This is a genomic window from Ruegeria sp. AE4, assembly GCF_056542185.1.
In genome coordinates this window covers 334,865-392,535 of record NZ_JBQFZK010000002.1, presented here as the reverse complement: position 1 = coordinate 392,535, position 57,671 = coordinate 334,865, and the positions used below count along the sequence as shown (strand labels likewise).

Below are 57,671 nucleotides of genomic sequence, written 5' to 3'. Positions count from 1 at the left end.
CTGGCCTATCACACAGCTGTAGCCAAAGGGACGGATGTAGACCAGCCGCGCAATCTGGCAAAATCAGTGACGGTAGAGTGACCCATGTCCAAACAGTTTCCCCGGCTTGATGACGCGCATCAAAAGTTCATCGAAGATCAGCATATGTTCTTCGTCGGCACCGCCGGGACCGAGGGAAAGGTCAATATCTCGCCCAAAGGTATGGACTCGCTGCGGGTGCTGGGGCCAAACCGCATCGTCTGGATGAACCTGACTGGCAGCGGCAACGAGACGGCGGGGCATCTGATGCAGGTCAACAGGATGACACTGATGTGGTGCTCCTTCACCACGCGCCCACTGATCCTGCGCACATATGGCACAGCCCGCACTCTGCACGTCGGAGATGACGGCTGGGATGAACTGGCCAATCTTTTCCCCAACCACCGCAGCGCGCGACAGATCTATGACCAGTCGATCGAAATGGTTCAGACCTCTTGCGGGTATGCAGTGCCGTTCATGGAATTCAAGTCCGACCGCGACACGATGCAGAAATGGGTCGATGGCAAGACGGACGGCGACATCCGGTCTTATTGGGCCGAAAAGAACAGCCAGACGATTGACGGCGAACCGACAGGCGCTCCGGTCTGCCCCCAATGCTGACCCCTTTTCTTGATCAGATCAAAGCCCATGCCGACCCCGAACGTGCGGGTCAGATGGCCAGTTATCACAAGGCGGATCGCGTCTATCTGGGTGTCGCCAATCCGGTTCTCAACGATCTGACCAAAACATGGCGGCAAGAGCTGGATGTGAACAAACGCGTCACGCTGGCCAGGGCGCTGTGGCAAACCGATATCCACGAAGGGCGCCTTGCCGCGGCCAAGCTTCTGACCCAGGCCCGCATCCGGCCCGACGATCAGGTTTGGGACCTGCTTCAAAGCTGGCTACCGGATTTTGACGCCTGGGCCGTCGCCGATCATGCCTGCATGGCGATGCAAAAACGACTGATGGCCGACCCCGAGAGACTGATTGTCGTCGAACAGTGGACTCAGTCCGATCACATGTGGACCCGGCGCGCGGCCCTTGTCGCTACACTGCCCTGGACCAAACAGAACCACCCCAAGCCCGAAGACCTGCAACGTCGCGACTGTATCCTCGGCTGGGCCGCCGGATATGTCCCTGACCGCGACTGGTTTATTCAGAAATCAATCGCCTGGTGGCTGCGGGAACTGTCCAAACACGACCCCGAACGCGTGATCGCGTTTTTGGACAGACATGGTGGTGCCATGAAGCCGTTTGCCCGCCGCGAAGCAGCCAAATACCTGAAAAGTCAGTCGGCATAAACCGCGACTTCGACCAGTTCGTCCAATGGCACCAGAAGGGCCCGCATGGCATCCAGCGACAAGCGACTGCCGCTACTTTCCGGGCCTGCGGCAGGAACCAGAGTGATATAGGCCTGCGCGCCGGTTTTGGGCACAACAACCCGCGCCGTTACCTCGCTATCGACCAGCGGCGTCTGCATCCAGCGTCCTGGCGTGGTCGGATCACCAAGCCCGGCAATGGTTGTTTTGGCCCCGACCCAACTGGGGCGTGCCGCAACCGGTTCGGGCTGAAGAACTTCCTCAGCGACAACTGGCGCAGTTTCGACATCCGATACGGCCTCAGCCGCCTCACCCCCGGACCCGAATACACGTTCCGTCGTTGCCCGGACAGTGTCGCACCCGGTCAAAACAACGCATAGAAATACAAATGTCTTTTTCATGCCCGGAAACTACAACCCCATGCGGGTGTGATCCAGTGCAAAGCGCAGTTCGCACTTGTCGCAGGCAGGTTACAGCTTTACCTATGTCGCATGTCTGCTCCGCTCATCGACCCGTTTGCCCGCGCTATCACATATCTCCGCGTCTCCGTCACGGACCGCTGTGATTTTCGTTGCGTCTACTGCATGTCCGAAAACATGACCTTTCTGCCCAAGAAAGACCTTCTTACGCTGGAAGAGCTGGATCGCATGTGCTCGGCCTTTGTAAGAATGGGCGTCGAGAAACTGCGCATTACCGGCGGTGAGCCTTTGGTTCGTCGTGATATCATGACCTTCTTCAACGCCATGACCCGCCACTTGGACAGCGGTGCGTTGAAAGAGCTGACGCTGACGACAAACGGTTCGCAGTTGCATCGCTTTTCCGAAGATCTTTATGCCGCCGGTGTGCGCCGCGTGAATGTTTCCCTGGATACGCTGGATGACGACAAATTTGCAAAAGTCACGCGTTGGGGCCGCCTCAAACAGGTACTGAACGGCATCGACGCGGCGCAAAAGGCAGGGCTGCGGATCAAGATCAACGCTGTTGCACTCAAGGGATTCAACGAACCCGAACTGCCCAAGATCACCGAATGGTGCGCCGAGCGTGATATGGACCTGACCTGGATCGAGGTCATGCCGATGGGCGATATCGGCAACGAGGATCGACTGGATCAGTACTGGTCGCTCAAGGATGTGCGCAAAGAGTACGAAAACCATTACTCGATCACGGATCTGGCTGAACGCACTGGCGGTCCGGCCCGCTATATCAGGCTGGAAGAAACCGGTCAGAAGATCGGCTTCATCACGCCCCTGTCTCACAATTTCTGCGAAAGCTGCAACCGCGTGCGCCTGACCTGCACCGGTGAACTCTATATGTGTCTGGGGCAGGAGGACATGGCGGATCTGCGCGGCGCATTGCGGGATTACCCCGACACCGAACAGCCGCTTGAAGATGCCATCCGCGCGGCGATCAACCTGAAACCAAAAGGTCACGACTTCGACTATTCCCGCCAGTCAGTCGATGGCCGAATGAGCCGCCACATGAGCCATACAGGCGGCTGATACATGCCGGATCACAAAGACCGCCCCACAGCGCTGTACCATCTGTACTGCGCCCTGATCTCTCTGGCCGCACCTCTGGTCTGGAGAACCGTCCGAAAGAAACTTGAGGCTGCCGGTGTACCAGCCAATCGCCAACAGGAGCGTCTTGGCCATGCCAGTATGCCCCGCCCCGCAGGGCAGTTGATCTGGTTCCACGCCGCCAGTGTCGGCGAAAGCCTGTCGGTCCTCACTCTGATCAATCGGCTGGCCGACCGCCTTCCCAAAACCGAGTTTCTGATCACCTCAGGCACGCCAACCTCAGCGGCCCTGATCGAAAAGCGCTTGCCGCCCCGCACCCGGCACCAGTACCCGCCGCTTGACACAGCCAACTCGGTCCAACGCTTTCTGGACCATTGGCAACCCGATGCCGGGATCTTCGTCGAAAGCGAGATCTGGCCGCGGCTGATTGTCGAAAGCGCAGGGCGCGACATTCCACTGGCTCTGCTGAATGCTCGATTGTCGGACAAATCTGTCGCCGGATGGAAGAAGCGCCCTAAAACGGCAAGGTTTATTCTGAATAAGTTTCGCCTGTTCCTGACGCAAAACGACAAAACAGCTGCCGACCTGATTGCCATGGGTGCCCCTGCCCAACGCGTGCAGCCCGGCACCAACCTCAAGGCCATGTCCGATCCTCTGCCTGTGGACCAGAACACGCTGGATGACATTCGCGCGCAATTAGCCGCCAGACCGGTCTGGATCGCCAGTTCCACCCATGCCGGAGAAGAAGACAGCGTTCTGGCAGCCCACAAAGCATTGTTGCAGCATTGGCCCGACCTTCTGCTGCTTCTGATCCCACGCCACCCCGAACGACGCGGTGAGGTTGCAGAACTTCTGAACAACGCGGGGCTCAAGGCGTCCTTCCGGTCAAAAAACGCACCGATCACAGATACGACGCAGGTGTATGTTGCCGACACACTGGGCGAAACCGGAACCTGGTACGCGCTTTGCCCGATCGTTTTCCTTGGGGGGTCACTGAAAGAAATTGGCGGACACAACCCATTTGAACCGGCACAGGTCGGGGCCGCCGTGATCACCGGCCCGGGGTATTTCAACTTTGCAGAAACCTTTGCCCCGCTGATCGACGCCAAGGGCGCTGTCGAGGTCCAGACATCCGCTGACCTCTCTGAGGCCGTTTCACATTGGTTGTCGGACCAGAATGCCCTTCAAGCGGCCCGAAGGGCTGCACAATCCTGCGTCAATACGCAATCGACCGCCTTGGATGCCGTCGTCGAAACCCTCTGCACGGTGCTTGATCTGCAAGCAGAGGATCCCGCTTCATCTGGCTAGAAATATCCCGGGGGTGTGGGGGCAGAGCCCCCACCCTCTCCATCAGGCAGCTGGCATCCGCTGTTCGACAATCTCCGCCCACCAGCTGCATCCGGCCGGAATGGCTTCGTCGTTGAAATTGTATTCCGGGTGATGAACCATTGCGGTGTCACCGTTGCCCACAAGAATATAAGCGCCTGGGCGTTCCTCCAGCATGAAGGCAAAATCTTCGCCCCCCATGACCAAAGGTGCCTCGTCGCAATCACCGGACACCGACCGGGCCACGTCCGCCGCAAACTCTGTTTGCTCGTCGCTGTTCACCATCACCGGATATCCACGAATGTAGGTCACGTCAGCGGTGCCGCCAAACGTGGCCGCAACACCGTTGCAAATCTCGTTGATCCGCTTTTCAGCCAGATCCCGCATGCCCTTGCTCATGGTGCGCACCGTGCCTTTGATCTGCACGGTCTGAGGGATCACATTGAATGCCTTGGATGACGTCTCGAACGACGTCACGGACACCACAACCTGATCAATCGGGTCGGCATTGCGCGAAGAAATCGTTTGCAACGTAAGGACAGCCTGCGCTGCCAGAACTGTGGTATCCACGGTCTCATGCGGTTTGGCCGCATGTCCGCCGCGACCCTCAAAGGTGATGTCGAACTGATCGGTTGCCGCAAAGAACGACCCCGGTCGGATTGCGAACTTGCCGACAGGCTGTCCCGGCCAGTTATGCATGCCGTAGACTTCCTGAATGTTCCAGCGGTCCATCATGCCGTCTTCGCACATTTCGCGGCCCCCGCCGCCCCCTTCCTCAGCAGGTTGGAAGATCACGACAACGGTGCCGTCAAAGTTGCGGGTTTCCGACAGGTACTTTGCCGCCCCCAGCAACATCGCTGTGTGCCCGTCATGACCACAGGCATGCATCGCACCCGGCGTTTTCGAGGCATAGTCCAACCCCGTCGCCTCATGTATCGGCAATGCATCCATATCTGCGCGCAGGCCGATCACCTTTCCCTTACTGTCCGACTTGCCTTTAATCACCCCCACAACGCCGGTACGTCCGATACCGGTTACAACCTCATCGCATCCGAACTCCTTCAGCTTCTCGGCCACCTTCGCGCTGGTGCGGTGGGTCTCAAACAGGATCTCTGGATTTTCGTGAAGATCCCTTCGCCATTCCGTGATTTCATTCTGCAATTCGGCAAAGCGGTTCTTGACTGGCATGTCTTTTCTCTCTCCTGATTCAGGTCACGCCGCCGGCATCCGGCGCTCGACCATTTCCGCAAACCACGAGCACCCAATGGGGATGATCTCGTCATTGAAATTGTATTCGGGGTGGTGCAGCCCGGCACTGTCACCGTTGCCCAAGACGATGAATGCCCCGGGCCTCTCTTCCAGCATGAACGAGAAATCCTCGCCCCCCATCACCATCGGCGCTTCAATGCAACTGCCCCCAACCGACACCGCAGCCTCTGCTGCATATCCCGTCTGGGCTTCGGCATTGATCGTCACCGGAACACCGCGCGTATAGGTGAGGTTCACGGACCCGCCAAATGTTGCAGCGGTCCCTTCCGAGACTTCCTTCAGCCGTTGTTCGATCAGGTCGCGCAACTCGTTGGAATGGGTCCGAACGGTGCCGCGTATCCGCGCCGATTGCGGGATCACGTTGAACGCTTTCGAAGATGTCTCGACCGAGGTCACAGACAGCACGGCCTGCAAAATCGGATCCGCGTTGCGCGACACGATCGTCTGCAACGCCACGATCAGCTGCGACAGCATCACCGTTGTATCAATCGTCTGATGAGGTTTTGCCGCGTGGCCGCCGCGCCCTTCAAGTTGGATGTCAAACTCGTCCGCCGCTGCCAGCAACGGGCCTGAGCGAATGGCAAACTGCCCGGTGGGAACACCCGGCACATTGTGCATCGCATAGATTTCCTGAATGCCGAACCGATCCATCAGACCGTCCTTGCACATGGCCTCGGCGCCATTCCCACCCTCTTCGGCAGGCTGAAAGATCACAATTGCCGTGCCATCAAAGTTGCGGGTTTCCGCCAGATACTTGGCGGCCCCCAAAACCATCGCAGTATGCCCGTCATGACCGCAGGCATGCATCGCATTCGGTATTTCTGAGGCATAGTCCAACCCGGTCTGTTCCTGCATCGGCAGGGCATCCATATCGGCGCGCAAGCCAATCACACGGCCCCGCGTGTCGCTTTTGCCGCGAATGACCCCGACGACTCCGGTGCGACCGATGCCGGTCACGACCTCGTCGCAACCAAACTCGTTCAGCTTTTCCGCAACCAGCGCACTGGTGCGGTGGGTGTCGTACAGAATTTCCGGGTGTTGGTGAATGTCACGCCGCCAACCGGTGATCTCATCATGCATCTCTGCGAGACGGTTCTTGATCGGCATGTCATTCTCCCTGTTTCATGCGACAGGCAATCGTCGTTCCACAAGCTCGGCAAACCAGCTGCAACCGGCGGGGATCGCGTCGTCGTCAAAGTTGTATTGCGGGTGGTGGCACATGGCCGTATCCCCGTTCCCGATAAAGATGTACGCGCCGGGGCGTTCTTCAAGCATATAGGCAAAATCTTCGGACGGCATGATCGGGTCCGTGCTGTCATTGACCTTGCCCGCAACCGCTGCTGCCGCCTCGGCCGCATAGCCCGTCTCAGCCTCGGAATTCACTGTCACCGGGTATCCCGGTGTCCAGATAACCTCCGCCTTCGCGCCAAAGGCCGAGGCCGTATCCTCGGCGATCCGGCGCACGCGTTCTTCGGCGATTGTGCGATATTCGGGGTCAAGTGTCCGCACGGTTCCCTGCAAACGAACCGTATGAGCTATCACGTTTGACGCTACGCTGTCCGTCACAAACGTCCCAACGGTGAGGACAACTCGCTTGATCGGGTCAACGGTCCGGGACACCACCGATTGCAAGGCTACAACGATGTGCGAGGCCACCAGCGTTGTATCCACTGCCTCGTGCGGTGCAGCGGCGTGTCCGCCCTTGCCAGTGACGGTGATTTCAAACTCATCGGACGAGGCCAGCAACGCACCGGGTCGAATTGCGAACTCTCCCACCGGAAGACCGGGCATATTGTGCATGCCATAGACCTCGTGAATGCCCCAGCGGTCCATCAACCCGTCCTGACACATGGCCAGACCGCCGGCCCCGCCTTCCTCGGCAGGCTGAAAGATCAGAACTACGGTGCCATCGAAATTGCGCGTTTCGGAAAGGTACTGCGCGGCCCCAAGCAGCATCGAAGTATGCCCGTCATGTCCACAGGCGTGCATCTTGCCCGACACGGTCGAGGCATAGTCCAGCCCTGTCGCCTCTTCAATCGGAAGCGCGTCCATGTCTGCACGCAGGCCGATGACGCGCCCCTGCGTATCCGTGCGCCCTTTGATCACCCCGACAACGCCCGTTTTGCCAACGCCCGGAGTGATCTCGTCCACTCCGAATTCTTTCAGACGGGCAGCGACAAACGCCGCAGTTTCATGGACGTCATACATCAACTCCGGATGGGCGTGCAGGTGGCGACGCCATTCGGTGATCTCGCCATGCATTTCCGCAAGTCTGTTTTTCACGGGCATCTCAAGACCTTTCTCTCAACCGCTGGCACCGTATTACACCGGGCTAGACGCATAGTTTTTCAACCAATCGCTGCATGAATTTATGACCGGCTTCGAATTGTTCAATCGTAATGAACTCATTCGGCTGATGGGCCTGTGCTATGTCTCCGGGTCCGCATATCACGGCAGAATACCCGGCCTCCTGAAATTGGCCTGCCTCGGTCCCATAACTGACCACATGGCTTGCGTTGTCTCCGGTCAGGGCGCGTACCAGAGCTTCGGCTTCACCATCCTCTTCCGGGATCAACCCCGGAATCGCGAAGTTTTCAGTCAGTTCGATGCGGGTATCCGGGTGAACGGCCTGCATCTGAGCCTCAACTTGCCGAACCTGTTCGAAATAGGCATCGCGCCATTGGGCCTGCGTTTCATCGGGCACAGTCCGGAAATCCATCATGAACCGGCAGTCTTTGGCGGTAATGTTATGGGCTGTTCCGCCTTCAATCATACCGACGTGGCAGGTTGTCCAGGGTGGATCGAACACGGCAGCAACGGTACTGGGTTGCGTCGCCATGTTTCGCGCGTTCTGTTGGTTGGCCCAGTCGATCAACGGGGCCGCCGCCATGATGGCGTTGACGCCTGTGTGCATGATCGAGCTGTGAACTTCGAACCCGACCATATGGGTGTCAAAGCCGAACCCACCCTTGTGACCCGTCACCGCCTGCATCATCGATGGCTCGCCCACAACCACCGCCGAGCCTTTGGGGAGAACGCCCTGCATCGCCTCGATCATTGGCGGCGCTCCGGTGCACCCGACTTCCTCATCAAAACTCAGCGCAAGTTGGAGCGGTCGTTTCACACGTGCGTAATGCGCCTCGACCAGCGCCCAGATGGCAAGCGCATCAAATCCCTTCATGTCACAGGTGCCGCGTCCGAAATATTTGCCGTCCTCCTCGGTCACGGTGAAGGGGTCGGTGTCCCAGGGTTGCCCGTCAACCGGTACGACATCCGTGTGCCCGGACAGCACAACTGCGCCTTCTTCCAAAGGGCCAACATGCGCAAAGATCGCCGCCTTATGCGGCTGATCCGGATCAGGCCAGCGGTGCGACGTGATCCCATGGCTTTGCAGGTATTCTTCCACCCAGTCGACCAACGGCAGGTTGGTGTCACGACTCACGGTTGGGAATGAGATCAGCTTGGTCATGATCTCAAGCGGCGTCAGGCGCTTGGCCATCGTGTCAGTACCCACTGTCTGTGGTCAGGATAAAGTGACCCGGTTCAACCTCTTGATATTGCGAGGGTTCCGGTTTGTAATCGACAGGATGGATCGGTGACGGGATCGGTTTGAAGTTCAGGTCTTTTTCAGTCTTTCGCTTGTTCGGATCAGCAATTGGAACTGCCTTCATCAATGCCTGCGTATAGGGGTGTTGCGGGTTTTCAAACACACGTGCACGCGGGCCCAGTTCCACAATGCGGCCCAGATACATAACGCCGACATAGTGGCTGACACGTTCAACCACGGCCATGTCATGACTGATGAACAGATAGGACAGCCCCAGATCGGACTGCAGCTCCATCATCAGGTTCAGAACCTGCGCCTGAACCGACACGTCGAGGGCCGAGACCGCCTCATCCGCGATGATCAGCTTGGGGTTCAGGGCCAGTGCGCGGGCAATCGCGATCCGCTGACGCTGTCCCCCGGACATTTCATGCGGGAAACGACGCATGAAGCTGCGCGGCAGCTGCACCTTGTCGAACAATTGCGCGACGCGGTCCTGCAATTCGGATCCCGACGCCACGCCATAGTTGCGCATCGGCTCGGCAACCTGATCGACCAGCTGCATCTGTGGGTTCAGCGAGGCGAACGGGTCCTGAAAGATCATCTGCATGTCCAGCCGCGCCTTGCGCAGGCCGGACGGGTCCAGCTTCATGATATCGACACCGTCCAGATTGACCTCGCCCGCCATCGGCTCGACCAGCCGCAGGATCGAACGCCCGGCCGAGGACTTTCCGCACCCGGATTCGCCCACAAGGCTGAGTGTCTGACCTTTGTTCAGTGTGAATGACACATCCTCGACCGCATGAACGTTCGAGATCGTGCGCCGCAGAAGACCACCTTTGACAGGAAACCGCGTGGTCAGGTTCTTTACCGTCAACAAAACTTCTTCGGTTCCGGGGATGGGTGCAATTTTCTGCCCCTCGACACCCAGCAACTTCATCGGTTCGGGTGCCGACTTGCCCTGCATTTCACCCAACTTCGGCACTGCGGCCAAAAGCGCCTTGGTGTAATCATGCTGCGGGTTTTCAAAGATTTCCCTGACGGTCCCCTCTTCGACCTTGTTGCCGCGATACATGACGACAACACGGTCAGCCATCTGCGCAACAACCGCCATGTCATGGGTGATGAACATTACCGCCGTACCGGTTTCGCGCTTGAGGCGATCCATCAGGGCCAGGATCTCGGCCTGAATAGTCACGTCTAGCGCCGTGGTGGGTTCATCCGCGATCAGCAAGCGGGGTTCGCAGGCCATCGCCATTGCGATGACGACACGTTGGCGCATCCCGCCCGACAGCTCATGCGGGTACTGTTTCAAACGACGCTCAGGCTCGGGGATACGAACCTGGCGCAACAACTCAAGCGCCCGGTCCTCGGCCTGTGACTTCGACATCTGCTTGTGGATGCGCAGACCTTCGGTCAACTGGCGACCAACGGTAAAAACTGGGTTCAGCGCCGTCATCGGCTCCTGAAAAATCATCCCGATCTCGTTGCCGCGAATCTGTTTCATCAGATCCGGATCGGCTTTGGACAGGTCCATCTCGCCCCCATCGCGGCGATCAAACAGAAGTTCACCACCCGCGATTTCACCCCCACCGAACTCGACCAGCCGCATCAGCGACAGCGACGAAACCGATTTTCCAGACCCCGATTCGCCAACGATACAAACGGTTTCACCCGGTTTGACCTCGAACGAGACATCCTCAACACCGACAACGGGGCCATCCTTCGTCTGAAACTCCACCCGCAGTTTTTTAATCTGTGCAATAGGCTGATCCAGCACGCGCGCGCTCCCTTGACGACGGTATTCTTTTTCTGAATTCCGAACGCTAAGGCGGGCCGCCGGGAAAAGTCAAACCCATTACACATTTTCGCGACGGCACTACTTGCATTTTTCTCAGGTTCTGTTTCGATACGCCATGTAACCGACCTGGGGAGGCGGCGCAGACCGAAATCGTTAGCGCTATTATCTTTGTTGATCAGAACCTTACCTTGGGGCGGCAACGCCAAACCCGCAGGCCTTGCGGAGATAATCGAGACACGAACGTGTCCAACTTGGGAGTAACTTATGAAAATCAAAACCCTTTTGCTTAGTGCGATTGCAAGCACGGCGATGGCCCCTGTGGCTATGGCCGAGCGTGGATCGGACGGCAATGTCAGCATCATTTACTGGCAGGCTCCGTCGATCCTGAACCCGTACCTGTCCTCGGGCACCAAAGATATCGAATCGGCTTCGTTGGTGATTGAGCCGCTCGGTCGCTATGACCAAGACGGGAACCTTGTAGCCTATCTCGCCGAGGATATCCCGACCGTGGAAAACGGTGGTGTTTCGTCGGATCTGAAATCGATCACGTGGAAACTGAAATCCGGTTTGGTCTGGTCCGATGGATCGCCCGTGACGTCGGCCGACGTGAAATTCACCGCCGACTATTGCATGCATCCGGAAGGTGGTTGCGCCCAGCTTGCCAAGTTTGAAGGCGTCGAAAGCGTCGAGGCAATCGACGATCTGACCATCAAGGTCAACTTTGCCGAACCAAAGCCGAACCCCTATGGCCCATTCATGGGTGGCCAGTCGCCAATTATCCAGATGGCCCAGTTTCAGAACTGCATGGGCTCCAAGGCGCCCGAATGTACAGATCAGAACTTTGGCCCGATCGGAACCGGCCCGTTTGTGGTGGACGAATTCAAGCCAAACGACGTGATCACCATGTCGGCCAACCCGAACTATCGTGACCCGAACAAGCCCGCTTTTGCCACGCTGACCTTCAAAGGTGGCGGTGATGCGACAGCGGCTGGCCGTGCTGTGATGGAAACCGGCGAATTCGACTATGCGTGGAACCTGCAACTGGCGCCCGAAGTCATCGAGCAAATGAAAGAAGGCGGCAAGGGTACTCCGATCGCGGCGTTCGGGACCTTGGTTGAACGGATCGAAATGAACATGACGGATCCGTCCCCCAGCCTGCCTGAAGGTGAACGTTCAACCGCAAAACATCCGCACCCGGCCTTGTCGGAACTGGCGGTTCGCAAGGCACTGTCGATGGCAATCGACCGTGATCTGCTGGTTGAGATTGGCTACGGCCAAGCCGGTCGCCCGACCTGCAACCTGGTACCGGCCCCGGCATTGTACGCAAGCGACAACACCGAATGTCTGACACAGGACATCGACGGCGCGAACCAGATGCTGGAAGAAGCCGGTTGGGTGAAAGGTGCTGACGGTGTCCGCGCCAAGGATGGTGTAAGACTGTCGCTGGTCTATCAAACCTCGACCAACGCCGTTCGTCAGGACTTCCAGGCGCTGATCAAGGAATGGTGGAGCCAGATCGGTGTCGAAACCGAGCTGCGCAACATCAACGCGTCGGTCTTCTTTGGTGGTGACCCGGGCAGCCCGGACACGTTCCAGCGTTTCTATGCAGACGTTGAAATGTACGCCAACAACTTCGATGGCACCGATCCGGAAAGCTATCTTGCGCAGCACACCTGCGACAAAGCACCCAAACCGGAAAGCCAGTGGCAGGGCGAGAACATCAACCGCTATTGTGATGCCGAGTACGACAAGTTGGTGGCCGAACTGGGCCGCACTGGCGAGCTTGAAAAGCGTGGCGAAATTGCCCGTAAACTCAACGATATGCTGACCAAGGACAGCTATGTCGTGGTTCCGCTGGTTGATCGTGGACGGGTCTCTGCACATTCCAACACATTGGGTGGCGTGATCCTGAACACTTGGGACAGCGAGCTTTGGAACGTTGCGGACTGGTACCGCAAGACCGGCTCCTAAGCGTTAAACCTGCCAAGCCGCGCCCCGATCTTCGGGGCGCGGTCATTTGCAGGCCGCTCCAACAAGAAGACGCATCAACAAAGGCGCCTTTGAATGCTCAACTTTACAATCAGACGACTGGTGTTGGCGGTGCCCACACTGCTGTTCATCAGCCTCGTCATTTTCCTGCTGCTCGAGCTTGCCCCTGGCGACCCGATGGCACAGGTTCCACTCACCGTTCCCCCGGAAGTCAAAGAGAAGATGCGCGAGGCGCTTGGCCTCGGCCAGCCGATGCATATCCGGTTCTGGAAATGGATCGTGCAGTTCTTCTGGATAGAACCGCAGGTATTGGTCGATTCTGTATTCGGTACAACCTTCTCCGAAGGCGACCTGCGCGTGATTTCCTGGCAGACCCGTTCGCCGGTCATGGACATCGTCGTTCAGCGTATCCCGCAGACCCTGTGGGTTGTCGGCACCGCCTATGTGGTCGCCATCCTGATTGCGCTGCCCATCGGCATCTATTCGGCCTACCGTCAGTATTCCTGGTTCGACCAGATGGGTACCTTCGTGTCGATGGTCGGCTTTTCCGTTCCACCCTTCTTTTCGGGCGTGCTGGTAATCGTGATCTTTTCAGTCCAGCTGGGCTGGTTCCCGTCGATCTATGACACCACGCTGGTGGTCAACAGCTGGGACAGCTTTGTTGTGCAGCTCAAACAGATGATCATGCCGGTCATGGTTCTGGCCTTGCAGATCACCGCACAACTCAGCCGGTTCATGCGCGCGTCCATGCTGGATAACCTCAATCAGGATTACGTTCGCACCGCCCGCGCCAAGGGTCTCAGCGAATATACCGTGGTCATGGTTCACGTCCTGCGAAACTCGATGATCCCGGTGGTCACCGTGATCGCGCTGGGTATTCCGTCCATCTTTGGTGGCGCCATCATCACCGAGCAGGTGTTCAAGGTGAACGGAATCGGGCAGTTGCTGATCGGCGCGATTCAGGCCAATGATCTGCCGATGGTGCAAACCCTGACCTTTATTTTCGCCGTACTGATCGTGCTGTTCAACCTGATCGCTGACGTACTTTATGGCATTCTGGACCCGAGGATTCGATATGACTGATCATGATCGTACCGATACGCTGGTCCCGGACGAAGGACTTGCACCAGCTTCAACCGCCTTGCCGACAGCCGACGTGATGGAAGAACTGGCCACCCCTCCCCGCAGCCAATGGCGCGATGTTTGGGATCAGTTCAAGACCCACAAAGGCGCAATGGTCGGGGCGATCCTGTTTATCATCATCGTTGCCGGTGTCTATCTGGGCCCGTATCTGTGGAGCATTGATCCAACCCAGATCGATATCCGGTCGCGCAATCAGGGGCCCAGTTGGGCGCATCCCTTTGGCACCGACCAATTGGGTCGCGACATTCTTGCGCGCATGATGTCGGGTGGTCAAACCTCAGTCTCGGTTGGCATAACCGCGATGTTGCTGGCGCTGTTCCTGGGTTCGTTCATCGGCGTTCTGGCAGGATTCTTCAGACGGCTCGATGGGCCGCTGATGCGCCTGACCGACCTGTTTCTGGCCCTGCCCCTGCTGCCTTTGCTGCTGGTCATGATGCTTCTGTTCCGCGAGCCCCTTTCGGCGGCTTTTGGGCTGGAGCGCGGGATCTTCATCCTGATCGTCTGCGCCATCGGCATCACCTCATGGATGCCGACGGCACGGATCGTGCGCGGTGATGTGCTGGCCATCAAGGAACGAGAATTCGTTCTCGCCGCGCGCTCCATCGGCACCAGCAACAGCCAGATCATCACGCGGCATATCCTGCCGAACGTTCTTTCGCCAATCATGGTGTCGGCAACGCTGGGGATTGCCACAGCGATCATCACCGAAAGCGCGCTGTCCTTCCTTGGGTTGGGATTCCCGCCCGACTTCCCGACATGGGGCCGCCTGTTGTTTGATGGTGTCGACTATCTTCAGCAATACCCCGAGCGTGTATTCTGGCCCGGTCTGGCAATCTCGCTGACTGTGCTGAGCGTCAACTATCTGGGTGATGGTCTGCGCGACGCGCTGGATCCCCGCATTCGCGGACGCTGAAACAAGTTAGTCGGCGCGCTTTAGCGCGCCGGCCAACAGCACGATCAGAACGGCCAATGGCAACAGCACGGCGAACGCCAGACGCAGGCCGAACAGTTCCGCCAAGAATCCGATCAGCGGCGGCCCAATCAACAGCCCGCCATATCCCAGCGTAGCGACACTTGCGATGGCTTGCCCCGGCGGCACATGTGGATCACTGGCTGCACGGCTGAACGCCAGCGGCATGATCACCGCATACCCTATGCCCATCAGCGCAAACCCCGCCAATGCGGGCAAGGGCGCGACCGAAGAAACCACAGCGAAAACGCCCAGTGCCGCGCAGATCCCGCCAAACCGAGCCGTGGCGACAGGACCAAACCGCATAATGACAATCGCGCCTGCAAGGCGAAATGCCACCATCGTCACGGAAAACACGGCATAGCCCAGTGCGGCAACACTTTCGGGCGCCCCGGAAACGTCTCGCAGGAAAATCGCGCTCCAGTCTGCGACGGCGCCTTCACCCAATGCACCACACATGGCCGCGAATCCGACCAGTATCAGCGCACCCGAGGGCAAAGCAAAAACCGAGCTTTGCGACCGCTCGGACCGTTTCGACGTCCAGCGCACCCACGACAAGGCCAGCGCGAAGGCGACAACCGCGCCACCCGCCACTAGGAAGTGCACCAGAACCGTCAGCCCCATCTGAACTGCCACATACCCGCTGAGCGCGCCAAGACCGGCCCCAAGGCTCCACATGGCGTGGAATGACGACATTACGGGTTTGTCATATGCCTGCTCGACTTCGGCGGCCCAGGCATTCATTGCCACATCCATCGATCCGTGGAACGCGCCGAAAACAAACAAACAAAACGCCAGCGCCCAAAACCCGCCAGCAACAGCAAGAAGAACCAGAGACAGCGTGTACAGAACAGCCACTATCCGGGTTACCGCGACTGCGCCATACCGATCCGTCAACCGCCCCGTGACCGGAAACGAACAGACAGCCCCGGCCGCCATGAACAACAACCCGTACCCCAACGCGTCATGGGACAGCTCCAACCGGTCGCGCACGGCCGGAATGCGCGAGGCCCAGATGCCAAACAAGGCCCCGTTCAGGATGAACATGGCCGCAACTGCCCGCCATGCCGAGAAAACGCCAATCAACAGAGAACCTCGTGCTGTCTGCCCGCCCCACCCGTTCTACAGGTTGGGCGCAAATTGGCAATTGCAGCTTAACCCAGGCGTTTGCGGATACGCCGAACGGCGAACCATACGCCCGCTACAACCGGGATCGTCGCCGCCGCCGTCAGCATTCCCTTGCTTATCCCTGTGGCCGTCAACGGATACAGAAGATAGCCAACAAGTGAGACCGCGTAATAACTGATGGCCACTACAGAAAGCCCCTCGACCGTGTGTTGTAAGCGCAAGGCAAGATCAGCCCGACGATCCATGCTTTCCAACAGGGCCTGATTTTGTGCACTCCGCTCGACGTCCACCCTTGTGCGCAGCAACTCACCCGCACGGATCGCCCGGTCAGACAGCGCCTGCAGGCGGCGTTCGGTTGATTTCACGGTACGGATCGCAGGGTCATAACGGCGCATCATGAAATCGGCAAAGCTTTGGCCGCCTTCGAACCTTTCCTCGCGCAGGACGTCGATCCGTTGATTCACCAGCGCCTCGTAAGCGCCGGTTGCCCCAAATCGGAACGAACTGCGGGCCGAAATGGTCTCGAGCTCAGTCGATGTGGCCAGCAATTGAGGTAACAGCGCTTCTGGTGGTGTGGTGTCATCCGTCATTTCAACCATCAGCTTCGCCAACTGGGCGTCCAGTTCCTCGATCCGGGGGGCCAATTGTTTGACGCGGGCAAAGCCAAGCATCGAAATCGCCTTGTATGTCTCGATCTCGCACAGCCGCTGGATAATACGCCCTGTGCGGCGCGTGCCCGTGCCTTCGGTCACGAACAGGGCAAAACGCATGTGACCAGCCGGGTCGATGCGGAAATCACTGGCGCAAATCGCCGAAGCATCCAACACCCGCGACACCGCCAGACTTTCAGGTTCGAACCAATCAGCCAGAGCGACCTTTACAGCTGCATCTTCCGGGCGCGGTACCACCCGCATTAGCAGCGAAGTGATCCTCTGGCCCGGGCTGGCCATCAGCCAATCTGGGGGAAACACTTCGAAATCAGCCGGGTTGAAGGGGCGGCCGCTGACGTTCGGCACAATCGCCGTATAGGTGACAAACTCTGTGTGCTGCTCCCATTTCAGCCAATGGCGTCCTATCTGCCCGGCATAATGCGTGGCCCCCGGCTGCGGATGTTGCGCCCCATGCCGGTCAAGCAGATCGATCAGATGCGCAATATCCTGATTGCGGTCCCGAGCGACGGCTGCTTCAGGCTTCTTGATCGCAATAAATGCGACCGTGCACGGCGTATCGGCGGCCGGAAACGGGCGGGCATGAAGTTCATTGGCCAGCGCATAGCGCAGCGGGTGATCATCGATTGGCGTCATTCCGAGGCTCCGATAGCGGTGTCCGCACTATACGTCACAACTCGGAGACATCAATTCTTATTTTATTTCATATACTTACACGAATACAAAGGTATACAAACCGACTATCTCATTGATTTGGCTGCCACAGCTCGATCGGATTTCCTTCCGGATCGTGAAGTCGCGCGAACTTTCCGATTTCACTGTCCCAGTCGGGGCGGGTCTCAACAGCGATTCCGGCAGCTTCAAGCTGCTGTATCATCGCGCCCAGATCGTCGACCCGAAAATTGATCATCCATTGCTGATCCGGGTTTCCGAAATACTCGGTGTCCTGCGCGAACGGCGCAAACACCGTATACCCTTCGCGCTGCTTCCAGGGCACCGGATCATAGTGGTTTACGCCCAGATGTTCTTCGTACCAACGGCTCAATTCCTCGGGATCACTGGCCCGAAAGAATACGCCCCCAATACCGTTCACTTTCTGCATGTTTCGCTCCTACCACACGTGCATCGAGTATATCACAACCCGCCTGCTTCATCTGGCCATAAATATCCTGGGGGTTTGGGGGCAAAGCCCCCAACAGCACAAAAAAAGAAAAGGGCGCCCAAAGGCGCCCTTTGCAATTGGATCAGACCGGTTAATCACTCGATCATCGGCAGGAGCTTATCCAGCGACGCTTTGGCGTCGCCATAGAACATGCGGGTATTTTCCTTGAAGAACAGCGGGTTTTCGATACCCGAATACCCCGTACCCTGACCACGTTTTGACACGAAGACCTGCTTGGCCTTCCAGCATTCCAGAACCGGCATACCGGCAATCGGGCTGTTGGGATCTTCCTGCGCCGCAGGGTTCACGATGTCATTCGAGCCGATGACGATGGCCACATCCGTATCCGGGAAGTCGTCATTGATCTCGTCCATTTCCAGAACGATATCATAGGGCACCTTCGCCTCGGCCAGCAGCACGTTCATATGGCCCGGCAAACGGCCCGCGACCGGGTGGATCGCAAAACGCACCTCTTTACCCTTGGCGCGCAGCTTACGGACCAGTTCACTGACCGATTGCTGTGCCTGCGCCACCGCCATACCATAACCGGGAATGATGATAACGCTGTCGGCATCGTTCAGGGCTGCAGCAACGCCATCCGCCTCGATGGCCACCTGCTCGCCCTCAACGGCCATCTGTTCACCCTGCGGGCCACCAAAGCCGCCCAGAATCACGCTGACAAAGTGACGGTTCATCGCCTTGCACATGATGTAGGACAGGATTGCACCGCTTGAGCCCACCAGCGCACCGACCACGATCAGCAAGTCATTGCCCAGCGAGAAACCAATCGCCGCCGCGGCCCAGCCCGAATAGCTGTTCAGCATCGACACAACCACCGGCATATCCGCGCCACCGATGCCCATGATCAGGTGATAACCAATGAACAGCGCGGCCAGGGTCATCAGGATCAGCGGCAGCAGCCCACCGGACGAGGTATACCAGATCAGACAGATCAGCGAGAGACCCGCAGCCGCTGCGTTCAGCGCATGACCACCGGGCAGCTTTGTCGCCGCCGAGGTCACTTTGCCCGCCAGCTTGCCATAGGCCACGACCGAACCGGTAAAGGTGATCGCACCGATAAAGATGCCCAGGAACAGCTCTACATGAAGGATTGCCAGCTCGGCCGGCGTCTTCTTGGCGATAAGTTTGGCAAAGGTGCCCAGATCATGCAGATCCGCCTCTTTCGCCGTATCCACAATTGCCATGACTTGTGCCACGTTGCCGATTTCAAAATGCGCGTTGAAGCCGACGAACACAGCCGCCAGACCGACCAGTGAATGCATCGCGGCCACCAGCTGCGGCATCTCGGTCATCTGGACGCGCTGCGCCACGTATTGACCGATCAGACCGCCGCCAATGATCAGCAGGATCGACAGCAGCCACAGCCCAGAACCGGGGCCAACCAGCGTGGCAAAGACCGCCAGCGCCATACCGACGATGCCGTACCAGACCGCGCGCTTGGCGCTTTCCTGGTTCGACAACCCGCCAAGGGAAAGGATGAACAGAACAGCCGCAACAACATAGGCGGCAGTGGTGAAGCCAAATTCCATGTGCCCGGCCTCCTTAAGATTTCTGGAACATGGCGAGCATGCGCCGGGTTACGAGGAAGCCGCCGAAGATGTTGATCCCGGCCATGAAGACAGACAGTGCCGCCAGCAGAATGACCAGGAACGACCCCGATCCGATCTGCATCAAGGCCCCAACGATGATGATCGACGAGATCGCGTTGGTGATCGCCATCAGCGGCGTATGCAGGCTGTGCGAGACATTCCAGATCACCTGGAAGCCCACGAAAATGGCCAGCACGAAGACGATGAAATGCTGCATGAAGCTGGCCGGGGCAACCAGCCCCACCAGCAGCATCAGTGCACCGCCGACACCCAACAATGTAAACTGCTGCCTGGTCTGCGCCTTGAAGGCCGCAATCTCCTGCGCCTTTTTCTCTTCCGGGGTCAGTTCCTTGACCTCGGGCTTTTTCTGTGCGGCGATCGCCTGAATCTTGGGCGGCGGTGGCGGGAAGGTGATTTCACCTTCATGCGTCACGGTCGCGCCGCGGATCACATCGTCTTCCATGTTGTGATTGATCTGACCGTCCTTTTCGGGCGTCAGGTCTGTCATCATGTGACGGATGTTGGTGGCATAAAGCGACGAGGATTGTGCCGCCATCCGGCTGGGGAAGTCGGTATAACCGATTATGGTCACGCCATTGTTGGTGACAACTTTCTCATCCGGCACGGTGCCTTCGACGTTACCGCCACGCTCGGCTGCAAGGTCGATGATGACCGAACCCGGCTTCATCGCCTTGACCATATCCTCTAGCCACAGCTTGGGCGCCGGACGGTTGGGGATCAGGGCGGTGGTGATAACGATGTCCATCTCGGGCGCAAGTTCGCGGAACTTGGCCAGCTGGGCGTTGCGGAATTCTTCCGACTGGACCGAGGCATACCCGCCTGTGGCCGCGCCGTCCTGCTGCTCTTCTTCGAAGTCCAGATAGACGAACTCAGCCCCCATCGATTCGACCTGTTCGGCCACTTCAGGGCGCACGTCGAACGCGTAGGTGATCGCGCCCAGCGACGTGGACGTCCCGATTGCGGCCAGACCGGCCACACCGGCCCCAACGATCAGCACCTTGGCAGGAGGAACTTTACCGGCGGCGGTCACCTGGCCGGTGAAGAAACGGCCAAAGTTGTTGCCTGCCTCGATCACGGCGCGATAGCCTGCGATATTTGCCATCGACGACAGCGCGTCCATCTTCTGCGCGCGCGAGATGCGTGGCACCATCTCCATGGCGATCACGTTGGCGCCCTTGGATTTGGCCAGCTCCATTCCTTCTTCGTTGCCCGCAGGATTGAAGAACGAAATCAGGGTCTTGCCCTTGGTCAACCGTTTCAGTTCGGCCTCAGTCGGGATCCGAACCTTGGCAATGATATCCGCAGTCTTCCACAGCGACGCTGCGGTCTTGACCACCTCAACGCCTACGGCCTCGTATGCGGCATCCGAAAAACCGGCAGCCGCGCCCGCGCCTTTCTCGATCAGGCACTCATAGCCCAGTTTCTGCAATTGCACGGCCGAGTCGGGCGTCATTGCAACCCGGTTCTCACCGTCCAGTATTTCCTTTGGCGTGCCTATCTTCACTGGCAGTCCCCCTAATTTTTACTCTGTCCGAGCGGGTGGTCGGTATTCTTTGTTAAGCAAAGATGTATCCTGCGCAACATTATTTCGCAAGCGCAGCATTTTTTACGTAACATCACAAAATCAGCCACCTTAGATCCAACGCCGCGTCTTGCGTTCATAGCGTGCGAAATCCGTGCGGAACTGCCGGCGCAGGCGGTCTTCTTCCGGCAGGATAAACCGGCGCTCCAGCACCCAGACGAAGACCGGAACCAAAACCAGTGACAACACGGCGTCAAACCGCAGAATCAAACCCGCAAGAATCAGTACGTCCCCGACGTAGATCGGGTTTCGACTGCGTTTGTAGATGCCCGTTTGCACCATCGCGGTCGGTGTCTCATGGGGAATGACGGTTGTTTTATGGCGGCGAAACTCGACAATGGCCAGAACGGCCATCAGAACGCCACCGCCGATCAGAACTCCACTGAGAAGGTCGGTCAGGCCGCTCTCTAGTGACAGGCCCAGCGCCATGTATCTGGCTTGTGCCCATGCCAGCACCGCAAAAGCGATCAACCAAACTGGCGGTACATCTATCCAGCGCATTCTAAGCCCTCATGAACGACGACGGTGTCGGGTGTGTGTCGCTTCTGACCGACGTCCTACCGTTTTTCGGCCAGATTAGCAAAAGACCAGTATGTCGCATCGATAGACAGACATGTCAGGATCGGCTACCCCAAATGCAACAAAAGACGACCACACAAGTGAGTGAGCCTTCATGACCGATTTTGCAGCAACCAAAGCCATGTTCGACCTGCCCGAGGGCGTGATTTATCTGGACGGCAACTCTTTGGGCCCGCTGCCTAAAACGGCTGCGTCTCGTGTGCAGAACATGCTGTCCGAGGAATGGGGGCAAATGCTGATCACCGGCTGGAACAAAGCCGGTTGGATGGGCCTTCCCATGGGGCTTGGAGATCGAATTGGCCGCCTGATCGGAGCCGAGCCAGGCAGCGTCGTGACCGGCGACACCCTGTCGATCAAGGTTTATCAGGCCGTGTCCTCTGCCCTTGAACTGAACCCGACCCGCAAGGTTGTGCTTTCCGACAATGGGAACTTTCCGTCAGACCTGTACATGGTCGATGGCCTGCTGCGATCCCTTGGGAGCCCATACGAACTGCGCGTCGTCGACCCGCAGGACGTCGCAGATGCAATCACCGAAGAGGTCGCAGTCCTGATGCTGACCGAAGTGGATTACCGCACGGGCCGGATGCACGACATGAAGGCACTGACGGAACTGGCCCACGCCAACGGTGTCGTGACGGTTTGGGATCTGGCGCATTCCGCAGGGGCCATTCCCGTTGACCTTGCAGGGTGCAATGCGGATTTCGCAGTCGGGTGTACTTATAAATACCTCAATGGCGGCCCCGGTGCGCCCGCGTTCATTTATGTTGCGCCCCGACTGGCAGATAGTGTGCGCCCGGCCCTGTCCGGCTGGCTGGGGCACGAAGAGCCCTTTGCCTTTGACCTGGACTATCGCCCCGGAAGCGGGATTGAGCGTATGCGCGTGGGAACACCTCCGATCATCCAAATGACCGCGCTGTCGGCGGCCATGGATATCTGGGATATGGCCGACATGGCGGATGTGCGCGCCAAGTCCATTGAATTGACCGAGCTTTTCATTCGTCAGGTCGAGGCGACCTGCCCAGACTTGCAATTGGACAGTCCGCGCGCGCCCGAGCAGCGTGGCAGTCAGGTTTCATTCCGCTTCAAGGAAGGCTATGCCGCGATGCAAGCGCTGATCGCGCGTGGTGTCGTCGGAGATTTCCGCGCACCTGACACAATGCGGTTTGGTTTCACGCCGCTGTATATCGATGAAAGCGATGTCGAGCGTGCAGTCGGGATTCTGGCGGATGTCATGCAGAACAAGCTTTGGGACACGCCCGAGTACAAAACCCGGCAGCGCGTTACCTGATTTCCAGCCCGGCCCCGATCAGGGCCGCCAACTGGTTGGTGCGCCTTTCAAATTCCTCGGCGTCTGACGCAGTCAGCTTGATCCCCTTCAGCGTGACCGTAAGTGTTTTCGCCGTTTCTTCAGGCGTGTCGAACAGACGAACGCGGCCAGCACCCTGCTCTCGCCTCAGCCATTCGGCATAAAGCGCGGTTAGTTCACCTTCGCCCCGTTCGACAATGTCGATGGCCATGGATTTGGTCGTGTCCAGCATCTCAAGCCCATGCGGCGACGCCAAAATCGCAGCCATGCCCTCGGTCTGGGCGTGGATCGCCTTTCTGGCAAGTTCTGAAACCGAGCCTTCGCTGTTCAGCGCCGCGGCCACCACTGCGGACTTTTCCTCGTAATGCCGTTCAGTCAGCTTGCGAACGATCGCTTCCTTGTTCCTGTAATACAGATAAACCGCTGGCCGTGACATCCCCGCACCGCGCGCAATGTCATCCATCGAGGTCTTGCGGAACCCGTATGCGGAAAAGGCCTGAAAAGCAGATGCTAGGATCGCTTTCTGCCGGGATTCGTCACTCGTATCTTTCATGCGCAAATCTCTGACATTTTTTGTGTAATTTGTCAATTGACAGACTGACACTTTACAACCATTATGTCAGAACCTGCCACAGTTACAAAAGGTGCGCCATGGCGACGGCCCTGAAGATTAACGGAACTCCTCATCAGATCGACCTGCCGGATGATGTCCCCCTGCTTTGGGTTCTGAGGGATGAGGTTGGCCTGACCGGCACCAAGTTTGGCTGTGGCGTCGCCGCTTGCGGCGCCTGTACGGTTCATATCGATGGCGAGGCGGTACGTTCGTGCCAAGTGGCGCTGTCGGATGTCTGGGGTGACGTGACCACAATCGAAGGCGTCGGCACGCCAGAAGCACTGGCTACGATCCAGCAATCCTGGGCTGACCATCAGGTGGCGCAATGTGGCTATTGCCAGTCGGGCCAGATCATGCAGGCCGCTGCCCTGCTTGCGGAGAACCCTGCGCCCACGGACGCAGAGATCGATGAGGCGATGCAGGGAAACCTGTGCCGCTGTGGCACCTACCCCCGCATCCGGGCCGCGATCCACGACGCAGCCTCCAAGTTGAAGGAGGCGTAAGAGATGGCTTCTGTTGGCAAAATTATCCGCCGCACGTTCCTGATCGGCTCAGCCGCAATTGTCGGCGGCGTCGCCTTTGGCGCGTATTATGTCACCCGCCCTGCCCCCAACCCGCTGAAACCGAAAGAGGGTGAAGCGGCCCTGAACCCCTTCGTACTGATCGATCAGAATGGCATCACCCTGTTCGCGCCCCGTGCCGAGATGGGACAGGGCGTGAAAACCACGTGGGCCGCGCTGATCGCCGAAGAACTGGATGTCGATCTGGATCAGATCACCGTTCTGCACGGTCCGGCAGCCGCCGCCTATTACAACTCAGCCATGATGGGCGAGGGACTGCCAAACAAGGGCTACGACATCTCAGACTTCCAGCACAACTTAGGTGAAGCACTGGGTGTTCTTGGCAAGGCCCTTAGCCTGCAGGTCACAGGCGGCTCCACCTCGATGAAGGACGGGTTCGAGAGGATGCGGCAAGCCGGTGCTTCGGCCCGTGAAACGCTGAAACGCGCCGCCGCTGATCGGTTGGGTATCGACCCCTCGGATCTGAAAACAGCTTCAGGCCATGTCATCGCGCCGACCGGTGACAAGATCGCTTATACCGATCTTGCAGTGGAAGCGGCCGGACTGGAACCCGTCGAGGTACCTTTGCGAGACCCGTCCGAATGGCGTTATCTGGGACGGGCACAACCGCGACTGGACATGGTGGGCAAAGTGACAGGCACTGCCGAGTTCGGCATCGATGTTCGCCTGCCCGGTATGAAATTTGCTGCCGTGCGCATGAACCCCAAACTGGGCGGCGCGATGAACAGCTTTGACGACAGTGCTGCAATAACCATGCCCGGGGTCGAAAAAGTTGTTGATCTGGGCACAGGTGTTGCCGTGATCGCGAACAACACATGGCTGGCCAATCAGGCTGTTGAGGCTGTTGAGATCGACTGGGGCGATGCGCCATATCCACCTGATACCGATGGTATTTTCTCAAAGATTGCAGAGGCGTTTGACGGCGCGCCGAACTCGACCATGCGCGATGATGGCGATGTCAGCGTGACGCCGGATGGCGCAACCGAGGTCACTGCCGAATACCAAGTGCCTTATCTGGCGCACGCCACGATGGAGCCGATGAATGCCACCGCGCTCTATACCGGAAACGCTCTGGAACTGTGGTGCGGCAATCAGGCCCCGACGCTGATCCGTTTTCGCGCTGCGAATACCGCAAATCTGGACACTGAGGCTGTTCAGATTCACACCACCTATCTGGGGGGTGGGTTTGGCCGCCGGGGCGAACTGGATTTCGGAGAAATCGCCACCAAGGTCGCCATGGCCATGCCTGGCACACCGGTCCAGACAACCTGGAGCCGCGAAGAAGACATGCGTCACGACTACTTCCGCCCCGGCGCCATCGCCCGGATGCGCGGCGCTGTTCAGGACGGCAAGGCCGTTCTTATTGACGGCAAGGTTGCAGCGCAGTCCTGCACGCAACAGGCGGTCGAGCGTTACACCGGCTTCCCCGGAGGCGGACCCGACAAAGTGCTGGTCGAAGGGTTCTTCAACCAGCCATATGCCGTGCCAAACTACCGGATGAGCGGCCACGTCGCTGATCTGGCTGTCCCGGTGGGCTTCTGGCGTTCAGTCGGCAACAGCCACAACGGCTTTTTCCACGAGACCTTCATGGACGAATTGGCCCATGCCGCAGGGCGCGACCCGCTGGACTTCCGGCTAGAAATGATGAGAACCGAACATGCCCCATCTGCCGGATGTCTGGAGGCGGTCAGGGAAATGTCCAACTGGACCGGAAAAACACCTGACGGTGTAGGCCGTGGCGTGGCCTTCACCTACAGCTTCGGCACTCCGGTGGCTCAGGTTATCGAAGTGGTCGACGATAACGGTGCCATCCGCATCCACAAGGCCTGGATCGCCTGTGACATGGGGCTGGCGCTGGACCCTGAAAACGTCAAGGCACAGATGTTTGGCGGCATGATGTATGGCCTGTCGGCCGCGTGTTTCGGCGAGATTACCTTCGCCGACGGGGAAGTCGAGCAGTTCAATTTCCCCGACTATGACGCCCTTCGTATGCATACTGCGCCACAAGTCGAGGTGCGCGTTCTGGAGACCAATCGCCATATGGGCGGCGCTGGTGAGCCCGGCACCCCCCCCTCGATGCCCGCACTGGGTAACGCTCTGTTTGATTTAACCGGAAAACGTGCGCGCAGCCTGCCGCTGGTCAATCAGTTCAACCTGCTGGTCTGATTGCCATTTACCTTCCCCTGCACCGGTCCGTCGCGCGCCCGCACGGTCCGGTGCCCTAGTCAGGCTGATTTCTGAACTGCCTGACAGGCAATCCCCGCCGCCCATCCCCGCACAGCCATGCCGAAGGCTTCGAACAAGGGGCGTGAAACCGGGTCGTTGATCGCATCCCATTCGGGATGCCATTGCACGGACAGCGTAAATCCGGGCGCGTCCTTGATGTAGATCGCCTCGGGCGTTCCGTCCGGCGCATGCCCATCGATCACCACACGCTGTCCGATGCACTTGATCCCCTGCCCGTGCAGCGTGTTTGTCATGACCTCCTGCGCACCAAACAAGTCGTGGAACACACCGTTTTCCGTCAGTTTCACCACGTGGCGCAGCGCAAATTTTTCCTCAAGTGTACCATCGGGCGGCATCCGGTGGTTCATCCGCCCCGGCAGATCACGAATTTCCGGATAGAGTGTTCCGCCCATGGCCACGTTGACCTCTTGAAATCCGCGGCAAATGCCCAGAAACGGCTGACCCCGTTCCACACAGGCCCGAACCAGCGGCAGGGTGATCGCGTCACGCGCGCGGTCAAACTCTCCATGCGCCTCGGTAGCCGGTTCACCATATTCTTCGGGATGCACATTGGGGCGACCGCCGGTCAGAAGAAAGCCGTCGCAAACCTCCAGCAACTCCTCAACCGACACATAACGGGGATCGGCGGGGATCAGCAGCGGTAAACATCCCGATACGTTCGCCACAGCGTCCGAATTCATCGTCCCCCCTGCATGGGTCGGGTATTGATCGTTCATGAGGTATGAGTTGCCGATAATACCAACAACGGGTCGAGACATTCCGCTTTCCTTGTTATACATCCCCTTGAAAAGGAAGCTAACCGCAGCTTCACAGTCGTGCAAGAATACACCTCCTGCGTGACAGCGCAGGGACGTGTTCAGGGGTGCACAAATACCCCCCGCGATCAGTCAAGTCACGGCTCGTTTTCCCCGCCTAAAACTTCAAGTCGGAAACATGCGCCAAGTCATTGCTTTGACGGAGCTGCTCTCAATGGTCGGACTTAAATCTCGCCGTCCAACCCAGCGGCCTCAATTCCCGCCATCGCAACGGCAGCATCGTTTTCTGACGTGTCGCCGGTTACCCCAACGGCACCGATCACGTCGCCCTTTCGACCCCGTATCAAGACCCCGCCCGGAACTGGTACGACCTGCCCGCCATACACTCCGTTTACAGCCGCCATAAAGTAGGCTTGCGCCTCGGCCCGTTGCATCTGTGCCGTGCCCGCCATGCCCAGCATGACAGAGCCATATGCCTTGCCATGCGCAATCGCAAAGCGGCCCGGTGCTGCATCATCCTCACGCTCGAACGCGATGACGTGGCCGCCTGCGTCCAGAACAACCACCGAAAGTGGCTTCAGCTCCATCTCGCGGCCTTTCTCAAGCGCTTTGCGGATAATGGTGCGGGCTTTGCGAAGGGAAACTTCCATGTGCATTCCTGTGTCTGCATGTCGAAAGAAGAAAGGGGGCGGATCGCCCCCTTCGTTTTACGCTGTGGCTGCCTTCAATTCCAGACGGCGTGCGTGCAGGACCGGCTCGGTGTAGCCCGAGGGCTGCACACGGCCTTTGAACACAAGGTCACAAGCCGCCTGAAAAGCAATTCCGTTAAAGCCCGGCGCCATCGGGACATAACCCGGATCGCTTTCATTCTGGCGGTCCACGACAGCCGCCATTTTCTGCATCGCAGCCATCACCTGTGCTTCGTCGACAATGCCATGATGCAGCCAGTTGGCCAGTGCCTGAGACGAAATCCGGCAGGTCGCACGGTCTTCCATCAACCCGATGTCGTTGATGTCGGGCACTTTGGAGCATCCCACGCCCTGATCGACCCAACGCACGACATAACCCAGAATGCCTTGTGCATTATTCTCGACCTCGCACGAGATTTCCGCGTCACCAAGATTGCGCCCCCCCAGCAGGGGAATGGTCAGCAAATCGTCAAGCGTTCCTCGGGCACCCGCCGCTGCAATCTCGTCCTGACGGGCCAGTACGTTGACCTTGTGGTAATGTGTGGCGTGCAAAGTCGCGGCGGTCGGCGACGGCACCCAGGCGCAGGTGGCGCCTGATTGCGGATGGCCAATCTTTTGCTCCAGCATATCGCCCATCCGGTCCGGCATCGCCCACATGCCTTTGCCGATCTGCGCCTTGCCTTTCAGGCCGCAGGCCAAACCGATATCGACATTTCGGTCTTCATAAGACGCAATCCAGGGCGTGTTCTTGATGTCGCCCTTGGGCAGCATCGGCCCGGCCTCCATCGAGGTATGAATCTCATCCCCCGTGCGATCCAGGAAACCGGTATTGATGAAGGCGACGCGCGACTTCGCGGCGCGGATACATTCTTTGAGGTTGACCGACGTGCGGCGTTCCTCATCCATGATGCCCAGCTTCACGGTGTTGCGCGGCAGGCCAAGGATGTCTTCGACCATGTCGAAAATCTCGACCGCAAAGGCAACCTCTTCCGGCCCGTGCATCTTGGGCTTTACCACGTAGACCGACCCTTCGACTGAGTTACCCCCATCCCGTAGCAGGTCATGCATTGCGATCAGAGTGGTGCAGAGCGCGTCCATCAACCCTTCGCCAATCTCGCGCCCTTCAGCATCCAGAACGGCCGGGTTCATCATCAGGTGGCCGACATTCCGCACCAGCATCAGCGAACGACCCTTCAAGGTCGCCTGCTCACCTGTCGGTGTGGTGAAGGTCAGATCCTCTGCCAGCTTGCGGGTAAATGTGGTGTCGCCCTTGGTGACGTCTTCGGTCAGATCACCCTTCATCAGGCCCAGCCAGTTGCCATAGGCCACGACCTTATCCGCTGCATCAACACAAGCGACCGAGTCCTCGCAGTCCATAATCGTTGAAAGGGCGGATTCCAGCCGGACATCGGCGATACCTGCGCGATCAGTGGCGCCGATGGCGCCAGTCGGATCGATCATGATCTGAATATGCAGACCATTGTTTTTCAGAAGCACAAAATCCGGCTTGTCTGCCGCGCCACCGAAACCAACAAATTGAGCAGGGTTTGCCAGTGCCGGGGAAAGAACACCTTCTTCAACATGCAGTCCCGACACCTTGGCCCAAGACCCACCAGCCAGAGGCACGGCGTCATCCAGAAAGGCTTTTGCCCAGGCTATCACCCGCGCACCGCGCGCCGCATCATACCCACCACCTGTTGGCAGATCGCCTATCGCATCGGTGCCATAAAGCGCATCATACAGGCTGCCCCATCGCGCGTTCGCCGCGTTCAGCGCAAAGCGCGCGTTGGTGATCGGCACAACCAGCTGCGGGCCCGGCGTCAGCGCAATCTCGGGGTCGACATGTGTCGTGTCGATCTGAAACCCGTCGCCTTCCTCGACCAAATAACCGATTTCCTTCAGAAAAGCCCGATAGTCAGTGGGATCAATGCTCTGACCCTCGCGCGCAATATGCCAGCTGTCGATGCGCCCTTGAATCTCGGCGCGCTTGGCCAGAAGCGCGCGGTTCTTCGGCCCCAGTTCAGACACCAGTCGCGCCAGACCCGCCCAGAAATCCTGCGCCGACACACCCGTACCCGGCAATGCCCGCGTCTCGATAAACTCTGCCAGTATTGGATCGATCTGCAGCCCGCTCAGGGTTTGTCTGCCACTCATCTTCCTGCTCTCCCGCGATTGTGTGCCATTGTATGCGTAAGTGACTTAGGCCGAAAGTTTCCGATAGGCAACTTTCGACTTTGCGTTAGGGTTATTCGGATCGAAGGGAAGCTGTTTCAAAAACAACAAGGGAATGGCGGGGGCCAGTTGCAGCTCTGGAACGATGCCCCTAACGTCGCGCCAGACACGAACCGATGCGAGGCCCCCATGCGCGACGCTGCCCCCACCACGATCTTCCTGAAAGACTACACTCCGTTTGGTTATCTGCTGGACAGCGTACACCTGACCTTCGATCTGTCCGCACATGCAACACGGGTCACGTCGCGTATCGCGTTTCGTCCAAATCCCGACGCGACCGATCGCACCTTTTTCCTGCACGGCGAAGATCTGAACCTGATCCGCGCGTCCATCAACGGATCCGAAGTTTCGCCTGACGTCACGGACAAGGGCCTGACCGCCGGTGTTCCCGACGCCCCGTTCCTCTGGGAAGCCGAGGTTGAGATCGATCCGGGCAACAACACGGCGTTGGAGGGGCTTTATATGTCGAACGGCATGTATTGCACCCAGTGCGAGGCGGAAGGTTTCCGCAAGATCACATATTATCCGGATCGCCCCGATGTCATGTCCACCTTTACCGTGCGCATCAATGGCGACCTGCCGGTTCTTCTGTCGAACGGCAACCCCTCGGGCAAGGGCGAAGGATGGGCCGAATGGACCGACCCGTGGCCCAAGCCTGCCTATCTGTTTGCGCTTGTCGCTGGGGATCTTGTGGCCCATCCTGATCGGTTCACCACCAGATCAGGCCGGGATGTTGAGTTAAACCTGTGGGTGCGTCCGGGGGATGAAGGCAAGTGCGCCTTCGGCATGGAGGCGCTGAAGAAGTCCATGAAATGGGACGAAGATGTCTATGGCCGTGAATACGATCTGGACGTCTTCAACATCGTCGCCGTCGATGACTTCAACATGGGCGCGATGGAAAACAAGGGGCTGAACATCTTTAACTCTTCGGCTGTTCTGGCCAGTCCTGAAACCTCGACCGATGCCAATTTCGAACGGATCGAGGCGATCATCGCGCATGAGTATTTCCACAACTGGACAGGCAACCGCATCACCTGCCGCGACTGGTTCCAGCTGTGTCTGAAAGAAGGCCTGACCGTCTTCCGCGATGCACAGTTCACATCCGACATGCGCTCGGGCCCTGTGAAACGCATACACGACGCCATAGACCTGCGCGCGCGGCAATTCCCCGAGGATAACGGCCCGCTCTCGCACCCGGTACGACCCGAAAGCTTTCAGGAAATCAACAATTTCTACACGGCCACGGTTTACGAAAAAGGTGCCGAAGTCATCGGCATGTTAAAGCGGCTGGTCGGGGATGAGGCCTATGCAAAGGCGCTGGACCTCTATTTTGACCGCCATGACGGGCAGGCCTGCACGATCGAGGATTGGCTGAAAGTGTTCGAAGACACTACAGGCCGCGACCTGACCCAGTTTAAACGCTGGTACAGCCAGTCGGGCACGCCGCGTTTGACCGTATTTGAAGATTGGGCCGACGGGACCTTTACCCTGACACTGAAACAGCGCACCGATCCCACACCGGGTCAGGCAGAGAAACTGCCGCAGGTGATCCCGGTCGCCGTTGGCCTGCTGGGACCAAACGGGGATGAGGTCCGCACGACCGAAGTGCTGGAACTGACAGAGGCCGAGCAAAGTTTTCAGTTCACGGGGCTTGCGACAAGGCCCACAGCTTCGATCCTGCGCGATTTTTCGGCACCGGTCATCCTGGAACACGATCATTCAAACGCCGAACGCGCGTTTCTGCTGGCGCATGACACAGATCCGTTCAACCGCTGGCAGGCTGGCAGATCGCTGGCGCAAAACACCTTGCTGCGGATGATCTTGGACGAGGCAACCCCGGACGCCGATTACCTTGACGGGCTGCTGGCCGTGCTGCGCGACGACACGCTGGACCCGGCCTATCGCGCCTTGATGCTTGGGCTGCCGACGCAATCCGAACTGGCTGCGGCATTGCATGAACACGGTCAAACGCCCGATCCGATGGCAATCTGGTCGGCGGTCGAAACGCTGCGGCAGGCCACGGCACAGCATGTGCAGGATCTGCTGCCCCGCCTGCACAGCGAGGCGTTGGTTGATGGCCCCTACAGCCCGGATGCCCAGCAATCCGGAAAACGCGCCCTTGGCAGTGCGGCATTGGCGCTGACCTCTCGTCTGGACGGAGGGGCAATGGCGGCCGCTGTGTATACCAAAGCGGATAACATGACCCTGCAACTGACAGCCCTGTCCTGCCTGTTGCGTGCCCGCAAGGGCGAGGCCCAACTGACCGCCTTCTATGACCAATGGCATCATGACCGGCTGGTCATGGACAAATGGTTTGGCTTGCAGGTGACCATGGCCGCCCCCGAGGCGACACCGGAAACGGCGAAGGCATTGACCGGGCATCCCGATTTCAACTGGAAGAACCCGAACCGGTTCCGCGCTGTCATGGGGGCCTTGGCGATGAACCACGCAGGGTTCCACCAGCCGGATGGTGCCGGGTACAGCCTGCTGGCCGATTGGCTGATCCGCCTTGATCCTGTGAACCCGCAAACCACGGCACGGATGTGTTCAGCTTTTCAGACCTGGAAACGGTACGACACCGGGCGTCAGGGCCAGATGCGCGCGCAGCTTTCTCGCATTGCAGAAACACCGAACCTGTCGCGCGACACGACGGAAATGGTATCCCGCATCCTCGGCGCATGACACCCTACAGCTTTACCCGCCGCAACCGGAACACACGAACACTGGTCATTCTGGCCAGTGTCTACGCGACCCTGCTGGCGCTGGTCATCCTGTTCGACGCGGCTTGGTGGGTTGTCGGCCTGCTGTCTCTTGCCACTCTCCCCGCAATCTGGGACGTGATCCAGAATACCAGCGCTGGCGTGCATCTGGACCGGGATGCGGTGCGCTGGTTCACGGGCAATCGTAAGGGAGATATCCCGATGCGGGATATCGACCATTTCCGATTTGACACCCGGTGGGACTTTTCCGTTCGCCTATCCATCGTCCTGAAATCCGGGAAACGAATCCGGCTGCCAGATGAGTCTCTGCCGCCGCATCGGGATCTGGAAACCATTCTGAAACAGGCAGGTTTTCGCGTAAACCGTCATCATTTCACTGTTTTCTGAAACACTGCGTGATCTAAGGGCGCATTGGACACAAAAAACAAAGTTTATTAAGCAAATTACTTGAATTGAGCCTGATACCTCGCCAGACTTCAGACTCAGTTAAGTGTTTTTACAGTTTTGAGTTTTACCATGTTTCGGTCGTTAAGGGCGCTGTTTGCCCAGCCCATATCCAATCCCACGGACGCCTCAGAAGATCTGTGCGCAACGAAATCTGCGCTGGCCGCTGCCCTGCCTGAACATGGGCAGCTCAACATTCCTGTTGCAACGTCGAATTGCGACAATCTGATTGGACATTCTACAATCGAACATGGGCGCTATCTGGCCAGACAGGATCGCTGGACCGAGTTGTCCGATGAAATGCGTGCAGCGGATCAGGATCGTGCCGCCGTATCAGATGGTATGCCGATTGCCGATCTTTTGGCGTTCGGGGCCAGATCTGACGTGGTTCTGGCTGCGGAACATGCACTGTCGGACGGCAAGGCCATATCCGATTACGATTTGCTGGGTGGTATTTCGGAACTGGAAGGCGAGTTGTCAGACAATCCTGGTGATCCGATGATCGCTGCCGTTGTGGCGCTGGCCCATATCGACCTGGCCTGGGCCTGGCGCGGGAACGCCACGGACACGGCCCTTCCACCCTTGCACCGTTCGCGCTGTGCCGCTCATTTCGACCGGGCCGCTGCGATCCTGCCCAAGTGCAAGGCGGATGCACCGAACAGCCCTCTGATTGCGGCCGCTGGTTGTGCCCTGTTGGCCGGGCAGCGCAAATCAAACGCCCGCGTTGCCGATGAGTACGAGCGTCTGATCACGCTGGATCCGCGCAATCAGCGTCACATGCGCGCGATGGGCAGCCATCTATTACCCCGGTGGTTCGGCAGCTACGCGGAACTGGAATTGCAGGCATTGCGCAATGCCGTCCGGACACAGGATATCTGGGGCGCTGGTGGATATACGTGGGTGCAATTCGATGCCATCGCTTTGGACGAAGAGGCCTGCGCACAGGTCGATGTCGAGTATTTCCTTGAAGGATTGCGCGATATCGTAGGTCTGCGCCCTGACCAGCAGATGATCAATATGTTGTCGGCCTATTGTGCAATCACCATTCAGAATGGTCACGGGCTGAACGAAAAGGCAGACAATGTCCGCGCTCAGATGCGCGACACCGCAAACTGGCTGATCCGCGATCACCTGACCGAGCTTCACCCCCTGATCTGGGCCCATGCCGCCAACGGGTTCAACAACTCGGTCCGCATCAACTCGCCCGAGCGGTTTGCTGCGCGCGGTCAGCGCGACGCGCTGCGCGCTATCTCGGATTTGTTCCGGGATGAACTGCGCAGCGGCAAGGATGTAACCTTTACATCGTCCGGTCTGCAGTTTTCCAAGAACTGAACGCGTCAGGATTCCCCCTTGCCCCTAGGCCCTGCCGGGCCTAATACGCAGGCTTAGACTTCTGCGGAAATGAGGCGCGCCATGCTCGACCTGACATACGATATGCCCAAACCCAAAACCATTGCCGGGGCCAAGCACGATTGGGAACTGGTAATCGGGATGGAGGTGCATGCGCAAGTCTCATCCAATGCCAAGCTGTTCTCGGGCGCGTCCACAAAATTCGGGGCCGAGCCGAACTCGAACGTGGCTTTCGTGGATGCGGCGATGCCGGGAATGCTGCCGGTGATCAACGAGTTCTGCGTGGAACAGGCGGTGCGCACCGGGCTGGGCCTGAAGGCGGATATCAACCTGAAATCGGCCTTTGACCGCAAGAACTATTTCTACCCTGACCTGCCGCAAGGTTACCAGATTTCCCAGCTTTATCATCCCATTGTGGGCGAAGGCGAGGTTCTGGTCGAGATGGGTGACGGCACTGCGCGCATGGTGCGGATTGAACGTATCCACATGGAGCAGGACGCCGGCAAATCGATCCACGACATGGACCCGCACATGTCTTTTGTCGATCTGAACCGGACCGGTGTCTGCCTGATGGAGATCGTCAGCCGCCCTGATATTCGCGGGCCGGAAGAGGCCGCTGCATACATTGCCAAGCTGCGTCAGATCATGCGCTATCTGGGCACCTGCGACGGCAACATGCAGAACGGCAACCTGCGGGCGGACGTGAACGTCTCGATCTGTTTGCCGGGTGCTTATGAAAAATATCAGGAAACACAGGACTTTTCGCATCTGGGCACCCGTTGCGAGATCAAGAACATGAACTCGATGCGGTTCATCCAGCAGGCCATTGAGGTTGAGGCCCGCCGCCAGATCGCCATCGTCGAAGCCGGTGGCAAGGTCGAGCAGGAAACCCGCCTGTATGATCCGGACAAGGGCGAAACCCGGTCGATGCGGTCCAAGGAAGAAGCGCATGATTACCGCTATTTCCCCGATCCCGACCTGCTGCCGCTGGAGATCGAGCAGGCATGGGTGGACGATATCGCCGCCCATCTTCCAGAGCTGCCTGACGACAAAAAAGCGCGCTTTATCAGTGAGTTCGGCCTGACCGACTATGACGCCTCGGTACTGACTGCCGAAGTTGAATCGGCGGCCTATTTCGAAGAGGTCGCGCAGGGCCGCAATGGCAAACTGGCCGCGAACTGGGTGATCAATGAGCTTTTCGGACGTCTGAAAAAAGAAGACCACGACATCACGGAGTCGCCCGTTTCTCCGGCGCAGCTGGGTGGGATCATCGACCTGATTTCCTCTGATGCCATCTCGGGCAAGATCGCCAAGGACTTGTTTGAAATCGTCTATACCGAAGGCGGTGACCCGGCGCAGATCGTCGAGGATCGCGGGATGAAACAAGTCACCGACACCGGTGCGATCGAGGCCGCACTGGACGAGATCATCGCGGCCAATCCGGCCCAGGTCGAGAAGGCCAAGGTGAACCCGAAACTGGCGGGTTGGTTCGTGGGTCAGGTGATGAAGGCGACCGGCGGCAAGGCCAACCCGAAGGCCGTTAACGATTTGGTCAGCAGGAAGCTGAGTTCCTGAACCTTACAATTTGTACAAGCCTGCCAGTGGCAATTGTCAGGTTTGTACAATCAGATTTCCACGATTTCTTAAGAAATGGGGTCAGCTCATCGGCTTGACTTCGCCCGTGATTGCACCCTTTCTTCCGCCCCAGAGAGGTGAGGTATCATGCAGAACAGATTTGATCAGGAACTCGAAGATCGGCTGGTGCGTTACGCGGCGATCGACAGTCAGAGCGACGAGACCTCGGCGACCACGCCGAGCACCCCGATACAGTTCGACATGCTGAACCTGCTGAAGCAGGAACTGACCGAGATCGGCGCTAGCGATGTGACGCTGACGGGTGACAGCGTGGTCGTCGCGACCATCCCCGGCACCGCACCCGGCCCGACGGTAGGCTTTCTGGCGCATGTGGATACGGCCCCCCAGTTCAATGCAACGGGCGTCAAGCCGCGGGTGATCAAGGGATATAACGGTGGTGACATTTCCTTTCCGGATGACCCGGATCTGGTGCTGTCCCCGGACGAGAACCCCTATCTGGCCGAAAAGATCGGACATGATCTGATCACGGCATCGGGCACCACCCTGCTGGGCGCGGATGACAAGGCCGGGGTGTCGATCCTGATGACCATGGCCCGGCATCTGATCGAAAACCCGGATATCCCGCACGGGCCTATCCGCATTGCCTTTACCCCGGATGAAGAGATCGGGCGCGGCGTTACCGAACAGCTGCCCAAGGATCTGGGGGCGGATTTCGCCTATACTCTGGACGGTGCCGAAGTGGGCGAGATCGAATATGAAAGCTTTTCGGCCGACCGTGCCGTGATCCGGATCGAGGGGGTATCGATCCACCCCGGACTGGCCAAGGACAAGATGGTGAACGCAGCCCATCTGGCGGCGAAGATCGTGCAGACCTTGCCGCAGGCCACCATGACACCCGAAACAACCGATGGCCGCGACGGGTTCATTCATGTCACCGACATGAGCGGTGGATCGTCCGAGATGGAAATCAAGCTGATCCTGCGCGATTTCGAGATGGAGGGCCTTGAGGCGCAACGTGACATCGTACGGCAGGTCTGTGCCGCCGTGCAGGCCACGGAACCGCGCGCGACCATCACCTGCGACATCAGCCACCAATACCGGAACATGCGCTATTGGCTGGAAAACGACATGACACCTGTTGATCTGGCGCGCGACGCCTGCCGCGAGCTGGGGATCGAGCCGCTGTCGGTCCCGATCCGCGGCGGCACCGACGGATCGCGCCTGACCGAGTTCGGCACCCCCTGCCCCAACCTGTTCACCGGAATGCAGTGCATTCACGGGCCGCTGGAATGGATTTCGGTGCAGGACATGGCAGTGGCGACCGAGCTGTGCCTGTCGGTTGTGACCAAGGCGGCACAGGCTGGCGGCAATAATCAGGGCTGAAAACCGCCGGTCGGGCGACGACCCTTTCACCCGGGGGTCAGCGTGGTAAGTTGGCGTGAACAGGTATTTAGGAACACTTGATGCAGCTTTTTGAATACAAGGTCGTCCCCGCGCCGCAAAAGGGCGTGAAAGCCAAGGGCGTGAAAACGGCCGAGGGCCGCTTTGCGGTCTCGGTCGAACAGGTTCTGAACCAGATGGCGCAGGACGGCTGGGAATACCAGCGCGCCGAGCTGCTGCCCAGCGAGGAACGCTCGGGCCTGACCGGATCGACCACAAACTGGCGCAATGTGCTGGTGTTCCGGCGGGTCGTGGCCGAGGAAGTCGATGCGTCGGTGATCGGAGACGTGCCCGAGTTTGACGACACCCCGTTGGCCCAACCGATCCCCGGCCCCGGTGTGGTGGCCGCGCCGAAACCAATCTCGGAAGAAGCGCATGAGCCGCCTTTGTCGTTGAAAAGCCGGGACCAGGTTGACCAGGATACGGATACCGCGGGCGACAAGAAAGACGCCTGAGACGGATCAGGGTTTGACCCGTGGTCACACCTGAAACACGCTGTCGACCGGAGATTGAGCAGCTGTCCTGCGGGCAGGTTTGGCGCTGCGGGCGCGATATGTGCTTATCAACCCAGCGAAATCTGTGGCATGTTAGCCGGACAACCGGGAGGGACTTTGAAATGGGTATTCGGCAGACACAGGGGCGGGCACGCCTGTATGACAGCATCCTTGATACAGTCGGCGATACGCCCTGTATCCGGGTCAACCGGATCGCGCCGGAGCATGTGACCGTTTATGTGAAGTTCGAAGCGTTCAATCCGGCGGGGTCGGTCAAGGACAGGCTGGCGCTGAATATCATTGAGGCGGCAGAACGGGATGGGCGGCTGAAACCCGGTCAGACGGTTGTCGAGGCAACATCGGGCAATACTGGGATCGGGCTTGCCATGGTCTGTGCGGCCAAGGGATATCCGCTGGTCGTGACGATGGCCGAAAGCTTTTCGGTCGAGCGGCGCAAGCTGATGCGCTTTCTGGGCGCGAAGGTTGTTCTGACCCCCAAAGCAAAAAAGGGGTTCGGCATGTATACCAAGGCCAAGGAACTGGCCGAGGAAAACGGGTGGTTTCTGGCCAGCCAGTTCGAGACTGCCGCCAATGCCGATATTCACGAGAACACGACCGCGCGGGAAATCCTTGCGGATTTCGAAGGCAAGCAGCTGGATTACTGGGTGACGGGCTATGGCACCGGTGGCACGGTCGCCGGAGTATCACGGGTGTTGCGCAAAGATCGGCCCGATACGAAAATCATCCTGACCGAACCGGCAAATGCCGCCATCGTGTCGTCAGGCTATGTGAATACGCGCAACGACGATCACCAGCCCACCGAAAGCCACCCCAATTTCGAGCCGCACCCGATTCAGGGCTGGACGCCGGATTTCATTCCATGGGTCCTTCAGGAAGCCATCGACAACGCCTATTACGACCAGCTGATCCCTGTTCCGGGGCCGCAAGGGATTGAATGGTCGCGCCGCCTTGCCTCGGAAGAGGGGATATTCACCGGGATCTCGGGCGGGTCGACCTTTGCGGTGGCGATGAAACTGGCCGAAACCGCAGCGCCGGGAGCGGTCATGCTGGTGATGCTGCCGGATACGGGCGAGCGTTACCTGTCGACGCCTCTGTTCGAGGGGATCGAAGACGTCATGACGGATGAGGAATATGCGATCTCGGCCTCGACCCCATCCGCGCAGATGAGCGCAGAATAGGGCGCAGCGTCAGGTTCCGATATCCAGCGCCAGCGCGTGGATGCGGGGCACGATGTCGCCCAGCGCCTTGTGCACGGCCCGGTGGCGGGCGACGCGGGATTGACCGGCGAATGCGGCGGCGCGGATGCGGACGTTGAAATGGCTTTCGCCGCCTTCCCTGTGACCTGCATGGCCGCGATGGCTTTCGCTGTCGTCGATCACGTCAAGTTCATGCGGGTCAAAGGCGGCTTGCAGGCGGGTTCGGATTTCGTCGGTCACGCTCATTTTTTTGCTCAGCGGCAAAATTTTTGCCGCCCCCCTCTTCTACTTTCGGCTGCTTAGACTAAACTGCTGCCTCCGAGTCGAAAAGATGCGTTCGTGAGGATAGAGCATGGCGAAATCAGACCCCTTCGGATTCGATATGTCCGTTTCCAGCGCCAAGAAAAAGAACCCGCGTGGGCGCCGGGGCATGTCGGGCGCGTCCGAGACCTCGGTCCGGATCTGCGATCACGACGGGTGTGACGAGCCGGGCAAGTTCCGCGCGCCAAAGGCACCGGATGTTCTGGATGACTATTTCTGGTTCTGCCAGCAGCACGTGCGCGAGTATAACCAGAAGTGGAATTTCTTCGACGGCACCACCGAGGCCGAGCTGAACGCGCAGCGCTCGAAGGACAAGGTTTGGGAGCGCGAAACCAAGCCGATGGGAGACCCGGAGGCGCGCGCCTGGGCCCGTCTGGGCATTGAGGACCCGCATCAGGTTCTGGGCGCCAACAGCACGCAGAACAAGGGGCGCACCTCGGGTGGTGGCGGACGTCGCCTGCCCCCCACTGAACGCCGTGCAATCGAGATTCTGGAAGCCCATGACAGCTGGTCCAAAACCGAAGTGCGCAAGGCGTACAAGAAGCTGATCAAGGTGCTGCATCCGGACATGAACGGCGGCGACCGGTCGCAGGAAGAGCAGTTGCAAGAGGTCGTCTGGGCCTGGGACCAGATCAAGGACAGCCGGAATTTCAAGTAGGGCCGCCGTCAGTCGCCAGCTGTTTACACAGTTTGAACGGATTGTGAGGATGCTGTCTGGAAACCTGTTTCAATTCCCGCAATAGTGGCAGGGAATAGAACCAGAGCTTTTCCCGGAGCAACCGCTGTGCGTATGCCTTTCTTTTTGTTGCTTGCCTCACTTTGTGGGCTGGTCGTGGCGCAGTTCTATCCAACCGAGATGGACTGGCTTTTCCTTTTGGCCCTGCTTTGTGTGTTCGCCAGTACGATCCTTCTGATCCGGGCCTGGTTCGGCTGGCGCAGGGCCAACACATGGATCATCGTGGACGGGTCGAACGTGATGCACTGGAAAGACGGCGCCCCGGATCTGGCGACGTTGCGGCAGGTTCTGGCCAGCCTGAAGCAAGCCGGGTTCAAACCGGGCGTCGTGTTCGACGCGAATGTCGGGTACAAGGTCGAAGGGGAATACATGAACGACCGGGCGCTGAGCCGCGCCCTGGGCTTGCGGGCCAAGCGGGTCATGGTCGCGCCCAAAGGCACGCCGGCAGATCCGCTGATCTTGCAGGCCGCGCGGGACAGCAGGGCGCGTATCGTGACAAATGACAGGTTCCGCGACTGGGAGGACGAGTTTCCGGATGTGTTGAAAGCGGATCGCCTTGTGAAAGGTGGTTTTCGCAAGGACGAGCTTTGGTTTTCGCTTTGACCACGCGACCACAGCTTTACGCAACGATCCGGGTTTCGTAGCGTTCAGGAGTGATACCGACGGGCCCCTGCCCCGAAATAACCGTGTTGGATGCAAGCACCGTGGCACGCAAAGAGCAGAAACCGCCAAAAGCCAAGATCCCGCCGGATCATCCGTTTTCTGACATCGTCAGCGAAGCCTACAGGGTTTTCACCTATCCAAAGCCGACCAGTATCGAGGTTTGTGAGGGCTGCTGCATGGACGCCGACATTGAGGCCGATTTCTTTACACCGCCCATTTCCGAGCTTCCCCTGCATTACGTTCAGGACTGGTTCTTTGCCGCTTGTGATCCTGCGGGGATAGCCCGCGACACATGGGGGTACCTGCTGCCCCGGATCCTTGAGATTCTGGCCGTGGACGAAGACCCCGCCAGCGTTGGGCTGGAGGTGAGCCTGAACCGGTTTGAAACCGGCAACCCGAAGAACTGGTCGCCCGAGGAATGGCAGGTTCTGGACCGGTTCCAGCGTGCATATCTGAAACGCGAAATGGCACGGGAACGCGGCTGCCTGGACGATACGCTTTGCATGTTCGCCCTGGCAGGATGGCCGCTGGAGTCGCTGTTCGAACAGGTCGCCGCAAGCCCGGATACCGAATTGGTGCTGCGTCTGTGGCGCGATTGGTGTGCATATTGTATTCCGGGGCGGGACTCGATCTGGATTACCGCATTCTGGAACAGCCCCGGCAATACGCAGGCCTTTGAGTTTTACACCTCGGAAGCGATGCACGACAGGGTGACCCGCATCGCGTTCGCCGAGGACACTCCGAAGGATATCGCGGAAAAGGCGCTGGCCGTAGCCAGTGTTATCGAGACCCATGCCGATTGGGCAATGGGTGGGTTGAGCGGGTCTTGAAACCTGTGCCATGCCGGTGTGATCCCCGGCGGATGAAGACGTCAATCCTTGTTTGATTGGTCCCTGATTAGCAACTACTGCACTATAGCGTCCAACAGCGAGGTATCGTCCGGGTACGCGCGCCTATCAGTGGCGCCACGATTTCCGCAACGCGGGACTAATCTGCGAACACGTCTCGCAACGCGCGCGCCTCGCGCCCGGTCAGGCAGCTTAGGCGCGTTTGGGGGGGCGGTCCTGCGTCTGAAAGCAACCCCGGAAAGAGCGCGCGCAGTTCCTCGACATCGTCGCGGTGCAGCGATTTCAGCGCCATGTCGCCCGGAAACAGGCTTTCGCTTTGCAGACCGTGCGAGGTGAGGATCACATGTTCGGCGCAGGCGATATGGTAGTATGTCACCGCCTCATCCGTCGTCACCTGCCGGATGGTATCATCGTTGACCAGATGAATGGCCGCGCAGAACACGCTTGGTGCACCAAAATAAAGCTCGGCCCGCCAGCCCCCCAGCACAACGCGGTGTTGCGGAGAAAGGTAAAGATCCCTGTCGGGAAGACCCTTGCCCAACGCATCGCGCCGGATGCAAACCGGGTTGTATTGGGGCCGGATGCGCAGGATTTGCGCACTGAGTGTTCGTTTGCCGATCCATTCGATGGGCAGCGTGGTCCCACCGGCCACGCAAACCCGGTCGCCCACAGCCAAATCCTCGACCGGGCGCGGGCCGCAATCCGTTTCGATCAGGGTGCCCGAAACAAAACAGGGCGGATCGGTCGGGTTCAGATCATTCGGGGTGATCTTCCAGTTGCCCGTGGTCATCGGACCGGTTGGGTTATTCGCATCCCAGGCGTAAATCTGTCCGCCGACCTGAATGAACTCTCCGGTTTGTCCGGTTCCGCGATAGTTTCCCTGACCAAGATAGGTGTAGGGCTGGAAGGTCGTGCCCCCGTCAAACGACACCATCGATCCGCTGATGATCGCGGATTGTGTCGTGTTCTGGACGATGAGATCGTTCTGGCCCGTTGTCTTGGCCGTATGGAGAAGAACGCTAAATGCCACCTGGCGTCACCAAGGCCATGTTGGCAGATATCGACGCGTGCTGATCACTCGACCCAGAGCAACATTGCAGACGGAGCCGCACCCGGCATTCCCGTTTCACCAACACCCGATCACTTATAAAACGCCCCATAAGACCATTTTATATGTCTGATAAGGTCACTTTCCACAACATATAGTTTGCCGAATGCCCACCTGCATGCAGCATTTCGGACACATGGTTCGGCATCTGCATCCGATCAGGCCGCGCTGTCATTGAGGAGCGCAGCGTGATCTGTGTCTTGTACCCGTCGCAGTTGAGGATCACCCGCGCGTCAATAGGGCCAGTTTGAAAGAAAAACCTGCTCACCTTTCCGAGCGGGCGGCTTTCCCTTGCCCTTGCCCGCAATATGTTGCACCACACACGGGTTCAAACCCGGCAATACGGGCCAAAGGATAAGGACAAGGCGAATGGCTGACGGATCGATCGATGTAAACGCAAAACCCACCGAAGATATCTCGGTCCGTGACGTATTTGGCATTGAGACGGATATGAAGGTCAAAGGGTTTGCCGAAGCCACCGACCGAGTGCCCGTCATCGACCCGACCTACAAGTTTGACCCCGAGACGACATTGGCGATCCTGGCAGGTTTTGCCCATAATCGCCGGGTGATGATTCAGGGTTATCACGGCACCGGCAAATCGACCCATATCGAGCAGGTCGCCGCCCGTCTGAACTGGCCCGCCGTGCGCGTGAACCTGGACAGCCACATCAGCCGGATCGACCTGATCGGCAAGGACGCGATCAAACTGCGCGATGGCAAGCAGGTGACCGAATTCCACGAGGGCATCCTGCCCTGGGCCCTGCGCAACCCTGTCGCCATCGTATTCGACGAATATGACGCAGGCCGTGCGGACGTGATGTTCGTGATCCAGCGGGTGCTGGAACATGATGGCAAGCTGACCCTGCTGGACCAGAATGAGATCATCACGCCGAACCCGTGTTTCCGCCTGTTTGCCACTGCAAACACCGTGGGTCTGGGCGATACCACGGGGCTGTACCACGGCACCCAGCAGATCAACCAGGCACAGATGGACCGCTGGTCTCTGGTCTCGACCCTGAACTATCTGAGCCATGACGCCGAGACGATGATCGTGCTGTCGAAGGCGCCGCATTACAACACCGCCGAGGGGCGCAAGACCGTCAGCCAGATGGTCACCGTGGCCGACCTGACCCGGACCGCCTTCATGAATGGCGATCTGTCGACGGTTATGAGCCCGCGAACCGTGATCAACTGGGCGCAGAATGCCGAGATCTTCCGCAACGTGGGCTATGCTTTCCGCCTGTCGTTCCTGAACAAATGCGACGAGTTGGAACGTCAGACCGTGGCCGAGTTCTATCAGCGCTGCTTTGACGAGGAACTGCCGGAGAGCGCCGCGAGCGCGAGCTTGGGCTAATTGGTGATACGACTAACGATAGGTGCAGCGTTAATTTCGTTGCCCTCTCTGGCGCACGCCGAACTATCTTCAAGCGTTTTTCCGACCGGTGCTTCAGAAATCGAGAAGATCAAACACTGTGTGGCTGTGAACTATGCCAACGCACTAGCTGGACTAGTTGGTTCGGAGATAGCCAACTTGTCCTCCAAGCCACGCGAATACTACTTTGGCGACACAGTTCAGACCAACCTACCCGCCGACTGGATTCTTGAGGCCATAGGAGGAATGTCGGTTTTAGCAGATGCGCAAAAAGTAGCACTCGGCTGGGAAAAAAACTGGCGAAGCCAAGGCGAAACCTACTGGGCACCAATCAAACTTAACGATGGCGAACCTTACAATGTTCACGAAGGCAGACTTCTCGCTGCCCACACAATTGCATGTGCGGAATTCACGCACGCTATCACTATTAAGTATGGTCGCGGTTTCTACTCGAAAAACACCCAGGAAGTTTCGCTACCTGAGTAACTCCCAACTGGTGAGTGATTAGCTGGGACTGTAGGTTAAATGGGGCAAGTGCATCTGATTGCATAAGAACCTGCTGTACAGGTGTGCTGGTTCGATGGGAAAAGGGGGTTGGCCCTATGGTCAAGTCCCCTGAATAGCACTAGGTTGCCGGGACAGAACAAGACCGGACCTGCCTGATGAGCAAACCCAACGACAACCCCGCTGATCCGTTCAAGAAAGCGCTGGCCGAGGCCACCAAGGTCATGGCTGATGATCCTGAGCTGAACATCTCGTACACGGTCGATCCATCGGGCCTGTCGGGTGAGTCGATGCGGCTGCCGCAGGTGTCTCGGCGTATGACGCGGGAAGAGGTTCTGCTGGCGCGCGGCACGGCGGACGCTTTGGCGTTGCAGCGCCGGTATCATGATGACGCAACCCATGCGCGCTATGCGCCTCCGGGGGATATGGCGCGGGACTTGTACGAGGCGATGGAGACGGCGCGCTGCGAGGCGATGGGCGCGCGGGACATGCCCGGCACTGCCAGCAATATCGACGTCAAGATCGGGCATGAGGCGATCCGGCGCGGATATGACCAGTGCAAGCAGCCTGCCGATGCGCCCTTGTCGGTGGCGGCGGGATATCTGATCCGGCATCTGGCCACCGGGCGCGATCTGCCGCCTGCGGCCGAGAATATCATGAACCTGTGGCGCGGGTTCATCGAGGAACAGGCCGGTGGCGTGTTGGAAAACCTTGATGACGTGCTGTCGGATCAGGCGGAGTTCGCCAAGTTCGCGCGCCAGATGATCAAGGATCTGGGCTATGGCGACCAGCTGGGTGATGACCCCGACGAGTTGGACGACGAGCAGGAGGATCAGGCCGAGGACGACGCCGAGGAACAACCCGATCCCGACAGCACTGGTCAGGATGATCAGGACGATCAGGACGCGGATGCGACGCCTGAGCAGACGCAGGAAGAGCAGCAGGATCAATCTCAGGCGCAGGTCTCGATGGACGAGATGGCCGAGGATGAGCTGGGTGACGAGGCCGAGATGCCTGATGGCGAAGCGCCGCTGGAGCCGCCTGCCCCGCCGCCCGCATCCGAGGCTGATCCGGATTACAAGGTCTATCTGAGCACGCATGATGAAGAGATTGCCGCCGAAGATCTGGCCGAACCTGCGGAACTGGAACGGCTGCGGGCCTATCTGGATCAGCAGCTTGAACCCTTGAAAGGGGCGGTTTCGCGCCTTGCCAACAAGTTGCAGCGCCGGTTGCAGGCGCAGCAGAACCGCAGTTGGGAGTTCGACCGCGAGGAAGGCATTCTGGACGCGGGCCGATTGGCACGAGTGGTCGCGAACCCCACCACTCCGCTGAGTTTCAAGGTCGAAAAAGACACCGAGTTCCGCGACACGGTTGTCACGCTGCTGCTGGACAATTCGGGGTCGATGCGGGGGCGTCCGATTTCGATCGCGGCCATCTGTGCCGATGTTCTGGCGCGGACGCTGGAACGCTGCAATGTGAAGGTCGAGATACTGGGCTTTACCACGCGGGCGTGGAAAGGCGGACAGGCGCGCGAGGCATGGCTGAACGATGGCCGCCCGCAGCAACCTGGCCGTCTGAACGACCTGCGCCACATCATCTACAAGGGCGCCGATGCGCCGTGGCGGCGGGCGCGGCCCAATCTGGGCCTGATGATGAAAGAGGGCCTGCTGAAGGAAAACATCGACGGTGAGGCGCTGGAATGGGCGCATCGCCGGATGATCGCGCGGCGCGAGCAGCGCAAGATTTTGATGGTGATTTCGGATGGGGCTCCGGTTGATGATTCAACCCTGAGCGTGAACCCCGCCAACTATCTGGAAAAGCACCTGCGCGATGTGATTGCCATGGTGGAAAAGCGCAAAATGGTCGAGCTGCTGGCGATTGGCATCGGTCATGATGTGACCCGGTATTACGACCGTGCGGTGACAATCACCGATGTGGAACAGCTGGCCGGTGCGATGACGGAACAACTGGCGGCCCTGTTCGACAGTGATCCGCGCGCGCGGGCGCGGGTGATGGGGATGAAGAAGGTCAGCTAGGCTGGCCTTGCCTCCGGCGGGAGTATTTCCCAAAAGATGAAAAGGCGGCGATTTCGACCGCCCGGCTGAGGGAGGTGTAGTATGTTCCAATCCTTTGAGGTGACCGCGCGGCCCGAGCAGGGGCCGCCGCGTCTGGCTGCGTTGCGCGCAGAGCTGGCGCGCGAAGAGTTGGACGGGTTTCTGATCCCGCGTGCTGATGCGCATCAGGGCGAGTATGTGGCCCCGCGGGATGAGCGTCTGGCCTGGTTGACCGGGTTTACGGGATCGGCCGGGTTCTGTGCTGCGCTGACCGGCATGGCCGGTGTGTTCATCGACGGGCGGTATCGCACGCAGGTCAAGGCGCAGGTCGCGGATGTGTTCACGCCGGTGCCGTGGCCTGATATCAGCCTGAGTACATGGCTGAAAGCGCAGTTGCCCGGTGGTGGTAAGGTGGGCTTTGATCCGTGGTTGCACGCGGCAGGGCAGATCTCGTCCACGCTGGGCGAGCTTGAGGGCGCAGGCATCGAACTGGTGCGCTGCGGCAATCTGGTGGACCGCATTTGGGCGGATCAGCCTGAACCGCCGATGCAGGCCGTCAAGGCGCATCCGATCGAGTTTGCGGGCGAAACCGCTGACAGCAAGATTGCCAGACTGGCCGCAGACCTGCGGCAGGCCGGGCGAAAGGCCGCGGTGATCACGTTGCCGGATTCGATCATGTGGCTGCTGAACGTTCGGGGGTCGGATATCGCTTACAACCCCGTGGCCCACGGGTTTGCGATCCTGCATGACGACGGCCGGGTCGATCTGTTCATGGCTACGGCAAAACTGTTGGACGTGCAGGATCATCTGGACCCGAAGGTGACGGTGCACAACCCCGCGGAGTTTCTGGAGGCGGTGAAAGCGCTGGACGGTGTGGTGCAGGTGGACCTGAACACGGTGCCGCAGATCGTGGCCGACGCGTTGGGTGATGCCATGGTGGATGGCGGCGACCCCTGTGCCCTGCCCAAGGCCTGCAAAAACCCGGCCGAAATCGCGGGCAGCGCCGAGGCGCATTTGCGTGATGCGGTGGCGGTGGTCGAAACTCTGTGCTGGCTGGACGCACAGCCCCCCGGCAGCCTGTCCGAGACGCAGGTGGTCACGCGGCTGGAAGACAACCGCCGCAGGGACAACGTGTTGCAGGATATCTCGTTCGATACCATTGCCGGGACGGGTCCGAACGGCGCGATCATGCATTACCGCGTGACGGACGAGACCGACAGCCGGTTGCAGGACGGTCATCTGCTGGTGCTGGACAGTGGCGGACAATATCTGGATGGCACCACCGATATCACGCGGACGCTTGCCATCGGCTCTGTCGGGGCGGAGGAAAAGACCTGCTTCACCCGCGTGCTGAAGGGCATGATTGCCATGTCGATGCTGCGCTGGCCCGCAGGGCTGGCCGGGCGCGATATCGAATGCGTGGCCCGCACGCCGCTATGGGCGGCGGGGCAGGATTTCAACCATGGTGTCGGACACGGCGTCGGGGCCTATCTGAGCGTGCATGAGGGGCCTCAGCGCCTGTCGAAAGTCAGCCTTGTCCCCTTGCAACCCGGCATGACCCTGTCGAATGAGCCGGGATATTACCGCGAAGGCGCATTTGGCATCCGCATTGAAAACCTTGTGGTGGTGGAAGAAGCCCCGGCCCTGCCTGGTGGCGATGCGGAACGCGCGATGCTGTGCTGGCGCACCCTGACATTTGTGCCAATTGACCGCAGGCTGATCATGGTGGATATGTTGACGCCTGACGAACGCGGCTGGCTGAACGCCTATCATCGCGACGTCGCGGAAAAAATCCGCCCAAGGCTGGGACATGACGCGCAACTGTGGTTGGATGCCGCAACTGCGCCGATCTGACACCCGCCTGTTACATAGAACGGGCAGAGGAGAGGCCCCAATACGTCGACGGAAGGACCAGAGATGACTGAGATCACGATCCAAAAAGCGCCGGGCAAATGGACTGTCCGTTCGGGCGGCGCGATTCTGGGCGAAACGAGCAACGCGCTGGAACTGCACGAAGGCGACAAAGCTCCGGTGATTTACTTTCCGCGCGGCGATGTTGCGATGGCGTTTCTGGACCAGACCGACAAGGTGACGCATTGCGCCGGCAAGGGTGACGCGACGCACTTTTCCATCGTCAACAAATCCTCGGTGACCGAAAACGCGGTCTGGAGCTATGAGGACCCGATTTCCGCCTTGGCCGAGATCAAGGGGTATCTGGCGTTTTATCCGGTAGACTCGGTGAAGGTGGAGCAGATCTAGAGGCGCCGGACAGGGGTTCAGCGGAGGCTTCGGGAACGCTTGTCCCGGTGGCGGGAGCCTTATGAATGTTCCTCGGCCGCGGTGGCTGCAAGGGCCCGGTTGTACGCCTTGAGCGCGTCGACATGGTAGAGCGCGCCAACGGGTGTCTCGGACCCGTCCTGTTCCAGAACGATAACCGGAATGCAGGGTATGTCGTCGCGGTCGAAATAGGGCATCGCGGCCTCAAGCGTGGCGCTGGCCTGAATACACAGGCCCTGTTCGATCAGGGCGCGCGCCTCGTCCGCAGTGATTGAACGGTCATCCCCGATGGGGCGCATCACCGCCCCGGCGCGCAGCATCGCCAGCAGATAAGCCTGCGGCCCGGCGGCCAGGTGGACATCGCGGCGTTCCAGCTGGGTCAGGAAGAACGACCGGTCCACAAGGCGCGACGCCAATGCGGTGGATATGGATACAGTCACCATCACGGCAAGGCCGATCTGCCAGTCTCCGGTCAGTTCAAACACGATCAGAGTGGTCGAGATCGGGGCGCCCAGCACCGCAGCAGCCACGGCGCCCATTCCGGCAAAGGCGTAAAGCGTATGCGTGCCGGACACATCCGGCAGCAGCCCAGTGGCGATCAGTCCGAACGCCAGCCCGGTCAGCGCGCCGATCATCAGGGACGGTGAAAACACCCCGCCCCCCATGCGCCCGCCCATGGTGATCGCCACAGCCACTGTCTTGGTCACCGCAAACAGGATCGCGGTTGTCAAAACCAGATCACCGGTCAGGGCGCGGATCGTGGTTTGGTAGCCGACACCGATGATATGCGGGAACCAGATTGCCATCAGCCCCAGCATCGCGCCGGACACGGCCGGGCGCAGCCAGCCCGGAATGGACAGGCGGTTCTGGATATGGCTGCCGATATCATCAGCAAAGAAGATCGACCGCATCAGCAGCAGCGCGACAAAGCCGCAGATCAGGCCGAGGATCAGGAAGGCGGGAAGTTCGACATAGAATTGCAGCGATCCGGGCGTTTCCAGCGTGAACTCGGTAACGTCGCCATATTCCAACCGGTTGATCACCGTTCCGGCGACCGAGGCGATGACGATCGGGGCAAAGGCATGCACGGCGAAGTGGCGCAGCACGACCTCGAGCGCGAACAGGGCCCCGGCGATGGGGGCGTTGAAGCTGGCTGATACGGCGGCGGCGACAGCACAGCCCAGCAAGTCGCGGCCCGTGATCCCGTCGGCATGGATGCGGTTGCTGACCCAGGTGGAAATCACCCCGGCCATATGCACCACGGGGCCTTCACGGCCCGTTGACCCCCCGGAACTGAGCGTGATCAGCGAGGCAAAGAACGAGGCGATGCCGGCCTTGACCTCGACCCGCCCGTCGGTGATGGCGGATCCTTCGATCACATCAGCGACAGACCTGACGCGCCCGTCATTGGTGAACCGGTTCAGGATCAGGCCCACGACCAGCCCACCGATGATCGGGATGATCAGGATCATGAACCACGGCAGTTTCTCGGCATGGCTGTGCAGCAGCAGAACGTCGTCGGTGTCGTAGAGATAGGCCTGCAACGCGCGGATGGCCTTGCGGAATCCAAGCGCCATGAAACCGGCAGCGATACCGATGACCAGCGCGATGAACCAGAACTGTATCTGGCTTGGTCCCCGGCGCAGCATCACCCGCCACGCATCCCTGATCGCGGCCAGAGCCTGATTGAGCTGGTTGCGCAGAACGGTGCGGGTCGACTGGGTCATTGGCCCTCGGGGATCATCACGTAACCCTTAGTAAGCCACGGAGCATCCTAATAAAAGTGAGATAGCGACAGTGTGAAGCCAATTCGTGCCACGGGTGCATCAGGCTTGCAGCAGAGCCCGGGCGGCGGCGCGGGCCTCGTCCGTGATGGTGTCGCCCGCTACCATGCGCGCAATCTCGTCCACCCGGTCGGGTTGGGCCAGAGGGATGACGGTGGACAGGGTTTGCCCGTCCGTGACCTGTTTCTGCACCCGCCAGTGATGCGCCGCACGGGCGGCGACCTGCGGGGAATGGGTGACAACCAGCACCTGCCCGCCCTGCGCCAATGACGCCAGCCTGCGCCCGACCGCGTCGGCAGTGGCCCCGCCGACACCGCGGTCAATCTCGTCAAAGATCATCGTGCGGGCGCTGTCATCGCCCGACAGGCACACTTTGAGCGCCAACAGGAAGCGGCTGAGTTCACCCCCTGACGCGATCTTGTTCAGCGGCCCGGCAGGCGCGCCCGGGTTGGTGGCCACGGTAAAGGCCACCGCGTCCGTCCCTTCGGGGCCGGGTTCGGCTGGGCTGAGTTCGGTCCGAAACACCGCGCGTTCCATCTTGAGCGGGGCCAGTTCCGCCATGACGGCGGCATCCAGCCGACCGGCAGCCGCCGCGCGGGCCGCGCTGAGGTCGGCGGCGGCATTGTCATAAGCCTTTTGTGCCGCGTCCAAAGCGGCGCGTCTGTCCGCCAGGTCGGCGTCGCCTGCTTCCAACTGGTTGAGGCGGGTGCGCAGAGTGTCGGCAAACGCGCCCAGATCATCCGGGGCCACGTCGTGTTTGCGAGCCAGTGCGCGGATGGCAAACAGGCGTTCCTCGGCCTGTTCCAGTTCCGACGGGTCGAAGTCCAGCGCCTGAAGGCAGGCGTTCACGCCATCCTGCGCCTCGCCCAGTTCAATCATGGCGCGGCCCAGCGCGGCAATCGGTTCGTCCAGCTGACCACCCGCGTTGCCGGACACACCTTCCAGCCAGCGGATAGCGTCGGACATCGCCCCTTCGGCACCGTCCCCGGACAGCAGGGCGTAGGCGCGGGCGACATCATCGCGGATACGCTCGGCCCCCTGCATCATGCGGCGGCGGGCATCAAGTTCGGCATCCTCACCGGGCTGAGGATCAAGCTGATCCAGCTCGGCAACCGCGTGGCGCAGGAAATCTTCCTCACTTCGGACGGCAGCCAGAGCGGCCTCGGTCTCGGCCAGCACCTTGCGGGCGCGTGACATGTCGGTCCAGGCCGCACGAACGGATGTCAGCCGGTCCGAAACCCCGGCGAAATCGTCCAGCATGGCCCGGTGGCCACGCGGGTTCAGCAGCCCGCGGTCATCGTGCTGGCCGTGCAGTTCGATCAGGGTTTCCGACAGCGCCCGCAGCACATCGCCCGAGCAGCGGCGGTCATTGACCCAGGCGGTCTTGCGCCCCTCGGCGGTGTTGATCCGGCGCAGGATCAGCTCATCCCCGCCCGGCAAGCCCGCTTCGGCCAGTATCGCATGTGCGGGATGATCGGCGGAAAGCTCGAACTCGGCCACAACCTCGCCCTGCGCCGCACCCTGCCGCACCAGTTCGGCCCGCCCGCGCCAGCCCAGAACAAACCCCAGCGAATCCAGAAGGATCGACTTGCCCGCGCCGGTTTCGCCGGTCAACGCATTCAGGCCCGGCTGAAAACTGAGTTCCAGCCGGTCGATGATCAGCATGTCGCGGATATCAAGGGCGCGCAGCATCGGGTCTTCAGCGTCCCAAGCCTAATGCCATGGCGATTACAACCACTCACCCTTGATGGTCTGACGATAGATCGTGCTGAGCCAGTTGTTGCCACGGCTCTTGAGCTGGAGCCCGCGTGAGGTCAGCAGCTTGTAGGCATCGTCATACCATTCCGAGGATTGGTAATTGTAGCCAAGGATGGCACCTGCGGTTTGCGCCTCATCCAGCAGGCCGAGGGACAGATAAGCCTCGACCAGACGATAAAGCGCTTCGGCGGTGTGGGATGTGGTCTGGAAATCCTCGACCACGACGCGGAAGCGGTTGATGGCGGCGACAAAGTGATCCTGACGCAGGTAGTATCGCCCGATCTCCATCTCTTTGCCGGCCAGATGGTCAAAGGCCAGATCGAATTTGAGCACTGCCGAGGTGGCATATTCGCTGTCGGGATAAACCTCGATCACGGTGCGCAGCGATTGCAGCGCCTGAAAAGTCAGCCCCTGATCGCGCCCGACCTCGTCAATCTGGTCATAATAGCTGAGCGCCAGCAGATACTGGGCATAGGCCGCGTCTTCGTCCGTTGGATAGAAGTCGATATACCGCTGGGCCGCGGCCCGGCTTTCTTCGTAGTTCTTGTCGGAATGGAAAGAGAACGCCTGCATGATCAGCGCACGCTTGGCCCAGTCGGAATAGGGATACAGACGCTCGACCTCGGAGAAATACCAGGCCGCGTCATCCGAGCGATTCTGCGACAGTTCGTATTCGCCACGGGTGTAGATCTGTTCCGGTGTGAACCCTTCCAGATTCTGATCCCGGTCCGCGCCCTTGTTGCCAAAAAGGCCGCCTGCGTTTCCACATGCCGTCAAAACTGCTGCCAGAAGAACCGCGCCTGCGAATCTGACTGCCGCTTTGCTGCCAACCATACCGCCCATCCTTGTCGTCTTACTTAAGGGGGTTCGCCCCGAATTGAGCCATGGTCTAGCACAGAAAATTCCGGTGCAAAACGCCTTATGCAACATCTGGCGCAAATGTCGTCAGAGTTGATCTGATCAGGCGACTTCGGGAATTTCGTTTACGATCAGGCCCTGCCCCGGCAGGCGTGCGGCCTGTTCCGGCGTGCACAGAACCGGACGCACCGCGCCGGGTGTTTCAAACAGATTGCGCAGCAATGTGTTGGTCAGCGAATGACCCGACTTGTCGCCCGTGAAATGGCCCAGAATCGGCCCGCCTGCCAGATAGAGATCACCCAGAGCATCCAGCATCTTGTGGCGCACGGCTTCGTCGACGCGGCGGAACCCGCCGGGTGTCAGCACCTCGTTGCCCTGCACGACCACGGCGTTATCCAGGGTACCGCCAAGGGCCAGCCCGTTTTCGCGCATGGCTTCGACATCAATGCGGCGGCAGAAGGTGCGGCAATCGCTGAGTTCGCGCGCGAACGACCCGTTGCGCATATCCAGCGTCTTGGTCTGGCTGCCGATTGCGCTGTCTTCGAAATCGATGTGAAAGTCGATGATCAGCCCATCCGCGGGCGCGATGCTTGCGCTGGCGCCTTCCCGCGATGCGGTGACGGTCTTCAGCACCTCATAGGCCAGCACCGGGCTGGCCTGACGGCGCACGCCTCGGGCCATGATACCGCGTACGAAATCGATCGAGGACCCGTCCATGATCGGCACTTCGGGGCCGTCGATTTCAATCAGCGCGTTGTGAACGCCGCACCCGGCCAAAGCAGCCATGATATGTTCGATTGTGGATACCGACACCCCGGCGTCATTGACCAGACGGGTGCAAAGCGGGGTCCGTTCGACCACGTGATAGATTGCCGGGATCATCGCATCGCCCAGATGGATATCCGTCCGTTTGAACCAGATGCCATGACCAGCTGCAGCCGGTTTCAGGATCATGGTCGCAGGCTTGCCGCTGTGCAGCCCGACGCCTTTAAACGTGACCGGAGATTTGAGCGTATGTTGCAAAATGGGCCTCGGCGAGTGGTGTCCAGCCTTCTGGGGCTGTGTTGGACACTCAGTTAAGGAAGCCCGCGTCAAGGCTCAACTCACTCTTTGCAACCGAATGAAACATGTATGTAACAGATCGGCAAAACCCTGCTTACCTATTCGTAAGTCACTGTTTTAAAAAGAATTAGGGCCGCCAAATGGCGACCCCATGAGTGGATTTTGTTACCGCGATCAGTTGGCCTGACGGCGCAGGAAGGCCGGAATTTCGATACGATCCTGATCCGGGTCGGCCTCATCGTGAATCGGTGCCGTGGCCTCGGACTGGCGCAGAACGGGCTGCTGACGCGGCGGTTGGGCCGGTGTGTCAGAGGCGTGCCCGGTCATCCGGTCAATCAGCCGATTGAAGCCAAACCGCGAGCGTTCTTCGGGTTCGTGATGCGAAACCGCCGCGTGTGGGCGGGGTGCTGCGGCGCGCTGAGCTGCCGAGGGAACCTTCTGAACCGCTGCCTGCAAACGCTGGAGCGCTTCGGGCGACGGGGTGCCTGCGACAGGCGCGCGTGGGGCAACAAATGCCTCGGGCGCCGGTTCGACGTGCTCGGGCTGCGGCTCGAATTCGGCGACGCGCGGCTGATAGGCCGGGGGCGGCAGATCGTCCTCATCCCGCTCGTCGAACGGCTGGAACTGCGGCTGGGCGGGCTCTTCCGCGGCTTCAAACAGCGAAGGTTCGCGGTTTTCTTCCATCTGCGGCGCGGGCTCTGCCATTTCGGCGGCTGCGGGCGCTTCTTCGCGACCGTATTCTTCGGCCGAAACGGTGCGGGTCAGCGGCTCGGACATCGAGCGGCGCGCGACCGGAATGTCAGCCGTTTTTTCGGTGGCGTCGATGCCGGTTGCAACAACCGACACGCGCATACCGCCTTCCATGGCGGTATCCAGCGTCGAGCCGACGATGATGTTCGCCTCGGGGTCCACTTCCTCGCGGATGCGGTTGGCGGCTTCGTCCAGTTCGAACAGGGTCAGGTCGTGCGAACCGGTGATGTTGATCAGCACACCTTTGGCGCCCTTGAGGCTGATTTCGTCCAGCAGCGGGTTTGCAATGGCTTTTTCCGCCGCCTGGATGGCGCGGTCTTCGCCGGTTGCCTCGCCGGTGCCCATCATGGCTTTGCCCATCTCGTCCATCACGGCGCGCACATCCGCAAAGTCGAGGTTGATCAGGCCCGGACGCACCATCAGGTCGGTTACGCCTTTGACGCCCTGATACAGGACATCGTCAGCCATCGAGAACGCCTCGGTAAAGGTGGTCTTTTCGTTGGCGAGGCGGAACAGGTTCTGGTTCGGAATGATGATCAGCGTGTCGACGACCCTTTGCAGCGCCTCAACGCCGTCTTCGGCCTGACGCATCCGCTTGGCACCTTCGAACTGGAAGGGCTTGGTCACGACACCCACGGTCAGAACGCCCAGTTCACGCGCGGCCTGCGCGATGATCGGAGCAGCGCCGGTGCCTGTGCCGCCGCCCATGCCTGCGGTGATAAAGCACATATGCGCGCCTGCCAGATGGTCGACGATCTGTTCGATGCTTTCTTCGGCAGCTGCGGCACCCACGGCCGGACGGGCCCCTGCCCCCAGACCTTCGGTGACCTTCACACCCAGTTGAACCCGCGCCGAGGACTGGCTTTGCTGCAGCGCCTGCGCGTCGGTGTTGGCGACGACAAAATCGACGCCGTCCAGCTGTTTTTCAATCATGTTGTTGACAGCGTTACCGCCCGCACCGCCAACGCCAAATACTGTAATCCGAGGCTTCAGTTCGTCTTGCCCGGGCATCGAAAGATTCAATGTCATGCTCTGTCCGCCTGTATTTATGTTCCGCCAAAGCGGTGTTTTTCTTACCTATCCTTGCTCGATTCTAGCGGGCTGATGCGAAAAGGTCACGTCAAAAATCGCGATTCACCACAAAATATGGAGGAAATAAGGCAGAAACCGGCGGCATTTCGCAGGTACTGCCAGATATAGCGGAAACGCCGGCGACCATCACAAGGCAGACGACCCCGGCGCGAGGACTCAGCCGTTCGTCACGCTTTGGTCGACCATCATTTACACTGCGGAAAACTGCTCAGGTCCTGCCGCCAGGCCTCTGCCGGGCCTTGTGGATATCTTGAGGGATAAATCGATGCGCTGCAACCGGATTTTTCAACTGAGCGGTGCACTTGGACAGTTCAGGCTGGTTTCGGTGATGCTGCGCACCTCCTGGATTTCGCTTTCTGCAAACGAGGCCAGACGCACCATCAGACGGCCTTGGTGCAGGAAGGGCCACCAGCAGACGGGAATACCATCCGGATCGTTGTCATAGAGAAAGCAGATCTGACCGTTTGGCGTGGTGATCTGCCCATAGACACAGCCCTGCCCTTCTTGCCGCCAGACCGAGATGTGACGGTTCAGAAATTGCTCGGTCCCGACGAAATAGCCGCTGCGAATCTCATGGAAGGTGAGCGTTTTGCCGACGGCGGCATCCAGAAATGCCTCGGGCGTGATGATGGTCTGGGCCGAAACCCACCCCGGCAACAGGGCCGCACACAAAGCGGCCCTGCACAGGGGGCTACCAATTGTCACGGAACCACCGGACGGCCCGCTTGAACGGGCGCGCGGCGTAAGTGTCGACCGGGATTTCGAAATCCCACCATTCGTCCTGTGGGTGCGCCGCAAACAGGCTGAGCCCCACGGAGGACGAGAACGCCGGACCTGTCGCCGATTGCGGCAGGCCATGCACCCGCAGCGGGCGGCCCAGACGCACGCGTTGACCAAGGATGCGGGTCGCCAGACCGTCCAGCCCCATGATCTGACTGCCGCCACCGGTCAGAACGATCTGCTGGCTTGGCATATGTTCAAACCCGGCCGCATCCAGACGCACGCGGACCTCTTCAAGGATTTCCTCGACGCGCGGGCGCATGATGCCGATCAGCTCGGCCCGGCTGACGGTGCGGCGGTCGTGTTCCCAGTCACCGGTATCGCCACCGATATCGATCATGTCACGGTCATCAGCGCCGGTCGCATGAACGC

At 59.5% G+C, this 57,671-nt stretch carries 51 protein-coding genes (2 of these 51 running past the window's edge); 26 read left to right on the top strand and 25 right to left on the bottom strand.

Going from position 1 to position 57,671, the window contains the following annotated elements:
- The 3 genes in view from glmS to ACR0EK_RS06145 are tightly spaced (at most 3 nt apart) and all read left to right on the top strand, a layout consistent with a single transcriptional unit that may run on beyond the window.
- Nucleotides 1-81, top strand: partial view of a glutamine--fructose-6-phosphate transaminase (isomerizing) gene (gene glmS / locus ACR0EK_RS06155; protein WP_480899002.1) — the 3' end only. It extends 1,743 nt beyond the left edge of the window; only the last 81 of its 1,824 coding nucleotides appear in the window; the start codon falls outside the window, past its left edge; the stop codon is at nucleotides 79-81.
- Between the two features lie 3 nt (nucleotides 82-84).
- Entirely contained in the window at nucleotides 85-639 is a 555-nt protein-coding gene (locus ACR0EK_RS06150) for a pyridoxamine 5'-phosphate oxidase family protein (protein WP_480899005.1), read from the top strand.
- Entirely contained in the window at nucleotides 633-1,319 is a 687-nt protein-coding gene (locus ACR0EK_RS06145) for a DNA alkylation repair protein (protein WP_480481800.1), read from the top strand. The genes ACR0EK_RS06150 and ACR0EK_RS06145 overlap by 7 nt, the downstream gene beginning before the upstream one ends.
- Here ACR0EK_RS06145 and ACR0EK_RS06140 read toward each other — a convergent pair.
- A complete protein-coding gene (locus ACR0EK_RS06140) occupies nucleotides 1,307-1,738 on the bottom strand; it encodes a hypothetical protein (protein WP_480481801.1) in 432 nt (143 codons plus the stop codon). The genes ACR0EK_RS06145 and ACR0EK_RS06140 overlap by 13 nt on opposite strands.
- A gap of 90 nt (nucleotides 1,739-1,828) precedes the next feature.
- On the opposite strand from ACR0EK_RS06140, the gene moaA reads away from it, so the two are divergent.
- Together moaA and ACR0EK_RS06130 are read left to right on the top strand one after the other, a co-directional pair.
- Nucleotides 1,829-2,836, top strand: coding sequence for a GTP 3',8-cyclase MoaA (gene moaA, locus ACR0EK_RS06135; RefSeq protein WP_480486236.1), 1,008 nt, complete (start codon nucleotides 1,829-1,831; stop codon nucleotides 2,834-2,836).
- A gap of 3 nt (nucleotides 2,837-2,839) precedes the next feature.
- Entirely contained in the window at nucleotides 2,840-4,162 is a 1,323-nt protein-coding gene (locus tag ACR0EK_RS06130) for a 3-deoxy-D-manno-octulosonic acid transferase (RefSeq protein ID WP_480486238.1), read from the top strand.
- A gap of 42 nt (nucleotides 4,163-4,204) precedes the next feature.
- On the opposite strand, the gene ACR0EK_RS06125 is transcribed toward ACR0EK_RS06130, so the two are convergent.
- Genes ACR0EK_RS06125 through ACR0EK_RS06105 form a run of 5 tightly spaced genes read right to left on the bottom strand, consistent with a single transcriptional unit; the run spans nucleotide 4,205 to nucleotide 10,773 of the window.
- Nucleotides 4,205-5,368 (bottom strand): M20 aminoacylase family protein, encoded by a 1,164-nt coding sequence (locus ACR0EK_RS06125; protein ID WP_267362899.1) that lies wholly within the window; start codon nucleotides 5,366-5,368, stop codon nucleotides 4,205-4,207.
- 24 nt (nucleotides 5,369-5,392) lie between these two features.
- Entirely contained in the window at nucleotides 5,393-6,556 is a 1,164-nt protein-coding gene (locus ACR0EK_RS06120; protein ID WP_480481803.1) for a M20 aminoacylase family protein, read from the bottom strand.
- A 15-nt stretch (nucleotides 6,557-6,571) separates the two neighbouring features.
- Nucleotides 6,572-7,738, bottom strand: coding sequence for a M20 aminoacylase family protein (locus tag ACR0EK_RS06115; RefSeq protein WP_267362903.1), 1,167 nt, complete (start codon nucleotides 7,736-7,738; stop codon nucleotides 6,572-6,574).
- 43 nt (nucleotides 7,739-7,781) lie between these two features.
- A complete protein-coding gene (gene argE, locus ACR0EK_RS06110; RefSeq protein ID WP_480773223.1) occupies nucleotides 7,782-8,948 on the bottom strand; it encodes an acetylornithine deacetylase in 1,167 nt (388 codons plus the stop codon).
- A gap of 4 nt (nucleotides 8,949-8,952) precedes the next feature.
- A complete protein-coding gene (locus tag ACR0EK_RS06105) occupies nucleotides 8,953-10,773 on the bottom strand; it encodes an ABC transporter ATP-binding protein (protein WP_480545733.1) in 1,821 nt (606 codons plus the stop codon).
- A gap of 285 nt (nucleotides 10,774-11,058) precedes the next feature.
- Here ACR0EK_RS06105 and ACR0EK_RS06100 point away from each other — a divergent pair, with 285 nt between their 5' ends.
- The 3 genes from ACR0EK_RS06100 to ACR0EK_RS06090 all read left to right on the top strand — a co-directional run bounded on the left by ACR0EK_RS06100 (nucleotide 11,059) and on the right by ACR0EK_RS06090 (nucleotide 14,839).
- Entirely contained in the window at nucleotides 11,059-12,765 is a 1,707-nt protein-coding gene (locus ACR0EK_RS06100; RefSeq protein ID WP_480899013.1) for a peptide ABC transporter substrate-binding protein, read from the top strand.
- Between the two features lie 93 nt (nucleotides 12,766-12,858).
- Nucleotides 12,859-13,866, top strand: coding sequence for an ABC transporter permease (locus ACR0EK_RS06095; protein ID WP_209504480.1), 1,008 nt, complete (start codon nucleotides 12,859-12,861; stop codon nucleotides 13,864-13,866).
- Complete coding sequence (locus ACR0EK_RS06090) at nucleotides 13,859-14,839, top strand: ABC transporter permease (protein ID WP_267366742.1); 981 nt, start codon at nucleotides 13,859-13,861, stop codon at nucleotides 14,837-14,839. The genes ACR0EK_RS06095 and ACR0EK_RS06090 overlap by 8 nt, the downstream gene beginning before the upstream one ends.
- A 6-nt stretch (nucleotides 14,840-14,845) precedes the next feature.
- On the opposite strand, the gene ACR0EK_RS06085 is transcribed toward ACR0EK_RS06090, so the two are convergent.
- From ACR0EK_RS06085 to ACR0EK_RS06060, 6 genes are all read right to left on the bottom strand, one after another.
- Entirely contained in the window at nucleotides 14,846-15,982 is a 1,137-nt protein-coding gene (locus tag ACR0EK_RS06085; protein WP_480899016.1) for an MFS transporter, read from the bottom strand.
- Nucleotides 15,983-16,050: 68 nt separating this feature from the next.
- Nucleotides 16,051-17,328 carry a DUF3422 family protein gene (locus ACR0EK_RS06080; protein WP_480899018.1) on the bottom strand — a complete coding sequence of 426 codons (1,278 nt, stop codon included), beginning with the start codon at nucleotides 17,326-17,328 and terminating at the stop codon, nucleotides 16,051-16,053.
- A 109-nt stretch (nucleotides 17,329-17,437) separates the two neighbouring features.
- The gene (locus tag ACR0EK_RS06075) at nucleotides 17,438-17,794 is read right to left on the bottom strand and encodes a VOC family protein (protein ID WP_480557517.1); all 357 of its coding nucleotides are present in this window, start codon (nucleotides 17,792-17,794) and stop codon (nucleotides 17,438-17,440) included.
- A 155-nt stretch (nucleotides 17,795-17,949) separates the two neighbouring features.
- Nucleotides 17,950-19,404 (bottom strand): NAD(P)(+) transhydrogenase (Re/Si-specific) subunit beta, encoded by a 1,455-nt coding sequence (locus ACR0EK_RS06070; protein ID WP_480967663.1) that lies wholly within the window; start codon nucleotides 19,402-19,404, stop codon nucleotides 17,950-17,952.
- A 13-nt stretch (nucleotides 19,405-19,417) separates the two neighbouring features.
- The gene (locus tag ACR0EK_RS06065; RefSeq protein WP_480481810.1) at nucleotides 19,418-20,989 is read right to left on the bottom strand and encodes a Re/Si-specific NAD(P)(+) transhydrogenase subunit alpha; all 1,572 of its coding nucleotides are present in this window, start codon (nucleotides 20,987-20,989) and stop codon (nucleotides 19,418-19,420) included.
- Nucleotides 20,990-21,118: 129 nt separating this feature from the next.
- Nucleotides 21,119-21,568, bottom strand: coding sequence for a methyltransferase family protein (locus ACR0EK_RS06060; protein WP_267364290.1), 450 nt, complete (start codon nucleotides 21,566-21,568; stop codon nucleotides 21,119-21,121).
- A 172-nt stretch (nucleotides 21,569-21,740) separates the two neighbouring features.
- On the opposite strand from ACR0EK_RS06060, the gene kynU reads away from it, so the two are divergent.
- Nucleotides 21,741-22,934: a kynureninase gene (gene kynU / locus ACR0EK_RS06055; RefSeq protein ID WP_480899022.1), complete on the top strand. Its 1,194-nt coding sequence runs from the start codon at nucleotides 21,741-21,743 to the stop codon at nucleotides 22,932-22,934.
- Here kynU and ACR0EK_RS06050 read toward each other — a convergent pair.
- Nucleotides 22,927-23,505: a TetR/AcrR family transcriptional regulator gene (locus ACR0EK_RS06050; RefSeq protein WP_480506282.1), complete on the bottom strand. Its 579-nt coding sequence runs from the start codon at nucleotides 23,503-23,505 to the stop codon at nucleotides 22,927-22,929. The two genes, kynU and ACR0EK_RS06050, sit on opposite strands and share 8 nt — an antisense overlap.
- A gap of 98 nt (nucleotides 23,506-23,603) precedes the next feature.
- Between ACR0EK_RS06050 and ACR0EK_RS06045 the strand changes: the two genes are divergently transcribed.
- Both ACR0EK_RS06045 and ACR0EK_RS06040 read left to right on the top strand, forming a co-directional pair.
- Entirely contained in the window at nucleotides 23,604-24,068 is a 465-nt protein-coding gene (locus ACR0EK_RS06045) for a (2Fe-2S)-binding protein (RefSeq protein WP_480506281.1), read from the top strand.
- A 3-nt stretch (nucleotides 24,069-24,071) separates the two neighbouring features.
- Nucleotides 24,072-26,312: a xanthine dehydrogenase family protein molybdopterin-binding subunit gene (locus ACR0EK_RS06040; RefSeq protein ID WP_480899026.1), complete on the top strand. Its 2,241-nt coding sequence runs from the start codon at nucleotides 24,072-24,074 to the stop codon at nucleotides 26,310-26,312.
- A gap of 59 nt (nucleotides 26,313-26,371) precedes the next feature.
- Here the strand turns inward: ACR0EK_RS06040 and ACR0EK_RS06035 are convergent, their stop codons facing one another.
- From ACR0EK_RS06035 to ACR0EK_RS06025, 3 genes are all read right to left on the bottom strand, one after another.
- The gene (locus ACR0EK_RS06035) at nucleotides 26,372-27,151 is read right to left on the bottom strand and encodes a gamma-glutamyl-gamma-aminobutyrate hydrolase family protein (RefSeq protein ID WP_480476009.1); all 780 of its coding nucleotides are present in this window, start codon (nucleotides 27,149-27,151) and stop codon (nucleotides 26,372-26,374) included.
- A gap of 221 nt (nucleotides 27,152-27,372) precedes the next feature.
- Nucleotides 27,373-27,798 (bottom strand): GlcG/HbpS family heme-binding protein, encoded by a 426-nt coding sequence (locus tag ACR0EK_RS06030; protein WP_480476007.1) that lies wholly within the window; start codon nucleotides 27,796-27,798, stop codon nucleotides 27,373-27,375.
- Between the two features lie 57 nt (nucleotides 27,799-27,855).
- A complete protein-coding gene (locus ACR0EK_RS06025) occupies nucleotides 27,856-29,991 on the bottom strand; it encodes a malate synthase G (RefSeq protein WP_480899029.1) in 2,136 nt (711 codons plus the stop codon).
- A 207-nt stretch (nucleotides 29,992-30,198) separates the two neighbouring features.
- On the opposite strand from ACR0EK_RS06025, the gene pepN reads away from it, so the two are divergent.
- The 7 genes from pepN (at nucleotide 30,199) to cysK (ending at nucleotide 39,312) form a co-directional block, all read left to right on the top strand.
- A complete protein-coding gene (pepN, locus tag ACR0EK_RS06020) occupies nucleotides 30,199-32,751 on the top strand; it encodes an aminopeptidase N (protein ID WP_480486257.1) in 2,553 nt (850 codons plus the stop codon).
- Nucleotides 32,748-33,176, top strand: coding sequence for a hypothetical protein (locus ACR0EK_RS06015; RefSeq protein ID WP_480773213.1), 429 nt, complete (start codon nucleotides 32,748-32,750; stop codon nucleotides 33,174-33,176). The genes pepN and ACR0EK_RS06015 overlap by 4 nt, the downstream gene beginning before the upstream one ends.
- A gap of 129 nt (nucleotides 33,177-33,305) precedes the next feature.
- Nucleotides 33,306-34,565 carry a hypothetical protein gene (locus ACR0EK_RS06010; protein WP_480486261.1) on the top strand — a complete coding sequence of 420 codons (1,260 nt, stop codon included), beginning with the start codon at nucleotides 33,306-33,308 and terminating at the stop codon, nucleotides 34,563-34,565.
- 81 nt (nucleotides 34,566-34,646) lie between these two features.
- A complete protein-coding gene (gene gatB / locus ACR0EK_RS06005; protein WP_480967662.1) occupies nucleotides 34,647-36,158 on the top strand; it encodes an Asp-tRNA(Asn)/Glu-tRNA(Gln) amidotransferase subunit GatB in 1,512 nt (503 codons plus the stop codon).
- Between the two features lie 147 nt (nucleotides 36,159-36,305).
- On the top strand, nucleotides 36,306-37,562 hold the full coding sequence (gene pepT, locus ACR0EK_RS06000) for a peptidase T (protein ID WP_480506275.1): 1,257 nt from the start codon (nucleotides 36,306-36,308) through the stop codon (nucleotides 37,560-37,562).
- Nucleotides 37,563-37,642: 80 nt separating this feature from the next.
- A complete protein-coding gene (locus ACR0EK_RS05995; RefSeq protein WP_480967661.1) occupies nucleotides 37,643-38,074 on the top strand; it encodes a DUF4177 domain-containing protein in 432 nt (143 codons plus the stop codon).
- A gap of 161 nt (nucleotides 38,075-38,235) precedes the next feature.
- Nucleotides 38,236-39,312, top strand: a complete 1,077-nt coding sequence (cysK, locus tag ACR0EK_RS05990; RefSeq protein WP_480967660.1) for a cysteine synthase A — start codon at nucleotides 38,236-38,238, stop codon at nucleotides 39,310-39,312.
- A 9-nt stretch (nucleotides 39,313-39,321) separates the two neighbouring features.
- On the opposite strand, the gene ACR0EK_RS05985 is transcribed toward cysK, so the two are convergent.
- Nucleotides 39,322-39,576, bottom strand: a complete 255-nt coding sequence (locus ACR0EK_RS05985) for a BolA family protein (protein ID WP_209597754.1) — start codon at nucleotides 39,574-39,576, stop codon at nucleotides 39,322-39,324.
- Nucleotides 39,577-39,682: 106 nt separating this feature from the next.
- On the opposite strand from ACR0EK_RS05985, the gene ACR0EK_RS05980 reads away from it, so the two are divergent.
- From ACR0EK_RS05980 to ACR0EK_RS05970, 3 genes are all read left to right on the top strand, one after another.
- A complete protein-coding gene (locus tag ACR0EK_RS05980) occupies nucleotides 39,683-40,309 on the top strand; it encodes a J domain-containing protein (RefSeq protein ID WP_480475989.1) in 627 nt (208 codons plus the stop codon).
- A 132-nt stretch (nucleotides 40,310-40,441) separates the two neighbouring features.
- The gene (locus tag ACR0EK_RS05975; protein ID WP_480899142.1) at nucleotides 40,442-40,990 is read left to right on the top strand and encodes an NYN domain-containing protein; all 549 of its coding nucleotides are present in this window, start codon (nucleotides 40,442-40,444) and stop codon (nucleotides 40,988-40,990) included.
- A gap of 101 nt (nucleotides 40,991-41,091) precedes the next feature.
- The gene (locus ACR0EK_RS05970) at nucleotides 41,092-41,880 is read left to right on the top strand and encodes a hypothetical protein (protein WP_480967659.1); all 789 of its coding nucleotides are present in this window, start codon (nucleotides 41,092-41,094) and stop codon (nucleotides 41,878-41,880) included.
- 157 nt (nucleotides 41,881-42,037) lie between these two features.
- On the opposite strand, the gene ACR0EK_RS05965 is transcribed toward ACR0EK_RS05970, so the two are convergent.
- Nucleotides 42,038-42,928: a Hint domain-containing protein gene (locus ACR0EK_RS05965; protein ID WP_480967658.1), complete on the bottom strand. Its 891-nt coding sequence runs from the start codon at nucleotides 42,926-42,928 to the stop codon at nucleotides 42,038-42,040.
- A gap of 447 nt (nucleotides 42,929-43,375) precedes the next feature.
- On the opposite strand from ACR0EK_RS05965, the gene cobS reads away from it, so the two are divergent.
- From cobS to ACR0EK_RS05940, 5 genes are all read left to right on the top strand, one after another.
- The gene (gene cobS, locus ACR0EK_RS05960) at nucleotides 43,376-44,362 is read left to right on the top strand and encodes a cobaltochelatase subunit CobS (protein ID WP_209504507.1); all 987 of its coding nucleotides are present in this window, start codon (nucleotides 43,376-43,378) and stop codon (nucleotides 44,360-44,362) included.
- Nucleotides 44,363-44,401: 39 nt separating this feature from the next.
- Entirely contained in the window at nucleotides 44,402-44,866 is a 465-nt protein-coding gene (locus tag ACR0EK_RS05955) for a hypothetical protein (RefSeq protein WP_480967657.1), read from the top strand.
- 176 nt (nucleotides 44,867-45,042) lie between these two features.
- On the top strand, nucleotides 45,043-46,920 hold the full coding sequence (gene cobT, locus ACR0EK_RS05950) for a cobaltochelatase subunit CobT (RefSeq protein WP_480773202.1): 1,878 nt from the start codon (nucleotides 45,043-45,045) through the stop codon (nucleotides 46,918-46,920).
- Nucleotides 46,921-47,001: 81 nt separating this feature from the next.
- On the top strand, nucleotides 47,002-48,792 hold the full coding sequence (locus ACR0EK_RS05945) for an aminopeptidase P family protein (protein WP_480967656.1): 1,791 nt from the start codon (nucleotides 47,002-47,004) through the stop codon (nucleotides 48,790-48,792).
- Between the two features lie 63 nt (nucleotides 48,793-48,855).
- Nucleotides 48,856-49,197, top strand: coding sequence for a DUF427 domain-containing protein (locus ACR0EK_RS05940; protein ID WP_480486277.1), 342 nt, complete (start codon nucleotides 48,856-48,858; stop codon nucleotides 49,195-49,197).
- Between the two features lie 59 nt (nucleotides 49,198-49,256).
- Here ACR0EK_RS05940 and ACR0EK_RS05935 read toward each other — a convergent pair whose 3' ends face one another.
- The 7 genes from ACR0EK_RS05935 to ftsA form a co-directional block, all read right to left on the bottom strand.
- Nucleotides 49,257-50,942 carry a chloride channel protein gene (locus ACR0EK_RS05935; protein WP_480899046.1) on the bottom strand — a complete coding sequence of 562 codons (1,686 nt, stop codon included), beginning with the start codon at nucleotides 50,940-50,942 and terminating at the stop codon, nucleotides 49,257-49,259.
- A gap of 99 nt (nucleotides 50,943-51,041) precedes the next feature.
- Nucleotides 51,042-52,691: a DNA repair protein RecN gene (recN, locus tag ACR0EK_RS05930; RefSeq protein ID WP_480899047.1), complete on the bottom strand. Its 1,650-nt coding sequence runs from the start codon at nucleotides 52,689-52,691 to the stop codon at nucleotides 51,042-51,044.
- A gap of 36 nt (nucleotides 52,692-52,727) precedes the next feature.
- The gene (locus tag ACR0EK_RS05925) at nucleotides 52,728-53,591 is read right to left on the bottom strand and encodes an outer membrane protein assembly factor BamD (protein WP_267363885.1); all 864 of its coding nucleotides are present in this window, start codon (nucleotides 53,589-53,591) and stop codon (nucleotides 52,728-52,730) included.
- A 126-nt stretch (nucleotides 53,592-53,717) separates the two neighbouring features.
- A complete protein-coding gene (gene lpxC / locus ACR0EK_RS05920) occupies nucleotides 53,718-54,638 on the bottom strand; it encodes a UDP-3-O-acyl-N-acetylglucosamine deacetylase (protein ID WP_480899049.1) in 921 nt (306 codons plus the stop codon).
- Nucleotides 54,639-54,851: 213 nt separating this feature from the next.
- The gene (gene ftsZ / locus ACR0EK_RS05915) at nucleotides 54,852-56,456 is read right to left on the bottom strand and encodes a cell division protein FtsZ (protein ID WP_480967655.1); all 1,605 of its coding nucleotides are present in this window, start codon (nucleotides 56,454-56,456) and stop codon (nucleotides 54,852-54,854) included.
- A 348-nt stretch (nucleotides 56,457-56,804) separates the two neighbouring features.
- Nucleotides 56,805-57,224, bottom strand: coding sequence for a hypothetical protein (locus tag ACR0EK_RS05910; protein WP_480583053.1), 420 nt, complete (start codon nucleotides 57,222-57,224; stop codon nucleotides 56,805-56,807).
- Nucleotides 57,211-57,671, bottom strand: the 3' portion of a protein-coding gene (gene ftsA / locus ACR0EK_RS05905; RefSeq protein ID WP_209504922.1) for a cell division protein FtsA. The gene runs 874 nt beyond the window's last position; the window shows 461 of its 1,335 coding nt (coding positions 875-1,335); the start codon falls outside the window, past its right edge — the gene reads right to left on this strand; the stop codon is at nucleotides 57,211-57,213. Before ftsA ends, ACR0EK_RS05910 begins: the two co-directional genes overlap by 14 nt.

Coding starts and splice junctions, on each gene's coding strand:
- ACR0EK_RS06150 (WP_480899005.1), top strand. CDS start 85: ATGTCCAAACAGTTTCCCCGGCTTGATGACGCGCATCAAAAGTTCATC.
- ACR0EK_RS06145 (WP_480481800.1), top strand. CDS start 633: ATGCTGACCCCTTTTCTTGATCAGATCAAAGCCCATGCCGACCCCGAA.
- ACR0EK_RS06140 (WP_480481801.1), bottom strand. CDS start 1,738: ATGAAAAAGACATTTGTATTTCTATGCGTTGTTTTGACCGGGTGCGAC.
- moaA (WP_480486236.1), top strand. CDS start 1,829: ATGTCTGCTCCGCTCATCGACCCGTTTGCCCGCGCTATCACATATCTC.
- ACR0EK_RS06130 (WP_480486238.1), top strand. CDS start 2,840: ATGCCGGATCACAAAGACCGCCCCACAGCGCTGTACCATCTGTACTGC.
- ACR0EK_RS06125 (WP_267362899.1), bottom strand. CDS start 5,368: ATGCCAGTCAAGAACCGCTTTGCCGAATTGCAGAATGAAATCACGGAA.
- ACR0EK_RS06120 (WP_480481803.1), bottom strand. CDS start 6,556: ATGCCGATCAAGAACCGTCTCGCAGAGATGCATGATGAGATCACCGGT.
- ACR0EK_RS06115 (WP_267362903.1), bottom strand. CDS start 7,738: ATGCCCGTGAAAAACAGACTTGCGGAAATGCATGGCGAGATCACCGAA.
- argE (WP_480773223.1), bottom strand. CDS start 8,948: ATGGCCAAGCGCCTGACGCCGCTTGAGATCATGACCAAGCTGATCTCA.
- ACR0EK_RS06100 (WP_480899013.1), top strand. CDS start 11,059: ATGAAAATCAAAACCCTTTTGCTTAGTGCGATTGCAAGCACGGCGATG.
- ACR0EK_RS06095 (WP_209504480.1), top strand. CDS start 12,859: ATGCTCAACTTTACAATCAGACGACTGGTGTTGGCGGTGCCCACACTG.
- ACR0EK_RS06090 (WP_267366742.1), top strand. CDS start 13,859: ATGACTGATCATGATCGTACCGATACGCTGGTCCCGGACGAAGGACTT.
- ACR0EK_RS06080 (WP_480899018.1), bottom strand. CDS start 17,328: ATGACGCCAATCGATGATCACCCGCTGCGCTATGCGCTGGCCAATGAA.
- ACR0EK_RS06075 (WP_480557517.1), bottom strand. CDS start 17,794: ATGCAGAAAGTGAACGGTATTGGGGGCGTATTCTTTCGGGCCAGTGAT.
- ACR0EK_RS06070 (WP_480967663.1), bottom strand. CDS start 19,404: ATGGAATTTGGCTTCACCACTGCCGCCTATGTTGTTGCGGCTGTTCTG.
- ACR0EK_RS06060 (WP_267364290.1), bottom strand. CDS start 21,568: ATGCGCTGGATAGATGTACCGCCAGTTTGGTTGATCGCTTTTGCGGTG.
- kynU (WP_480899022.1), top strand. CDS start 21,741: ATGACCGATTTTGCAGCAACCAAAGCCATGTTCGACCTGCCCGAGGGC.
- ACR0EK_RS06050 (WP_480506282.1), bottom strand. CDS start 23,505: ATGAAAGATACGAGTGACGAATCCCGGCAGAAAGCGATCCTAGCATCT.
- ACR0EK_RS06045 (WP_480506281.1), top strand. CDS start 23,604: ATGGCGACGGCCCTGAAGATTAACGGAACTCCTCATCAGATCGACCTG.
- ACR0EK_RS06040 (WP_480899026.1), top strand. CDS start 24,072: ATGGCTTCTGTTGGCAAAATTATCCGCCGCACGTTCCTGATCGGCTCA.
- ACR0EK_RS06035 (WP_480476009.1), bottom strand. CDS start 27,151: ATGTCTCGACCCGTTGTTGGTATTATCGGCAACTCATACCTCATGAAC.
- ACR0EK_RS06030 (WP_480476007.1), bottom strand. CDS start 27,798: ATGGAAGTTTCCCTTCGCAAAGCCCGCACCATTATCCGCAAAGCGCTT.
- ACR0EK_RS06025 (WP_480899029.1), bottom strand. CDS start 29,991: ATGAGTGGCAGACAAACCCTGAGCGGGCTGCAGATCGATCCAATACTG.
- pepN (WP_480486257.1), top strand. CDS start 30,199: ATGCGCGACGCTGCCCCCACCACGATCTTCCTGAAAGACTACACTCCG.
- ACR0EK_RS06015 (WP_480773213.1), top strand. CDS start 32,748: ATGACACCCTACAGCTTTACCCGCCGCAACCGGAACACACGAACACTG.
- ACR0EK_RS06010 (WP_480486261.1), top strand. CDS start 33,306: ATGTTTCGGTCGTTAAGGGCGCTGTTTGCCCAGCCCATATCCAATCCC.
- gatB (WP_480967662.1), top strand. CDS start 34,647: ATGCTCGACCTGACATACGATATGCCCAAACCCAAAACCATTGCCGGG.
- pepT (WP_480506275.1), top strand. CDS start 36,306: ATGCAGAACAGATTTGATCAGGAACTCGAAGATCGGCTGGTGCGTTAC.
- ACR0EK_RS05995 (WP_480967661.1), top strand. CDS start 37,643: ATGCAGCTTTTTGAATACAAGGTCGTCCCCGCGCCGCAAAAGGGCGTG.
- cysK (WP_480967660.1), top strand. CDS start 38,236: ATGGGTATTCGGCAGACACAGGGGCGGGCACGCCTGTATGACAGCATC.
- ACR0EK_RS05985 (WP_209597754.1), bottom strand. CDS start 39,576: ATGAGCGTGACCGACGAAATCCGAACCCGCCTGCAAGCCGCCTTTGAC.
- ACR0EK_RS05980 (WP_480475989.1), top strand. CDS start 39,683: ATGGCGAAATCAGACCCCTTCGGATTCGATATGTCCGTTTCCAGCGCC.
- ACR0EK_RS05975 (WP_480899142.1), top strand. CDS start 40,442: ATGCCTTTCTTTTTGTTGCTTGCCTCACTTTGTGGGCTGGTCGTGGCG.
- cobS (WP_209504507.1), top strand. CDS start 43,376: ATGGCTGACGGATCGATCGATGTAAACGCAAAACCCACCGAAGATATC.
- cobT (WP_480773202.1), top strand. CDS start 45,043: ATGAGCAAACCCAACGACAACCCCGCTGATCCGTTCAAGAAAGCGCTG.
- ACR0EK_RS05945 (WP_480967656.1), top strand. CDS start 47,002: ATGTTCCAATCCTTTGAGGTGACCGCGCGGCCCGAGCAGGGGCCGCCG.
- ACR0EK_RS05940 (WP_480486277.1), top strand. CDS start 48,856: ATGACTGAGATCACGATCCAAAAAGCGCCGGGCAAATGGACTGTCCGT.
- ACR0EK_RS05935 (WP_480899046.1), bottom strand. CDS start 50,942: ATGACCCAGTCGACCCGCACCGTTCTGCGCAACCAGCTCAATCAGGCT.
- recN (WP_480899047.1), bottom strand. CDS start 52,691: ATGCTGCGCGCCCTTGATATCCGCGACATGCTGATCATCGACCGGCTG.
- ACR0EK_RS05925 (WP_267363885.1), bottom strand. CDS start 53,591: ATGGTTGGCAGCAAAGCGGCAGTCAGATTCGCAGGCGCGGTTCTTCTG.
- ftsZ (WP_480967655.1), bottom strand. CDS start 56,456: ATGACATTGAATCTTTCGATGCCCGGGCAAGACGAACTGAAGCCTCGG.